The organism is uncultured Corynebacterium sp. (assembly GCF_945649885.1).
In the GTDB taxonomy this organism is placed as follows: domain Bacteria; phylum Actinomycetota; class Actinomycetes; order Mycobacteriales; family Mycobacteriaceae; genus Corynebacterium.
Genome location: NZ_CALZFS010000009.1, coordinates 1 through 41,038, shown reverse-complemented (window position 1 = coordinate 41,038; position 41,038 = coordinate 1). Strand labels below are relative to the sequence as shown.

Genomic DNA, 41,038 nt, shown 5'->3' with positions numbered 1-41,038 from the left:
GGATGGCGATGATTGCAGTATCACCTGGCAGGAGAGTATCTACCTCACGCACCTGGTCTCGCTTCCACGCAGTGTGCAGCACGGAACATTCCACATGTTCCCCGGCGATGGTGGCAGATAAGAGGGTGGCGTCACCGATGAAGGAAGCCACCGCAGCGCTGGCTGGGGTGTTGATCAACTCAGTAGGCGTGGCGATCTGCTGCACCCGCCCCTTGTCCAGCACCACGATGCGATCAGCAATCGCAATGGCCTCGGCACGGTCATGAGTGACATGCACCGTGGTCAGCCCCTCGCGCCGGGTCAGGGCCACCAGTTCCCGGCGCAGGGAATCACGCAGGGGTTCATCAAGTGCTGAGAGGGCTTCGTCGAGAAGCAGCACGGTTGGGTCTGCAATGATCGCGCGTGCCAATGCCACCCGCTGACGCTGGCCGCCGGACAGGCTTGCAGGTTTACGCCTGCCAAACCCCTCCAGTCCCACCAGTGAAAGCGCGTGCTCAACACGCGAGCTGATCGCTGCGTGACCTACCCCGGCTCTTTTCAGGGGGTAGGCGACATTCTTCTCCACCGACATATGGGGCCAGACGGCATGTTGTTGGAAGACCATGCCCATGCGGCGTTTTTCCGGTGGCACCTGGGTCATGTTCTCTCCGGCGATTTCCAGGGTGCCGGCAGAGGGGGTGATGAAACCTGCGATGGTGCGCAGCAGGGTGGTTTTGCCGGAGCCGGAGGGTCCGACAAGCACCACGAATTCCTCCGGATGCACACTGATGGACACCTCATCCAGACCTTTGGTGCCATCGGGGAAGGTTACTGAGAGATCAGTGATGGTGATGGAGGACAAGGCTTAAATCTCCTTTTGGCTACGCACCGTGACTGAGAGTGCCACGATGCCGAGGACGGCGAACATCAACGATAATGCCGATGCCTGGTTGTAGTTTCCCGCTTGCTGCAGGTTGAACACCTGCACGCCGAGGGTGGTTGTGCCTGGGGCGATGAGCAGGATGGAGACGGTGAGTTCGCGGACGGCGGTCACAGCCACCAGGGCGGCGCCCGCGATGGCGGCGGGGATGGCCATGGCTCCGGTGGTGTCCAACAGGGCACGTACCCGGCCGGCGCCACTGATGCGGGCAGCTTCCTCCATGGCCAGTGGGGACTGGGCCAGGGGTGCGCGCACGGATTGCAGGACTAGGGCGGTGAAGGCGCAGACATAGGCGCCGAGGATGATCCAGCGGGTGTTGTAGAGATCGGTGTAGCGGCCCAGGATCAGCCAGCCGACACCGATGATCATGCCGGGAAGGGCGGTGGGCAGGAGCACCACCAGGGTCATGGGTGTGTTGGCAAGGTGACGGGTGCGGGTGACCAACACCCCGATCAGCCAACCGAGTACACCACAGATCAGGGCGGCACCCAGCGCCAGGGTGACTGAGTTGGTGAAGCCCTCAATCACCCTGGGGTTGCCCAGTGCGGCCTGGAAGTTCTTCAGAGTGATGGTGTCCAGGGTGAAGGGCACACCAGGGGCCGGCAGTAATGCGCGGTAAGCAAGGCCCAGGATCGGCGCCAGGGTGAAGATGAGTGCGATGACCCAGGAGATGATGCTCACCGGAATGCGTGCCTTGCCCAGATCAAAGTTTAGGGCCGCACCGGTGTCCTGCAACTGGGTGGAGGCATAGAGCGAAACCAGATAGTCAGCCGTCACCGCCGCGATGCCTAAGAACAGCAGCACCACACCGATGGTGGAGACCGTCTGCAGGGGATTATCCACCGTGCCAGATTCCATGAAGCGGTAGATCATGGTGGCCAGGGTTTCAAAGCGTGCCGGGGAACCGATCAGTGCCGGGATACCGAAGTCAGCCAGGTTCGCCACGGCCGTCAATGTGAAAGCAGACAGCAGCGCCGGGCGAAGGAGAGGAAGCGTGATGGTACGCAGGACTGTGGTGGTGTTGGCTCCTGCCACGCGTGCTGCCTGTTCCATATCCGAGGGGAGTTGACGCAGTGCATTGGACATCACCACATACACAATGGGGTAGGAATGGATGATGAGCAGCACCGTCACGCCGTCGGCACCGTAGATATTCCACAGTTCCGTGCCGAAGAACTTGTTGAGTCCCTGATTGGGGCCAAAGAGCTGTAGCCAGGCGATCGCCCCGATAAACGGTGGGATCAACAGTGGTGACAGTAAAAAGAGCCGTAATGCTCCCCGCCCGTGGGCGTTGCTCCGATCCAGCAGCAGTGCAATCGAGGTGCCGATGATCACCGCACCCGCCGCTGAGAGCAACGTGGTGTAGGTGGAATTCCACACGGCGGTGCCCAGCCCCTGATCCAGAAGTTGGGGGATCTGGTTCCCGCCGAGTGCAAGGCTGACCACCAGTGCCAGTGGGGAGATGAACAGGCCGAGGACAATCAGCCACACCCCCACCCGCATGAAGGTCAGCGAGGTGAGTAGACGCATGAGGTGAAACTTAGTTCATGGCGTTCTGGAACAGCTCCACCGCGGCATCCTTATCGGCGGTGACAACATTCAGATCAGGGGTCATCAGGGCGATGTCAGACAGCTCCGGGGTGCCTTCTGGGGTTCCGACATCTTCCCGGACCGGCAGATAAGCCTGGTCAACCGCCAGCTCCTGGCCTTCCATGGAGATGAGGAAGTTGATGTAGCGCTGGGCTGCTTCCTTCTGCTCAGAATCAGCGAAGATACCGGCAGGTTCGGTGATGTACGGGGAACCTTCGGAGGCGTAGATGGTGGCTATCGGGGAGCCAGCCTCAGCCAGGTCACGGACCAGGTAGTCCACCACCACACCGACAGGGCGCCCACCGCCGGCGATCTCCTGGGAGGTCGGGCCATTGGACTGGGCGATCATCGGCTTGTTTTCACCCAGGGCGTTGATCCAGTCCTCACCGAGGGCCGGATCATTTTTCCATACAGAGGCATTGAAGGCCGCGGCACCGGAGACAGCCGGGTCAGGCATGACCAGCATCTCGGCGTATTTCGGATCGGTCAGATCGGCCCAGGACTGAGGCAGATCAGCCTCATCCACAAGGGTGGTGTTGTAGGCGATGACGGTGGGGATGATACGGGTGCCCACGTAGAAGTTCTCATCATCACGGGCCTCTTCGATGACCACAGAGGTGTCAACATTCTCCAGTTCCGCCAGGTCTCCTTCGGCAGCATAGGATTCGAAGGTGGGGGCATCCGCAGCCCAGAGAACATCTGCCTCAATGGGACCAGAGGCCTTTTCTGCCGCGATGCGGGCAGTCAGATCACCGGTGCCGGCGCGGTAGACCTCCACGTTGACATCCGGGTTGGCCTCCATGAAGGCCGCATTGATCTCATCGACCTTCTCCTCCGGCTCAGAGGTGTACACCGTGATGGTGACCTGCTCACCGGAGGAAGCCTGGCTGCTGGCATCAGAACCGGATGCACCGGTGGTGGCATCCTCTGCTTCTGGTTCGGAGCAACCCGCCAGGAGTGCAGCGGACGCTCCGATGGCCAGTACGGAGGAAACGGTGCGACGGTTGAACATACGCGGAGTCATGGACGTGCCTTTCGTGAAAGAACAGGGAGCACAGGATTTACGTGTGCTGACAAAATTTCATCTTTTCACGCTTATGGCGGTTGCGCTGGGTAACTGGTGGGTAATTGGCAGCCGTGCTTAACCACGCACCCGTGACGGGTTGGTGGTGGGGTTGGTGGCAGGGGCTGCAGCGTCGGTGGTGTCGACGGTGACCTCAGCAGTCTCCGCGCCAGTGTCCACAGGCTTGGCTGTCGGTGCTGTGGCTGGTTCTGCCTTCTTTGTTTTCGGATCCATGAAAAACGCGATCAGGCAACCGAATACGATGCCCCAGAAAGGTGCGGTGATGCCCAGCAGGGACATCTCTGACACCGTGACCAGGAAGCACACCAGTGCGCCGGTGGAGAAGGGGCCGGAGAACCCTGCCAGGAAGGCATTCTTCAGAGGTGTCAGCATCGCGATGCCCGCCAGGCCTGCGATGAAGGAAGCCGGCATGGCCAGCATGAAGCCGACAAAGGCTGGGGAGAACAGGCCCACGCAGATGGCACCGGTGGCGGTGACCATGGCTGCGACATAATGACGTTCCTTGTTGGGCCCAGCCACGATCAGTGCATTGGTGGGACCGGTCAGGCAGGTGGTGACATTGCCGATCAGCGCCATCGGGATGGAGACCAGACCACTGACTGCCGATGCCAGGTTCACTCCTGGCTTATGGCCTGCTGCCTGCAGCACGGCTATGCCCTGGCCATTTTGCACAATGACCACGGTGATGGCCAGCGGGATGACCAGCTCAGTCATGGCAGCCAGGGAAAATTCCGGGGCGATGAACACCGGTGTGGCAAGCGCACCGTTATCCAGGATGCCGGAACCCAGTTGACCGGTGATGATCGCGATAAGTGTGCCCACCACCGCGGCAACCGCCACCGGAGGGGCAATAGCTGCAAGTTTCGGGGTCGCACTCAAAGCCACGAAGATGAGGATCATCGGGATGGTGAGCAGGGGATCACCGGTGGCTGCGGTGATGAGGTCAAGACCGAAACGTAGGAAGATTCCGGCCACCATGGCCATCACGATCGTCGGTGGTAGTACCGCCATGATCTTGCCGATCAACCCGGTCCAACCCAGGAGGAACACCAGCACGGCTGTGGCCAGATAGGCTCCGACCACCTCATGGAAGTTCAGGTGCACCAGGGCGTCACCGGCCAGGACGGTTCCGGGGATGGTCCAGAAGTAGGCCTGGGGGCTGCGGTAGAGATAGGTCAGCAGCAAGGTGAGCACACCATTGCCCAGGAAGGCGCCGAAGATCCAGGAAGAGGTCTGGTCCGGGCTGAGGTTACCGGCTGCAGCGGCCGCTAGGATCACCGCGATCGGCCCGGATGCGGAGAAGATCAGGGCCACCAGTCCATTGCCTATTTCCTGCGGACCGAGGTCGCGGAAGATCTCACGGACCTTGGGGCGGGTCAGGTGCGGTTTCTCAATGGCCAGCAAAGGGGATGCGCCCATGGACAAGGCTCCTATCTACAAGGGGAGAACAGGCAGACAGCACGAGAGGACTTCAATGCGCAGTCCTGCTATCTGCAATGCAATACATGGGCGACAGTGTGGCACATGACACTTAGGGTCATGGGTGGGTTACCCCTCACCAATGCTGTGGTGTGGTGTGGGGGTGGCGGAAAAGTGCTGGATGGGGGACTGGTGTGCACGCAGCAGAAGTTCGCTTCCCGCACATCAGTACCCCCATCGAACGTTTTTCAAGGGGTGTGTCGCCCCCTGTGAGGTTGCCTCTGCCCGTCCCCTTTTCTGAGACCTTCATGGCCCTCGTGGGGGTGCGAGAGCCTTTTTAGGGGGAGTGCTCTCCATGAAGTTGTACCGTCTGTGGAACGCGATCACAGGCAGTGCAGCTCGCATCACCATCTGGGGTGTGGGGAAGGTGGGAGAAGGTGTTGAGCTGGATAAACCACCCCTTTTTTAAAATCTTCCCGTCAATCCGTCCCATGGGGTGGGGTTGTTCTGTGGGCTGGATGGCATGGTGGTGGGGAAAGGTGGAAAGCGACACGTTTTCGTAAAACGCCGACACTGAATTATCGTGTATATACCACACGGTGAACGCCCCTCAAGCGGGTGGTCGCTTTTGACCACATCAGTTGCGGATCCCCATGTGAAGGGACCGCCCACACAGCTTGAAGCGGGCGTGAATTTGTGCGCCGACCAGTTACGTCCTAATCCGAAAACGGTCAGTGTTCATCACCTACCGGCAGTGTCCTTTCCGCCTCACACGCGAAACTCTTAAGGATGATTGTTGCCGGTGGTTGGTGAGCGTTGGTTGTTGTCGAGACAAGAACTAGAAAAGATATTGATGACTATCGCCCAAAAGGCCGAAATGGCTGATACCACCGGGATCGAGACCAGCCAGGTTCTCGATACCACCGGGGTTGAAACGCACGCTCCCCGCCGGCTTGTGACAGTCGTGTCTAATGACGACGTCGCGGAAGAGTTAATTCCAGGCAGGGTCATCTTTGTTGGAGCAGGGCCGGGCAATCCGGATCTGTTGACTGTTCGCGCCCGCGAGGTGCTGGGTCATACTGTCCGCGCCGTTACCGACGCTCAGGTACTTGATGGTGTCCGTGATTTTGTCGCTGCTGAACTGCCCGTGCCGGAGGAGAAACTCCAGGCCGCCGCCGATGAATATGAGCGCATCTGTGCTGAAGCCAAGGAAAGCGGTGCCCGCCGCAGGCCGGCACGCCCAGCACCACCGACTGCCGCAGAGATCATCGAAGTTGAAGATACCGATCCCCAGCGCATCGCTGAGCTGCTGTCTGAGGAACTGGCCAAGGGCGGAGATGTCATCCGCCTGGTCACCGGCAACCCACTGAGCAGTGATGCCACGCTGGCGGAGATCACCGCTGTTTCTGAAGCCGGCATGGAATTCCAGGTTGTGCCCGGCATGTCCCTGCCTGCCACCGTCCCGGCCTTCGCCGGCATCGCCCTGGGCTCTACCTACACCGAGACTGATGTCAGCCGTAACGGTGTGGACTGGGATCAGCTGGCCAGCGCCCCGCAGCCACTGGTGCTCCAGGCCCGCGCCGAGGACCTGGTCAGTATCGCCACGGAACTCAAGGCCCGCGATATGCCACTGGACCTGCCGGTCTCTGTCACCGTCCACGGCACCACCCGTATGCAGCGCACCCATGACACCACCCTCGGTGCCCTGGCCAAGCTGGATGCAGAACTGCCCGGCCCACTTGTCGTCACCCTTGGCCGTGGTGTCGATGACCGCGCCAAGTACTCCTGGTGGGAAAACCGCGCGCTTTATGGGTGGCGTGTGCTGGTGCCCCGTGCCAAGCCACAGGCTGCCATCATGAGCACCCGCCTGGCCACCCACGGTGCGATCCCGCAGGAGGTGCCGACCATCTCCGTGGAGCCACCACGCAATCCGGCCCAGATGGAACGCGCCATCAAGGGCATCGTGGAGGGCCGCTACCAGTGGGTCGTGCTCACCAGCGTTAATGCTGTGCGCGCCGTCTGGGACATGATCACCGAATTCGGCCTGGATTCCCGATCCTTCGCCGGCGTCCGCATCGCCGCCGTCGGTGAGAAGACCGCCGCGGAGATCCGCGCGCTGGGTATCACCCCGGAACTGTTGCCACCGCGCACCCGCCAGAACGCCCAGGGCATCGTCGACGTCTTCCCGGAATACGTCGAAGAACTGGATCCAGTGGGCCGCGTCCTGCTGCCCCGTGCTGACATCGCCACCGATGTGCTTGTCGACGGCCTGGTTGAACTCGGCTGGGAAGTCGATGATGTTGTCGCCTACCGCACCGTCCGCGCCGCACCACCAAGCGCTGATATCCGCGACATGATCAAGTCCGGCGGATTCGACGCAGTGTGCTTCACCTCCTCATCCACCGTGCGCAACCTGGTCGGCATCGCCGGCAAGCCCCATGCACGCACCATCATCGCCTGCATCGGGCCGATGACCGCTGACACCGCCCGTGAACTGGGGCTGCGCGTGGATGTCATGCCGGAGATCGCCGAGGTTCCCGACCTTGTCGACGCCCTGGCGGAGCACGTCTCCGACCTGCGTGCCAAGGGCGAACTGCCACCGCCACGCAAGAAACGCAGGCGTCGTAAAGTCTCTTAAATAAAGTGGGCGGGCATGAATATCCAGCAGCCCGACCCCAGAGATACCTCCGGGTGGATCACCAGCCTCCTGCGCGCCGCGCGGGAGGCTGGTGTCGCTTCCGACGCACCCCAGCTCTACGCAGACTTTGCAGACACCGTCGACCAGTACAGCGCAGCACTGGGTGGGGAGGAAATCGACCCCACCCCCCTCCAGCAGATGTTCGGCGTGGTCGTGGGGGAGTACCTACGCTCACAACTGGGTATGGAGTGGGGGTGGTCATCACCGATGACTACGGCAGGGATCTGGCCATCTGGGCACGCGCTGCAGATAGCACCGATGTGTACTCCTGCCCCACACCGTGGTGGTGGGCAAGCGTTTCTCTGAAGCCTGTGAAAAGGGACAGCTGGAGAGTTTCTGCACCCAGTTCCTGCTGGTCTCCACAGCTCAGCTGCAACGCACCTAAGCCTATGATGTGAGGCCTATGATGTGAGACAAAGCTTGTTTACTGAGAAAGGCCGTTCCCCTTCCATGTCTTCTGATTACAGCCAGCACCTGATCCGCCGCCCACGCCGCCTGCGCTCCAACCCGGCCATGCGTGAACTGGTGGCAGAAACCTCACTGCGCCCAGCCGATCTCATCCTGCCGATGTTCGTCGCCGATGGCCTGGATGAGGCCCGCGAGATTTCCTCCATGCCCGGTGTCTACCAGCACACCCATGACTCCCTGCTGCGCACCATCCAGGAAGCACTGGATGCCGGTATCCGCTCCGTGGACCTTTTCGGTGTCCCACTGGACTCCGACAAGGACGGCGATGGCTCCCAGTCCTGGAACCCGGACGGCGTGCTCAACCGCGCCCTGGCAGCCGTGCGCAAGGAATTCGGCGATGACATCATGATCATGTCCGATACCTGTCTGGATGAATTCACCGACCACGGCCACTGCGGTGTGGTGCGCACCGACCGCCACGGCGAGATCGTGGTGGACAATGACGCCACCCTGCCCCTCTACCAGCAGATGGCCGTGGCCCAGGCCCGCGCCGGTGCCCACATCGTCAGCCCCTCGGGCATGATGGACGGCCAGATCGCCGCCATCCGCTCCGCCCTTGACGCCGAAGGCTTCCAGGACGTGGCCATCATGGCTTACTCCGCTAAATACGCCTCCGCTTTCTTCGGGCCTTTCCGCGAAGCCGTCGGCTCTTCCCTGGAAGGCGACCGCCACACCTACCAGCAGGATCCCGCCAACCTGCGGGAATCCCTCCTCGAGGTGGAACTGGACATCGCTGAGGGGGCAGACATGGTCATGGTCAAGCCGGCCCTGCCCTACCTGGACGTGCTGGCCCGCGTGGCTGAGATGTCCCCGGTCCCTGTTGCCGCGTACCAGGTCTCTGGTGAATACGCGATGATCAAGGCTGCCGGCAGCAATGGCTGGGTGGACACAGACGCCGTGATGATGGAATCACTGATCTCCATCAAACGTGCCGGAGCCAACCAGATCCTCACCTACTTCGCCCTGGATGCAGCACAGAAGCTGAACCAGCGTTAGAGCACGCTAAACTAGGAACCCTATGAGCACGCCGAGCAGACACCACACCCCAGTTCCACCATCATCATCAACCTCTGGACAGGAGGGCCCTGGAGCTTCTGGGGCTTCCGGAGAAAACAAGAAGCCGGAAACCCTCCGGCAGATCATCCAGCTGTGGTCAGTGATGGTGATCCTGGAACTGGTGCATCAGATTCTCAACGTGATCATGGGGCTGATCGACCCCGCCGCGATGCGCGCCGCCGCCCGGGAACAAAGCGCCACCGACACCATGTCGGATGCGATGATCAACTCCACCGTCACCGTTGCCACCCTGCTGATGGGACTGATCAACCTGGCCATCGTCGGTGTGCTCGCCTGGATGATCATCATGGTCAACAACAAGAGCAAGAAAATGCCCACCGCATTCCTGCTCCTGACGATCTTCACCTTCTTCTTCGTCTTCCGCGCCCTGCTGCTCTTCCTGGCCAACCCCTCCAATGACGTCCCCGTGGCGCTCTACGCCATCGACGGATCCATCCAGATCCTGCTGGCCGTCGCCGGAGTCATCGCCTACATGCTGGCACGCCAACCAGAAGTCATCGAATGGATCGGCCCACGCCTGCCACAAAACCGTGAGAAATAATTCACAGTTTTTATCCTCATTTCATAGCTACTCATAACCATCGGGAGTTCCCACAACCATGCCCAGCATGTTCCCCACACCAGCATCCGGTGGCGATGACATCAACCGCCGCCCCCACAACACCGGCGACAACCCGGGCATCCCCACCGCCCTGAAATGGTCCTTCGGCATCTACCTGGGCACCGCCGTCCTCATGATCCTGACTGCATTGGTCATGTTCACCGCCGGCTACACCGGACCGGAAGATGTGGATGCTGACTACATGGATGTGGTGGTGACCAACCAGAAGTTCATCGGCTCTCTCAACGGACTGGCAGGCGTGGCGATCGTGGCACTGGCCTCCCAAGTTGCCCGTAGTGGAAAAAACATCCGACGATTCCTGCTGGCACTCTCCCTGCTGGTGGTTCTGGTTGACCTGCTCTCCTTTGTCACCCGCGCCGGTGGCCCCTCCCTGGCAGTGATCGCCATTCTGGTGGCCTTTGCCACCCTCCTCCTCTTCCGACCTGCCGTGAGCGACCTGGTTGAGGAGAACCACCGCGCCAAGAAGATGAAAAAATAGGTTTGCTGGTTTCTTAAAAACCTGATCCTCTTTCCCCGCGGCGCTCACCAGGGAAGGGGGATTTGTGCTGTCTTACGTTGCGCGTAATGCTCTCGTGCACACGCAGCAGGTGGGGGGGGGGCGAGGTGTTATTTCTCGACACCGCCTTCTCACCCAGCCCTGGACGTGGTGAGATCCTGCACCCCTGACCGGAAAAATGACAACACTCCATCTTGCCGTTCAAGCACTCATCCAGGTGCCTCCCCTCAGGGAATTCTTTCCCCACCCCGCAACGCCTTGAGAGGCTGGAGGCGGCCTGTCGCACCACCACCCTGGCTAAAGGCCTTTCAAGAGTCGGGCACTGACAGGAAGAACCTCCCTCCGGACAGCAGTTCCTGAACTCAGGTGTGGGGATGGCTGCGTTGAGAGCTCTATACTTTGGGCACAGCTTCAAGACCTGAGCCTTCTTTCTTCACCAGGGAAGGACACTGCAGGAACTGCAGGAACTGCAGGAAAGGAAGGCCGACTGCCGTGAAAGACAAAGCCAAAAAAACACCGGTGCCGGACTCCGCCAGATCTGTGACTGAACTGGACGACACAGTCGTGGATGCCATCAGCGATGCCAAAACCGCAGCACTCAAGGCTGGAGTCGGTGTGGCATCCACACATCATGGGGATGAAGATGATGATCCCCTGGCCGGTGGCAGGGTGTCATTTTCCTTCGACCTGGAAGGTCTGGATGGAGCACCATCCCTGATCACCATCGAAAAAACCCTGGAGGAGATCCCCGGGGTCACGGTTACCATGGTCTATCCCAGCGCGATGGCCTGGATTTCCGCCCCGGAGACAGTGGGACCGGATCAGCTGGTGGAGGTATTCGCCCGTTTCGGAGTGGACGCACATCTCACCCCCTCATCGTTGTTACGTCGGGCGCAGCGCCTCAAGTCAGATTCCGGCGGTACAGCCGCCAACCTGGACATGACCATGACCCGCAACAGGCAGCGCCGGATGAGCTCCTCAGGGATCAGTCCCAGGGTTCGTAGACATGCCCGGGAAGAGATGCTCAGTGTGCTCCGGGCACGCGAAGCCGGATGGATCTCCACAGCGCATAAAAACCTCAACCGGGATGGCCAACCAGGCACCACCGGAGATGTGTTGTTCACCGCCCGGGCACTGATCACCACACGTCGCTTCTGGATCTGTCTGCCCCTGGCATTGCTGGTCCTGGTGGTCTCCTCCATCCCACCACTACAGTTTGACTATTGGCAGTGGGCCTCAGCCCTGATCGCATTACCAGTGGTCACCTGGGGTGCCTGGCCCTTCCACCGCGCTGCCGCAGGAGGGGTGCGCCGCGGACTTTCCGCCCTGGACGCCACCAGCTCCCTGGCCATCTTCACCGCCTACACGTGGTCACTGGCCATACTGATCTTCACCCCGTCAGGAGACCCAGGGTGGCAATCACACCCCACCTGGTTCGCCTTCAACCACGGCGTCCACTCAGAAAGCGAAGTCTTCTTCGACGTAGCCTGCGGCATCACCGTATTACTCATCGGCGGCCGCCTCCTGAGCCGGAGATCAGCACAGTCCAGCCTCCTGGCGGAGTTGGAACACCTCCAAGCCAAGCCACAGAGCATGGTCACCGTCGTACGGAAACACAAAATGACCCGCATCCCGGAGAAACTGCAGATCCCCATCCAGGAAGTCCGCGTCAACGATGATGTCATCGTGCCACCCGGAGCCATGATCCCCGTGGACGGCGTGGTCATCGGTGGCGGATCACGCATTGCCCCCAGCATCATCATGGGCCGAGATCATCACCCCGTGAAAGTCCAGAGCAAGGTTTTCGCCGGCAGCCTCAACGTGGACAGTGAGATCAAAGTCCGGGCCGTCCGCACCGGACACCGCACCCGCATCGCCGCCGTCTACCGCTGGGTACGCGAAGCCACCGTCAAAGAAAACCGCCACAACCAGGCCTCCCTGAAATCAGCCGCCACACTCGTACCCGTGGCCTTCACCCTGGCCATCGTGGACTTCATACTCTGGGCATTGATCTCCGGCAACATCAACGCAGCCTTCATCACAGCACTGTCCATCCTCGCCGGGGTGGGACCGGTATCCCTGGCCGTCTCCACAGCCCTGGCCACCAGAAACTCCATTGAAGCCGCCGCGCGCCGGGGTGTATTGGTCAGCTCCGGTGAGACTCTGAGAGTTCTCGACGATGTGGACACCGTCATCTTCAACCGTCTGGGAACACTCACTGATGGACAGATGACGGTGGAAACCATCACCGCGGATAAAGGCGAGGATCCGGAACTGGTGCTGCGTGTCGCGGGTGCTCTGGCCATGGAGTCAGAACATGCGGTGTCGCGGGCACTGGTCCGTGCGGCACGTGAAGCCCGTGATGCCGGATCCGACCATATTCCGCAGTGGATTGAGGTCGGTGCTGTGGAGATCACCCAGGAAGGTGCCTTCCGGGCCACAGTCGAGATCCCCTTCACCGGCCCCGACGGGGCCATACAGACCAGGGCGGTGGAGGCACTGCTGTGGCGTCCGCGTTCCATGACGGAGGTGCGTTCCCAACTCAGTCCCCGCCTGGCTGCGGCCTCAGTCTCCGGAGGTGCCCCGTTGATCGTCCGGTGGAAGGGCAAGGACAGGGGAGTGATCACCCTGCACGATGATGAACGCCCCGACACCACCGATGCGATCATTGAGCTTGAGGATCAGGGCATTGACACCATGATGCTCAGCAGGGACACCTACCCGGTGGCCCGACGTTTCGCCGACAGCCTGGGCATCACCCATGTGCTGGCGGGCATTGCCCCGGACAAGAAACCCCAGGCTGTCCGTGCAGTGCACACCCGTGGTTCCACCGTGGCGATGGTGGGGGATGGGTCAGTGTTGGATTCACTGCGCGTGGCTGATGTGGGTGTGCTCATGGAGGTGGATGATCCCGCGGAGATCCGGGATGATTCTGATGATCCGGCAGCAGATGTCATCATGTTGCGCAATGAGATCAGCACGGTGCCCAAACTCTTCCGATTGGCGCGCCGTTATGTGCGTCTGGCCAATGCCAATATTGCCCTGGCCTGGTTTTATAATATTACCGTGGTGATCCTGGCTGCAGCGGGTCTGATCCATCCGATGGCGGCCACGGTGTTGATGTTGGCCTCCTCACTGGTTATTGAGTGGCGTTCCAACCGGGCACGTCGTTTCTAAGCCCCCCGATATAACAAAGAAAACCCTGATATCCACCCTAAGATGGACATGGCCCACCGGCATAAGGTGTAGTTTCTTTTCCCAAATTTTGATTGATGGGGCAGTATTGAGGACATGTCTTCTGAGCTGATTTCTGCAAAGCGTCGTGTTCTGAACAACGCGCCCGTCATTGATGCCGCTAATGGCAAGACCCCAACCCGCACCCCGGTGTGGTTCATGCGCCAGGCGGGACGTTCCCTGCCTGAGTACCTGAAGCTCCGCGAGGGCACCACCATGCTGGACTCCTGCTTCCTGCCGGAGATGCTGGCGGAGATCACCCTGCAGCCGGTGCGTCGCCACGATGTCGATGCTGCGATCCTCTTCTCTGACATCGTTGTGCCACTGCGTGCCGCAGGTGTGGGCGTGGAGATCGTCGCAGGCCGCGGTCCAGTCATGGATAAGGCTATTCGTACCCGTGCAGATATTGATGCCCTCCCGATCCTGGACCACGAGGTCACCGAGGTCACCCAGGGCATCGACATCATCCTTGATGAGCTGAAGGACACTCAGGCACTGATCGGTTTCGCCGGTGCACCCTTCACCCTGGCCAGCTACCTGATCGAGGGCGGCCCGTCTAAGAACCATGAGCGCACCAAGGCCATGATCCACGCGGAGCCAGAAACCTGGCACGCACTGATGGAACGCCTGCTTCCTACCGTGATCAACTTCCTCAAGACTCAGATCGACGCCGGCGTGGACGCTGTCCAGCTCTTTGACTCCTGGGCTGGTTTCCTCACCGAACGTGATTACACCGAGCACGTGCTGCCCTACTCCACCCGCATCATGGAGGAGATCGAGCAGTACAAGCTGCCACGCATCCACTTCGGTGTGGGCACCGGTGAACTGCTGGGTGCGATGAGCCGTGCAGGCTCAGAGGTCATGGGTGTGGATTGGCGCGTACCTTTGGATAAGGCAGCTGAACGTATCGCTGCGGTATCCGGGCCGAAGGTGCTTCAGGGCAACCTGGATCCGGCACTGCTTTTTGCCGGCACCGAGCCGTTGACGCGCGAGATCAAGCGCATCAAGGACGAGGCCGCAGCAGCGATTGCTGCAGGTCATGCCACCGGTCATATCTTCAACCTGGGTCACGGCGTCATGCCGAACACTGTTGCTGAGGATATCACTGAGGCTGTTTCCATCATCCACGCTTCTTAAAAGGAAAGTTTCTACATGCGCATCGCCATCATCGGCGCGGGGCTCGCGGGCCTGACCGCCGCCTATGAAATCCACCAGGCCGACCCTTCCGCACACATTGATGTGTTGGAGGCAGGGGAGCGCATCGGTGGAAAGCTCTTCACCGTGCCCTTTGAATCCGGTCCCACCGACATGGGCGCCGAGGCCTATCTGGCCACCCGCACCGATGCCACCGAGTTCTTCCACGAGCTCGGCCTGGCCGATTCGCTCGTTGCACCATCTGGTGCACGTTCCCAGTTCTTCGCAGGCGGTCAGCTGCGTCCCATGCCCCGCGGCGGCGTCATGGGCATTCCTTCCAGTGCGGCAGGTTTGGAGGAGATCCTCTCTATCGAGACCAGGGAGCGTATCGACGCAGAACACGACGCCGATCCCATCACCTGGGAGGTCGGCTCAGACCAGACCGTAGGCGCACTGGTGCGCGCCCGCTACTCCGATGAAGTGGCAGATGTCCTGGTCTCCGCACTGCTGGGCGGGGTGTATTCCTCATCCGCTGATGATCTGGGTATCCGGGCCACCGTCCCGGCCCTGGCGCAGGCACTGGACCGTCTGGCTGAATCAGGCGAACCTGTCACCTTGAGTGCTGCGGTGAAACTGGTGGAAGCCGAACGCGCAGAAGCCAAGAAGAACACGGAAACCACACCGATCTTCCAGACCTTCAAGGGCGGCTATGCCGAACTCTATGAAGCACTGGCGGATAAGTGCGGTGCTGACATCCACCTGGATTCCTTCGTCTCAGCCATCACCCGTGATGGAGCCGGATTCCAGATCAAGGGTGGGGGAGAAGGCACCTATGACAAGGTGATCCTCGCCGTCCCCGCTCCCACGGCGGCAGTTCTGTTGCGCAATCTCGCACCGGAGGCAGTCCCACACCTCAAGGCCATCAAGCTGGCGTCCTCTGCCGTGGTGGGCATGCGTTTTGATTCTGATGCAGGTCTGCCGGATGTCTCCGGTGTCCTGATTGCTGTTGGTGAGCCGGATGTCACCGCTAAGGCGTTCACCTTCTCCTCCAAGAAGTGGCCACACCTGGGTGATCGCGGTGGCGCCCTGGTGCGCGCATCCTTCGGCCGGCTTGGCGATGAAAGCACCGCCCGCATGGACGAGGACGCACTCGTGGATGCCGCACTCGATGATCTGCAGAAGATCACGGGCTTTGATGGCCGTGAAGCAGGATTGTCAGAAATCTTCGTGCAGCGCTGGTTCGGTGGACTGCCGAGCTATGGCGTTGAACACATCATCACCGTCGCAGCAGCTCGCACAGCCATTTCTCAGGTGCAGGGCGTGGAAGCCATCGGAGCTTGGGCTTCAGGCGTGGGCGTGCCCGCTGTCATCGCCGATGCGAAGGCAGCAGTCGCACGCCTGTTAACCGCATAGGTTTCCCTTTAATAATTAACGAGATTGGTTTGAGAGGTTGAATCAATACAATGGTCGATATGTCTGCTTCCCTGTCGGGTACTTCCGCTAATGTCTCCCGTTCCGCCGAGTGGTTTGAAAAGGCCAGGCTCTCCACCCCAGGTGGTGTGAACTCCCCGGTCCGAGCCTTCGGTTCCGTCGGTGGCCAGGCCCGTTTCATTGCCAAGGCGTACGGTTCCACCCTGGTGGATGTGGATGGCAACGAATATGTGGACCTGGTCTGCTCCTGGGGCCCGATGCTCATGGGACATGCTCACCCGGCAGTTCTAGAAGCAGTGCAGAAGACCATGGTTGATGGCTTCTCCTTTGGCGCACCGACCATCGGTGAGGTTGAGCTGGCACAGGACATCATCAAGCGGACCTCGGTAGAAGAGGTCCGCCTGGTCAACTCCGGTACCGAGGCCACCATGTCTGCGGTCCGCCTGGCCCGTGGCTACACCCAGCGTTCCAAGATCCTGAAGTTTGACGGTTGCTACCACGGTCATGTGGACTCGCTCCTGGCTGCTGCCGGATCCGGTGTGGCCACCTTCGCACTGCCTGATTCTCCCGGCATCACCGGTGCGCAGACCCGCGACACCATTGTTGTCCCGTACAACGACATCGAAGCGGTCCGCAATGCCTTTGCCGAATTCCCCGGCCAGATCGCCTGTATCATCACTGAGGCCGCAGCCGGCAACATGGGCACCGTGGCACCGAAGGACAACTTCAATGACAAGCTGCTCGCCATCGCCCACGCTGATGGTGCACTGCTCATCCTCGATGAGGTCATGACCGGTTTCCGCACCTCCTACAGTGGTTGGTATGGCGTGGACAAGGTCGCTGCTGACCTGGTCACCTTCGGCAAGGTTGTCTCCGGTGGTCTGCCAGCGGCAGCCTTCGGCGGCAAGGCAGAGATCATGAACATGCTGGCCCCACAGGGGCCGGTCTACCAGGCCGGCACGCTCTCCGGTAACCCGGTGGCCGTGGCGGCCGGTCGGGCGTCGTTAAGCGCTGCCGATGAAAGCATCTATCACACCATCGACGCCAACGCTGATCGCCTGCACACCCTGATCTCCCAGGCCCTGGAGCGCGAAGGCGTGGCACACCACATCCAGCGCGCCTCCAACATGTTGTCCATCCGTTTCGCCGAAGGTGCGGGCTATAACTTCAGCGATATGAAGGAGGCCGACACCTTCCGTTTCGCGCCGTTCTTCCACTCCCTGCTGGACAACGGTGTCTATGCACCGCCGAGTGTGTTTGAAACCTGGTTTGTCTCCTCCGCTCTGACGGACGATGATTTCCAGAAGATCGAAAACGCACTGGTCCCAGCAGCACGGGCAGCAGCCGCTGCCACCGCATAACTTTCTCCCTCAACTCTGAAGGTGTCATGAGCTCCACGATTGTCCACCTCGTCCGACACGGCGAGGTACACAACCCCGAGAAGATTCTCTACGGTCACATCCCCGGCTACCACCTGTCCGAACGCGGACGTCAGCAGGCCGCGGTCACCGCGGCCTCCTTCGCCGACCACGATGTCACCTATCTCGCGGCGTCCCCACTGCAGCGCGTGCAGGAAACCTCCGAACCCTTCGCCGAGGTCACCGGCCTGAAGGTACAGACCGACCAGGACCTGCTGGAAGCCGGCAACCGCTTCGAGGGACTGCGCACCAAGGGCTGGCGTTCCCAGCTGTGGAACCCGGTGCGTTGGCAGCTCATGCTCAACCCACTCCAGCCGAGCTGGGGCGAACACTACGTGGACATTGAAGCCCGCGTGATGAAGGCCGTGGAACGCGCACGCGCAGCAGCAGAGGGCCATGAGGCGATCCTGGTCAGCCACCAGCTGCCGATCGTCTGCATCCAGCGCAGTGCCCGCGCTCAGCGCCTCTGGCACAACCCGGCTGTGCGCCAGTGCGATCTGGCTTCAGTTACCTCATTGGTGTTCCAGGATGACAAGATCGTGGACGTACACTACAACGAACCTGCACAGGAGATCTGATCAATCGTGCGCGCCACGAAATTTGCAGCAACCATCGGAACCGTCATTCTCGCAGCCGCCACACTGGTGGCCTGCGGAACAGACGACATCGCGGGCACTGATGCCGTGGCCGTGGGCGGAACCTTCCAGTTCCACTCACCCGGTGGGCAGATGGACATCCTCTACGAAGAGGATGAACGTCAACCCCTCAACCAGGTCAGTGGTGACTCCCTCATGGAGGAAGGTACCGAGATCAACCTCTCTGACTACGAAGGCCAGGTTGTTGTGCTCAACGCCTGGGGCCAGTGGTGCGCACCATGTCGTTCCGAATCCGATGATCTTCAGATCATCCACGAGGAACTGCAGACCGCCGGCAACGGCGATGCTCCGGGCGGAACCGTGCTGGGCATCAACGTCCGTGACTACTCCCGGGAAATCGCCCAGGACTTCACCGAGGACAACGGCCTGACCTTCCCGAGCATCTATGACCCACCCTTCATGAGTGCCGCTCAGCTTGGTGGTGTGCCGGCATCGGTCATCCCCACCACGATTGTCCTGGACAAGCAGCACCGTCCCGCTGCGGTCTTCCTCCGTGAGATCACCTCGGATGAGATCCTCGATGTCGCCCTGCCCCTGGTTGAAGAGGCCTAGATGAATGAGATGATTCTGGCTCAGAGCATCGGTGAGCAATTTGCTGATGTTGTGGGAACCGGACCACTGTTCCTCGGTATCCTCGCAGCCCTCGCGGCAGGGCTGGTGTCTTTTGCCAGTCCCTGCGTGGTTCCCCTTGTCCCCGGTTATATCTCCTATCTGGCAGGTGTGGTCGGTGGGGAAGTGGAATACGGCTCCGGTGGCACCAAGGTGAAAACCAAACGCCTCCAGGTGGGTACTGCCGCACTGTTGTTCATCCTCGGATTCACCGTGGTGTTTGTGCTGGCCACCGTCACCGTTTTCGGGGCGATCAGCATGCTCACCCTGAATGCAGAAACCCTCATGCGTGCCGGTGGTGTGGTCACCATCATCATGGGTGTGGTGTTCATGGGCTTCATCCCCGGCATGCAACGCGATACCCGCATGGCACCAAAACGCTGGACCACCTGGCTGGGGGCACCACTGCTGGGTGGTGTCTTCGCGCTCGGTTGGACACCCTGTCTGGGGCCCACCCTGGCGGCGATCATCTCCGTATCCGCCGGTACTGAAGGCATGACAGCGCTGCGTGGGGTCATCCTCATCATCGGCTACTGCCTGGGCCTGGGCCTGCCTTTCCTGCTCATCGCCTTAGGTTCCACCAAGGCCTTGACTGGTGTGGAATGGCTGCGCACCCACTCCCGCAAGATCCAGATCTTCGGCGGTGTCATGCTCATCCTCGTGGGCGTGGCCCTGATGTCCGGCTCCTGGGCGATCTTCATCAACTGGGTCCGTCAGTGGACCGTGGAATACGGCGCCACCCTGATCTAAGAGGCTGCCCCCGAGGTCCTTCTCAGGGATCACATCTGTTGAGCCATGAGCCACCAGCACTACCGCATCTACACACGTGAAAAACATAGGAAGAGAACCGGCAACGACAATGCTTAAAACCGTGAAGGTCTACGCAAAGAAGTCATGGCACTGGCTGACGAGTATGCGTACGGCGCTGGCACTGTTGTTCCTCCTTGCCATCGCCGCGATCCCGGGTGCACTACTACCGCAGCGTTCACTCAATGAATCCAATGTCATTGAGTACATCCAGAACAACGGCAAACTAGCCGAGTTCTATGACAAACTGCAGCTTTTCGATGTCTTCTCCTCCAGCTGGTTCACCGCCATCTACATGCTGCTGCTGATCTCGCTGGCGGGTTGTATCCTGCCGCGCTCCTGGGAGCACTACAAGGCGATGCGGGCACCGGTGGTCCGCGCACCACGTAACCTGGCTCGCCTGCAGCACCACGGCGAAGGTGTGGTGAACAAGCCCGTTGAAGAACTACAGAAGGACACATACCGCCTGCTCAAGGGTTGGAAGTCCAGTTCCTTCACCCCGGAGGAAGACCGTGCCGGTGCGTACTCCATCTCCGCGGAGAAGGGCTACCTGCGTGAATTCTTCAACCTGGTGTTCCACCTCGGCATCGTCGGCATGATCCTGACTGCCGGTCTGGGCAGGATCTTCTACTACGAGGGCCATGTCATCGTGGTCACCGACGGTGAGCAGCATTCACAGAACTCCACGTTCTGTAATACCGCCACCGCCAACTTCGACTCCTTCCGGGCTGGTGCGAACTTCGATGGCACCGGGTTGACCACCTTCTGCTTTGAAGCACATGACTTCAGCGCCGACTACCTGCCCAACGGACAGGCGGAGATGTTCCGTTCCAATATCTCCTATGCCATCGGTGATGAGATCTTCAACGATCCGGAAACCTGGACCGACTATGAGCTGCGTGTGAACCACCCGCTGCGCATCGAAGGGGACCGCGTCTACCTGCAGGGCCACGGCTTTGCACCGACTTTCACTGTCACCTGGCCCAATGGTGAAACCCGCACGCAGACCGTGCAGTGGCGCCCGGATGATCCGACCTTCTTCCTGTCTTCTGGCGTGATGCGTTTTGATCCACCGGCAGGTGTCTTCCCGGATCTCTACGAACGCCGTCAGAACCAGCTGGCCATCCAGGGCCTGTTCGCACCGACTGCCGCTTGGGAAGGGGAGAACAATGAACTGCTCACCTCCTCCTATCCGGCCATGCGTGACCCGGCGGTAGCCATTGACATCTACCGCGGTGACAACGGCCTGGACACCGGGGTGGGACAGAACCTGTTCAGCCTGGACCCCTCCCTGATGCACAGTGGCCAGCTGCAGAAGATTGAACGCGTCAACCTCCAGGTAGGCGACACCGTGACGCTTGACGACGGCACCGAGGTCTCCTTCGACGGTGCCTCCGAGTTTGCGAACTACCAGATCAGTAAGGACCCCCTCCAGGTGTGGGTCCTGGTGACCACCGCGATTTCGCTGGCCTCACTGGTGGGCTCCCTGGCCATCCGCCGTCGTCGTGTGTGGGTGCGTTTCTACCCGCAGGATGACGGCAGCACCCGCGTGGAAACCGGTGGCCTGGCACGTACCGACCGTGCAGGTTGGGGCTCCGAATACGAGGAGATCCACCGCAAACTGCTCGGCCTGGAAGAAGTCGACGATGAAGACGAGGTCTACTTCGACGATGAGGACCGTGACTAGCCTCACCGCATTTTCACCTACCTGAACAGGTAGTTCACAGTTTCTCACCACTCCCGCCTGAACATTAGTTTCCCTTGGTTCAAGCGGGTAGGGTGTCAATAAAATCACAAGTATTTCAATGAATAGGGTGGATTAATCCCATGCCGGTTAACCAGACGTATGCGACATTCTCGGATACTGCATTCGGAACCGCCTTCATCATCTACGCCTTGGCACTGATTCTGTCCCTGGTGTACTACGTGCGCATCCAGGGTGTCATCGATGCCCGCCGTGAGGCCACACGCGTCAAGCAGCTGGTCAACGCCGGTGGCGTCGGCTCAGCTGATGACCTTGATGATGAACACCACGATCTGCCGGGTGCAGATGACATCAACGACGGCTTGATCAAGGACGAGGAACTGGCCGCACGTGAAGCCAGCTCCCACAAACTGGCCAACATGACGCAGTCCCTGGTGTGGCTCGGTGTCATCGTGCACCTGGTCTCCATCGTGCTGCGTTCCCTCTCGGCCAGCCGTTTCCCCTTCGGCAACCTCTACGAGTACATCCTCGTGGTCACCTTCTGTGTCATGCTGGCAGCCGCCTTCGTGCTGCAGCGCCCACAGTTCCGCGTGATGTGGCCCTGGGTGATCACCCCGATGATCGCGCTGCTCTTCTATGGCGGCACCGCACTCTACTCCGACTCAGCACCGGTTGTTCCGGCACTGCAGTCCTTCTGGTTCCCGATCCACGTCTCCACCGTCTCCATCGGTGCGTCGATCGGCATGGTTTCCGGTATCGCCTCCATCCTCTACCTGCTGCGCATGTGGCAGCCCAAGGGCCGTGAGAAGGGCTTCTTCGGTTCGGTGGTCAAACCACTGCCATCGGCTAAGACCCTGGATAACCTGGCCTACAAGACCGCCATCTGGACCCTGCCACTGTTTGGCCTGGGTGTGGTGCTCGGTGCCATCTGGGCAGAAGCAGCTTGGGGTCGTTTCTGGGGTTGGGACCCGAAGGAAACCGTCTCCTTCATCACCTGGATCTTGTATGCCGGTTACCTGCATGCCCGCGCGACTGTGGGTTGGCGTGACTCCAAGGCCGCATGGATCAACATCCTGGCCCTGGCCACCATGATCTTCAACCTCTTCTTCATCAACATGGTCGTCTCCGGTCTGCACTCCTACGCGGGCCTGAACTAGACAAACAAAAATGATCCCCCTGGACGACTTCTCCAAGTCCAGGGGGATCATTTTCGTCCTTAGGCCCTTGTCGAGGCCGTGTCCTCGCTGGGCAGGGTGTGCGCGAAGATCTGGTTCACGGTATCCATGCTGTCCTCATGGATGGAGTAGAAGGCCCATTTGCCCTGCTGCTCCCGAGTAACCAGATCCGCTGCCAACAACTTCTTCATGTGGTGTGTCACCGTGGGCGCGGAGATATCCAGTGACTGTGACAGGACATTGGAGGTGATGGGACGAGTTCCCTGGGCTGCGATCATATAGAGAATCGTGAGCCGGGTGGGATCTGCCAGAGCCTTGAAGAAACAACTGACCTGCTCAGTGTGCTGGAGGAGCTCCTGTGAAAGACACTCCACCGGGTGAGCCTCCTCGGACTGTGGGATCTGAGCGGGTTGAGACAGTGTGCGAACAGACATCATAGCAACACTATAGAGGTATGCCTCACCTAAGTTAACCTCGGGGTGGGTTTTTCAGGGAAGCCTAAACTGCGTAGCTTTCTTAGGGTTGTTCAGGAGTGTCCCCAGCTGTGCCGCTGTCTGGAGTGCCTGAATCGCCGTTTTCCGGGGTCTCATACCGCTCCCGGGCACGTTTCATCCGCTCTTCCTCCTCTTCGCGGGCAGCCTCCTGGGCACGGCGTTCCTTGAAGCGGTTCTTCTCAATGGTCCAGAGAAAATCCTCATCATCATCAGGCCCCTTGACCTGCTTCGGTGCTGCCTCAGCCCTTATCTGCTGTTGATTGCGCTTCCAGGTTGATGGTTTGAACGCCATCCACAGCAGGACCACTGCCGCAATGATGAGCAGAAAAATAAGAAGCCTTCCCACTGTTGTCCTCCTTTAAAATGTCTTTCTCCCAACAATACGTAAAACTGCTGTTAAAACCGTATTCGATGATTCGCTATTTGTTTGAGTAGGGTTGATATTTGTGAGTGAGTCCATCAGTAACCAGCCCCCAGTGCTCGACCAGGCGGTCCAGCGCTCCGCCCGTAAGAACGTCATCATCTACGCAGCGGCACGCATCCTGCTCTTCATCGTCCTCACCGCCATCATCCATGGCATCGCCCTGCTGATCAGCTCCCCAGTGCCCCTGTTGATCTCTGCGATGCTGGCATTGATTGTGGCGTTCCCCTTGTCGATGCTGGTGTTTGATAATCTCCGGCTCAATGCCACCTCTGCGGTAGCGCAGTGGGATGCCCAGCGCAAGGCCCATAAGCAATGGGTCCAGAACGAACTGGCAGACCGCTGAACCAAGGCAGGAAAAAGGGCTGTGGAGGGGAGAGCATCTCCCACCCGCAGCCCTTTAGCTTTGTGACTGATCTCAGCCCAGGAAAGCCAGTGCGAAGGCGCTCAGCAGCGCCCAGATCGCCATGGCACGACCGGTGGCACCGATGACCGGAATCAGCTCCCTGCCCACCGCGCCCTTCAGAATGGGGCGCGCACCCAGAACCACCAGGGGCAGGGCGATGAGCCCCAGGAGAGCAGGGAGAGTGGTGAAGGAGATGACCACCGACATGACAAAGGGCATGGACACCAACAGTAGATAAACCCGGCGAGCCCCAGGGTCACCCAGGCGGACCGCCAGGGTGATCTTGCCGGTCTCAGTATCAGTGGGGATGTCACGGATGTTATTGGCCAGGTTCACACCGGCTGAGATGGAACCCACACCCACGGCCACAGCCAGTCCCATCCAGCTGATGGCACCACGCTGGGTGAATTCAGTACCCAGCACCGCCACCAGGCCGAAGAAGACGAAGACCGCCACCTCGCCCAGTCCCATGTAACCATAGGGTTTGGAGCCACCGGTGTAGAACCAGGCGCCCAGGATGCAGATGACACCGATGGCGACCAGCCACCAGGCGCTGGTGATGCTCAGTGCCAGTCCTGCGATACCGGCGATGCCGAAACTGATGAAGGCGGCTTTTTTCACTTCACCGGGTTGGGCCAGTCCGGAACCCGTCAGACGCAGGGGGCCGGTGCGGTCCTCATCAGTGCCGCGGATGCCATCGGAGTAGTCATTGGCGTAGTTCACACCGATGATCAGGGCCCAGGCCACCACCAGGGCGAGCAGGGCCTTCCACCACAGGAAACCGCCGTGGAAAGCTGCGACACCAGAAGCCACGATCACGGGGGCGAAGGCGTTGGCCCAGGTGCGGGGGCGGGCACCTTCCAGCCAGTGGGCTGCGGTGGCGGAGGACTCATGGGGAACGGTCGAAGACATGTAGTCATCTTCCCCCATGGCCCATGAATGGTCGAAATATGTCGTGGTTTTCACCCCGTGAGCGTGGGAAACCCGTGGAAAAACTCAGGGCGTGATGGGTGTCGCAGCCTTCGTTCCAGTCTGAAAACCTGCTTAAAGGCTATTGTGTTCTGGGTAAGGAAGTAGACGTTGCTATGGAGTCAGGCGGAGGTGGAGGGAAACGCATGTGGATCGGTTATGTGGTCAGGCAGGTGGCGAATATCTTCCTGACCCTGTTGCGTATGCTTCCCCTCGCGGTGCTGAACAGGGTCTCCAAGAGCAGGATCCCGGCGGAGGGTGAGGTTGTTGTCTCCCTCACCACCCATGGAAAACGCATCAACCAGGTGCATTTCACCATCGAATCGGTGGCGCGCGGCCATGAGAAGGCCCCCATCGTGTTGTGGCTGGATGAGGATGATTTCCATGCGCAGTGGCCGGATACGGTTCACCGCCTGGTCAGACGTGGTCTCCAGGTCAGGTGCAGCGATGGTTCCTACGGGCCCCACACCAAGTACTGGAGCCAGTTCCGTGAGCTGCAGGGCACCGGCGTGCGGGTGGCCACTGTCGATGATGACATGATCTATCCAGAGTGGTTCCTCCAGCGACTCCACTTCATCGGAGATCTACGTAATGACGCCGTGGTGGCCTACCGTGCCCACCGCATTGAGCTTCGCGACGGCAAGATGCTCCCCTATATCAAGTGGACTGCGACCGATACCTCCGAGGCATCCTTCCTGCACTTTGCCACCGGGGTCTCCGGTGTTTTATATCCCACGACCTTCATCGACTACGTGGTGGAGCAAGGTGATGTCTTCCTGGAAAGCTGTAAGCGTGCCGACGATGTGTGGTTGCATGTCTGTGCCCTGCGTTCCGGCCACCCGATCCGCCAGGTATATGCCCAGCCCCGACACTTCGCGGTTGTCCCCACCACCCAGGTCGGCGCACTCGTGGTGGGCAACACGCTCATGGGTGGCAATGATGAACAGATCTCCAAGGTCTACAGGGATGAGGATATCGCCCGGCTGGTGGAGATCAGTCAGTCAGAGGATTAGAACAAGGCCGTGACAGCCCGGCGGTCAACCTTGCCGGGGCCGATCATGGGCAGTGCCTCCACGTGCTTGAGCTGCTTGGGCAGTTGCCAGCGTGGTAGATCCGACAGTCCACGGATGACCTCAGAAGGGGAGAGGGTGCCGGAATACGCTGCGACGATGGCCTGTCCCAGACGCTGATCCGGCACACCGAGCACGCAGGCACCTTCAATGCCCTCGAGGTCTGTGATGGCTTTTTCCAGCACCTCGGGGTGCAGCTTCAGCCCACCGGAGTCGATGATGGAATCCATGCGCCCCATGATGGTGAGGTGGTCGTCGACAAACTCTCCGATGTCGGAGGTGCGGAACCAGCCTGGCTCGGAAAAATCCTCGTGCCGGGGTGAGTTGCGGTAACCGCGCGCGATCATGGGACCACCCAGTTCCACGCGTGAATCCCGGATGCGGACCTTGGCACCCGGGATGGCGACACCGTCATAGATGCAGCCACCGGAGGTCTCAGAGGATCCGTAGGTGGTGATCACGGTGATGCCGAGTTCCCGGGCGGCATCCAGGGTGGGGCGTGAGGTCGGGGCTCCACCGACGAGAATGGCATCAAATAGGCGCAGGGCATCGATGCCTTCCAGGGAATCCATGGCTTTGATTAACTGCAAGGGTGTCAGCGAGGTGTACACCCGGTCGCCGGTGGTTTTTAGCTCTTCTGCCGCGGTGGCGAAATCTGGGACCTGGAAGCCTTCGCTGAGGTCGAGGGCAAGTGGCTCCACGCCGGCGATGAGCGCCCGGATCAGGACCTGCATGCCAGCGATGTGGTGCGCGGGCATGGCAAGCAACCACTGGCCCTCCCCACCCAGGTATTGATGTGTGGCATCGGCGGAGCTGACTAGATTACCCGGTGTCAGCTGTGCACCCTTGGGGGTTCCTGTGGACCCGGAAGTGGCCATGACCAGTGCGATCTCTGTATCAATCGGCTGGCCGGCCTTCTGGGAGTCCCGCAGCTGCTGCGCACGGGGGCGGTCCTTGGCGGGGATGGGGAGGAAGGAGCGCCTGCCTGCGATGGCATCCTCGAGGTCGCCCAGAATCGCCACGGGGTTGGCGGGGTCAACGGGCAACGGTTCGAGAATGCGATAGCTCATGGAAAGAGAGTCTAGTGGGAAAAGGCGATGACACCGATATCAACTGATACCGGTGTCGTCGTGGGGTGGTGGAGCCTTATGCGGTGATGAGCTGCTTCTCATCTGCAGCGGTGGTGGACTTGTTGCGTGCGATCAGTGCATCGATGCTCCAGGCTCCGGCGCCGATGGCGAACAGTGCCAGCATGCCTGCGCCGATGGCGCCGACCAGTTCCCAGCCACCATTGGCGGCGTAGATGCCGAAGCTGGCGTGCGCGAAGACAGCGGCACCGAGCATGACCACAGCGATGATGACGGCGACCACGCGGGTGAAGGCACCGAGCAGGATCATGATGCCGCCGATGAGCTCAATGACGCCCACAGCAGGTGCTGCGAGGCTGGCTGCCGGGATTCCGAGGGAATCGAAGTAACCGGTGATACCTTCCAGGCCGGTGATCTGGAATTTGTCCCAGCCGTGGGCGATGAGGATGACGCCGAAGAGGACACGGGAGAGAAGCAGGGCAATTTCTTTGATTGTTGACATGGGCAACAAAGCTACGCGGGATTAGTTTCCATGTCAACTACTGGGCGTGTGCTGTGGTTATGGGGTGCGCGTGGGGAAACCCTCCGTGTTCAAGCGCTCCTGGATGCGTGTGATGTCTTCCTCCTCCGGCGGTTGACTGTGCACACGGGTGATCAGCTCACCGATCTGCTCACGCGTAATCGGTTTGGCCCGCAATGTGGTGGCTTCCCCCTCCTCGATGATCAGCTCTACCAGCTCATTGAGATCCTGCTCAGTAAGCTCCCGTTCCAGAACGTAGAACAGGGCGAAAGTGTCATGGTTGGGGATTCCAGAGGGGTAACCCTGGCGCAACCAGTTCAGGGCACGGGACGCAATATTTGGTCGATCATTCATAAGGTTCATTTTAGATGCCAAAAAGCCCTGGTTCGGGCGACTGTGCAGAAGTCGACCCGTTACCAGGGCTGAAAGGGGTGAGTTGATAGGTGGAGGGCTTAGACCTCGGTGCCGAAGATGTCCCAGCCGGAGTACTGGAAGATCGTGGATTTGGTGACCCACAGGATGCCCGCCATGACGGCGATGAAGATGATGCCGAAGCAGATCGCAGCCGCAGCCTTGCCCAATGGGCCGGCATGGTGTGACACCGTGCCATCGGCAGTGACAGCGGAAGGGCCATGGGCCATGCGGATTCCTACGGCAAACAATGCTGGCAGACCGGCGCCGAGAAGGATGCCCACCAGCGTGACATCAACCAGACTTCCGAAAAGGTTGGAGAAGTTCATTTACTTAGTCTCCTCGGTGTTGGTGGCAGGCAGGGTTGTTTCAGTGGTGTTTGCAGGTGCGTCAGCGCTTGGCTCCTGTTTCTGGGTAGGAACAACACCATTGGACTCCTCATCCCAGTCCTCGTTGACGTTGGAGGGGTCAACCGGATCCTTGCGGGAGTACCGCCACATGTAGAAGGACAGTCCGATCAGGATGGCGAAGGCTACGAGCACGCCGAGCAGGTCAGAGGTGAACATGCCGATACCGTGTGCGATCCACCAGCAGATGATGCCGACCAGTGCGGACATCGGGAGGGTGATCAGCCAGGCAAGACCCATGCGGCCGGCAACAGACCAGCGCACGGAGGCCCCCTTGCGGCCGATGCCGGTTCCCATGATGGAGCCCGTTGCCACGTGGGTGGTGGACAGCGCCATGCCGAAGTGGGAGGAAGTCAGGATGATCGCTGCGGAAGAGGTCTCTGCCGCCATGCCCTGAGGGGAATCGATCTCCACGAGTCCCTTGCCCAGGGTGCGGATGACACGCCATCCACCGAGGTAGGTGCCCACCGCGATGGCGATGGCACAGGTCGCCTTGACCCAGAAGGGGATATTGGCGTCGGTGCCGACATGGCCGGTGGCCACCAGGGCCAGGAAGATGACACCCATGGTCTTCTGGGCATCATTGGTTCCGTGGGCCAGTGACACCAGGGAAGCGGAGCCGATCTGACCCCAGCGGAAGTAACGGTTCTTGTCTTTCTCCGCAACGGTCTTGGTGATTGTGTACACGGCGAAGGTGCCGATGGCAGCAACCAGGCCGGCCACGACCGGGGCGGCCAGTGCAGGCAGGATCATCTTCGCCAGCACACCATCCCAGACCACGCCACCAAATCCCAGGGATGCGATGGCAGCACCGATGAGACCACCGAAAAGCGCATGGGAAGAACTGGAGGGGATGCCCAGCAGCCAGGTCAGCAGGTTCCAGAGGATTGCGCCGATCAGACCGGCGAAGACCACCAGGAGAAGTTGGTGGGAATCCCAGGGGTTGGAGAGGTCAAACTGGTCGAGGTCCACAATTCCCTTGGCCACGGTTGCAGCAACCTCAACAGAGAGGAATGCGCCAACGAGGTTGAGGACTGCGGAGAGGGTTACAGCCACCTTCGGCTTGAGGGCTCCGGTTGCGATGGACGTTGCCATGGCATTGCCGGTGTCGTGGAATCCATTTGTGAAATCGAAGGCCAGGGCCGTCACGATCACGATCAGCAAAATTATCAACTCGGTCACGACACAGAAGTATGCACCATCCCGGGCGTGTTCTAAGCATCAGAAAATGTCCCTGAGCTGGGAAAGCTTTGTTCAGGGGGTGGCTGCTAACCCCGTTTTCGGGGGAGTGGATGTACTGGGTATTTCATGATCGTTGGTCATGACCAAACTCTCACGTGCACTTTTGTCGGAATTCTGTGCGTGGAGTTCGCATTTTGACGTGGGAAGTATATGGGTTGAATAAAAGAACCAAACAGATGAATTCTTGGTTAACTCTTGTGTAATGGTGGGGAAAGTACCTATTCGAACGCTATTAGAGAGTTTTTCTTCGAGGATGCTCTCCACGGAAAATTCTGGTGTCAAAGGGTTTTAAGGTGTTGCGGATCAGAAATGAACTTCTCTACAGCCACCGGCGTGAATAAGTGTTCAAGCAGCACACCGGCATTACCCAATTCAGGAGGTGCGTCGAGAAATAACAACGCAGGCAGAGGGCAAGCGGCACAAAGGCAGCAAAAATCCCCCTCAGGCACCAACCCCCGGGGTGAATCACCACCACGGGAGAACGCCTGAAGGGGAAGGCTCCCACAACCCTTAGTAGTAGTAAGGGAACTCTGACCAGTCTGGATCACGCTTTTCCAAGAAGGAATCCTTGCCCTCCACGGCCTCATCAGTCATATAGGCCAGGCGGGTGGCCTCGCCGGCGAATACCTGCTGGCCCATGAGGCCGTCGTCGGTGAGGTTGAAGGCAAATTTGAGCATGCGCTGGGCGGTGGGGGACTTGCCGTTGATCTCCCGTGCCATCTGGATGGCTTCTTCTTCCAACTCTGCGTGATCAGCGACGATGTTGACGGCACCCATCTGCTGCATACGGTCGGCATCGTAGGTGCGGCCCAGGTGGAAGATTTCGCGGGCGAATTTCTGGCCGACCATCTTGGCCAGGTAGGCGGAACCATAACCGGCATCAAAAGATCCCACATCGGCGTCGGTCTGCTTGAAACGAGCTTCCTGGCGGGAGGCGATCGTCAGGTCGCACACCACATGCAGGGAATGTCCGCCACCGGCGGCCCAACCATTGACCACGGCGATGACAATCTTGGGCATGGTGCGGATGAGCCGCTGGACCTCCAGGATGTGCAGGCGACCACCCTCCACCTTGGCGCGCGCTGCGTCCACGGTGGAGGAATCAGCGGAAGCATCATCATCGATGTGTTCGGTGGCGTACTGATATCCGGAGCGGCCGCGGATGCGCTGATCGCCACCGGAACAGAATGCCCAACCGCCGTCTTTTGCGCTGGGGCCGTTGCCGGTGAGCAAGATGGTGCCCACATCTGGGGTGCGGCGGGCGTGATCGAGTGCCTGGTAGAGCTCATCCACGGTGTGGGGGCGGAAGGCATTGCGGACCTCGGGGCGGTCAAAGGCGATGCGGACGGTGCCATCGACGCGTGAGGTGCCCACGTGGCGGTGGTAGGTGATGTCGGTGAGGTTTTCAAAACCTGTGACGGTCTCCCACTGGGTCTCATCAAAGGGATTATCGGTGCTATAAGTGGTCATGGATACAGCTTAGGTGGGTGGTAGACGCACTGGCCTGCCCACCCACCCATGGTTGTGAGGTTGGAGTTGAGTTCGAGTTTAGGGGGACCTCTTGAAGCCGAGGCTTTCTGCGTGGCTGTTGATGATCTCCGCCAGGGCCAGGTCACGTTCGGTGATTTCACCGACATCGTGGCTGGTCAGGGAAACCTTGACGGTGTCGTAGCTCAGTTCGATGTCGGGGTGGTGGTTATTGGCTTCAGCAGAGGCACCGATCAGGTTGACGAACTTCAGGCCGGTGGCGAAGTCGCCGGTGGTGTAGAGGGCGTTGATGCTCTTGCCAACAGTGCTCCAACCAAGCTTGGCCTTGTGAATCTGCTGCATATTCACTTTGTCCTTAGGGGTGTTCATGCTTCCCCATCGTGCCTTCCACCTTCCTGGAAAGCACCTCAGAAGGATTAATATGGCCAAATTGTTATGAATCTCCCCGGGAGCAGCCATAGGTGGCATAGTGCCCACCGCCCCCTAGGCTGTACTTCCATGATGAGTCTTCCCACTGTTGATGAAATCCTCGAACGCGCCCATGTGGTGTCGCTGCCCATGAATGTGAAGTTCCGTGGGGTCACCACCCGTGAGGCTCTGCTGATCGACGGCCCGGCCGGTTGGGGCGAGTTCGCACCCTTCCTGGAATATGACGCCGTGGAATCAAGCTCCTGGTTGGTGGCCGGCCTGGAGGCGGCATGGCAGGGTTTTCCGGAGCCCCTGCGCACCCACGTGGAGGTCAACGCCACCATCCCGGCGGTGCCGGCACATGAGGTGGCGCAGGTCTTGGAGAAATTCCCCGGTTGTCGGACCATCAAGGTCAAGGTGGCAGAAAAGGGACAGACCCTGGCTGATGACATCGCACGTGTGAATGCTGTCCGCGAGGCCCGTCCGGGTGCGGTGATCCGCGTGGATGCCAATACCGGCTGGTCAGTGCAGGAAGCCCTGGAAGCAGCCCAACAGCTGGGAGCCCTGGACTATCTGGAGCAGCCCTGCGCCACGGTGGAGGAACTCGCAGAAGTCCGGGCCAACCTGCAGCGCCGGGGTATTTTCGCCCGGGTGGCTGCTGATGAGTCGATCCGTCGTTCCGATGACCCTTATCGGGTGGCAGAGCTACGCGCAGCAGATGTCGCGGTGGTCAAGGTCGCACCGCTGGGTGGAGTGCAGCGCGTGCTCGAGGTGGCACAGCACCTGCGGGCACGCACCATGGACATCACGGTGGCCAGTGCGCTGGACACGGTGGTGGGAATGAACGCCGGGCTGGCCGCGGTGGCAGCACTGCCCAAACTTGATGACGACGACCTCCTCGACGTCCCACCTGCTGCCGCTGGTCTTGCTACCTCCCAGTTCTTCATCGAAGACGTGGCCACCCCCCACACAATCGTTGACGGCTTCATGGAGACCACGGTGATCACCCCGGAGAGCGACCGCCTGGACACCCTCGCCGCCTCAGCCGACAGGCGGGACTGGTGGTTTGACAGGCTGCGTGAATCCTATTCTGTCCTGAACGCAAACTAGACTGTCGGGCATGTCCGTTACGCCTGCCCAAGAACTTGCCCGCGAAGTCATCAACTCCCTCAAACCACATATCACTGATGTGGTGTTGTGCCCCGGTTCCCGGAACTCACCATTATCCCTTGAGGTGCTCTCCCGTGATGATCTGCGCGTGCATGTGCGTATCGACGAACGCAGCGCCGCCTTCTTAGCCCTGGGCCTTGCCCGCACCCAGCGCCGCCCGGTACCGGTGATTATGACCTCCGGTACCGCCGTGTCCAACTGCCTTCCAGCAGTCACCGAAGCAGCCCATGGGCACATCCCGCTCATCGTGCTGTCCGCTGACCGCCCGGCACACCTGATCGGCACCGGTGCCAGCCAGACCATTGATCAGCACAACATCTTTGGCACACTCGCCCGGAGCGTCTCCATCACCACCACCGATGATGTGGCCCGCATCACGGAAGCACTGACCACAGGGGCCTCGCAGAGCCCCCACCACATCAACGTGGCACTGGATATGCCACTGCTGGGCCCCGAACTACCCGAACGCCACGGACATCACGCCCCGGTGCAGTGGGAACACCGCTGGATCGACCACGGTGAAGTCACCGTGGACCTGTCCCAGAACACCCTGGTCATCGCCGGTGATGAAGCCTGGGACATTGAAGCCCTGGCGGATGTCCCCACCATCGCCGAACCCACCGCCCCCGTGGCTTACCACCCGGTGCACCCCCTGGCCGCAGAAGTCCTGATCAAGGAGCAGGTCTCCGCAGAAGGCTATGTGGTCAACACTCGACCCGAGCAGGTGATCGTGATCGGCCACCCCACCCTGCACCGCGGTGTGCTCAAACTGATGACCGATCCCGACATCACGCTCACCGTCCTGTCACGCACTGAGGTGATCACCGATCCCGGCCGCCACGCCGACCACGTGGGCACCCGCGTGAAAGTCACCGGCACCCAGCAGAAGCAATGGCTGAAGATCTGCGACGCCGCCTCCACCCTGGCAGCCGACGGCGTCCGCGAGGTCCTGGAAAAACCCGACCACGGCTTCACCGGCCTCCATGTCGCAGCAGCAGTCGCCGACACCCTGGGCACCGGCGACACCGTCTTCGCCGCAGCATCCAACCCGATCCGCGACCTGAGCATCACCGGCCTGCCCTTCGACGGTGTCGACGTCTTCTCACCACGCGGCACCGCCGGCATCGACGGCTCCGTAGCACAAGCCATCGGCACCGCCCTGGCCATCCAGTCCCGCCACCCCGATGAAATCCGCGCACCCCGCACCGTGGCACTCCTCGGCGACCTCGCCTTCCTCCACGACGCCAACGGCCTGCTCATCGGACCCGATGAACCACGCCCCGAAAACCTCACCATCGTGGTAGCCAACGATAATGGTGGCGGCATCTTCGAACTGCTGGAAACCGGCGCGCCGGGAGTACGCCCCGCCTTTGAACGCGCCTTCGGCACCCCACACGATGTGGAAATCTCGGACCTGTGTGCCGCCTACGGGGTGGAACACCGCGAGGTGGATAACCTGCAGGATCTCATCGTGGCACTGGTGGACACCACTGAGGTCTCCGGCTTCACCGTCATCGAAGCCCGCACCGTGCGTGACACCCGCCGTGAACTTCAGCGTGAGCTGACCTCCAAGGTCCGTTAAGTGGAGTGGGGAAGAATCAGACGCAGGGCCCGCCAGCTGGTGATCGTCCTGTACGTGGCCGCCATCCTGGGCTGTGCTGCCACTGTGATGGGCGCCTTTTTCAATGACCGCACCATCGAAGCCGACCGTGGCCGCGCACTGGCCCAGGTGACCAATGTGGGCAGCTACCGCACCACCGTGGACTTCCAGGATGAGGACGGTATCTTCCACTCACCGGCCACCGGTCTGCTTTATCCCACCGGCCTGGGTGAAGGCCAACGCGTCTGGGTCAACTACGCCAAATCAGAACCGGAACTGGTGAAGGTGGAGGGCCGCGAATGGACACTGTCGATCATCCCGGCGCTCAGTGTCGGGGCTGTCGCCACTGTCATCGCGGGACTATTATGGTTTGCAGTTGGACTGATTGGTAGGCGCTCCTTCACCAGGCGCGCATGATTTTTCCGATAGTGGTGTTTTCCCCGCGCACGGTTAGAGTGGCCGGTGCTGGTTAAGGGGGAATTCATCCCCTTTGGTAGAAGAATTAAACAAAGTTCTTGATAAAGCCATCCAGGGTTCACCGCCCGGATGGAACGATGTGGAGATAATAAAACGCATGCGTGTAGCAATCGTTGCAGAGTCTTTCCTTCCCAACGTCAACGGAGTCACCAACTCGGTACTCCGAGTTTTGGAATACCTGGCGGAGCACGGCCATGAGGCACTGGTCATCGCCCCCGGCGCGAGGGAATTTGAGGAGGAGATCGGCGAATACCTGGGTTTTGAAATCATCCGGGTACCCACCGTCCGTGTCCCTTTGATTGATTCCCTCCCCATCGGGGTGCCTCTCCCCTCAGTGACCAGTGTTCTACGTGAGTACAACCCCGATATCATCCACCTGGCCTCCCCGTTTGTTCTCGGCGGTGCTGCAGCATTTGCGGCCCGTCAGTTGCGTATCCCCGCGATTGCGATCTATCAGACTGATGTGGCGGGTTTCTCCCAGCGTTATCACCTGGCTCCTCTGGCTGCGGCCAGCTGGGAGTGGATCCGCACGGTGCACAACACCTGTCAGCGCACCCTGGCGCCGTCGTCGATGAGCATTGATGAGTTGCGTGATCATGGCATCAATGACATCTTCCACTGGGCCCGTGGTGTGGATTCGGTTCGTTTCCACCCCTCTAAGCGTTGTGAGGTACTGCGTCGTTCCTGGGATGTCACCGGTGAGAAGAAGATGGTGGGTTTTGTGGGGCGTCTCGCCTCCGAGAAGGGTGTGGAGCGTCTGATCAGCCTGTCCGGGCTGGAGGATATCCAGTTGGTCATTGTCGGTGATGGTCCCGAAGCCAAGTATCTGCAGCAGATGATGCCGGATGCCGTGTTCACCGGGGCACTCGGTGGTGAGGAACTGGCACGCACCTATGCCTCTCTGGATCTGTTTGTACATCCCGGTGAGTTTGAAACTTTCTGCCAGGCCATCCAGGAGGCGCAGGCCTCCGGTGTGCCCACCATCGGCCCCCGTGCTGGTGGTCCGATTGACCTTATCGACGAAGGCGTCAACGGCCTTTTGCTGGATGTCGTGGGATTCCGTGAGAACCTGCCTGCAGCGGCTCGCTGGATCCTCGATGACACCCGCCATGACACCATGCGCCTGGCGGCACGCGAGGGTGTGAAGGACAAGACCTGGGAGGCACTGTGCGAACAGCTCTTTCAGCACTACACCGATGTGGTGGCACTTTCGCGTCGCATCCCACTGACCTTCTTCGGCCCCAACGCTGAAGTTGCTCGCCTACCGCAGTGGATGGCACGCATGCTGGGTGTGCGTAGCGATTCTCTCATCCGTGTTGAGGCATAACACCGGGGTTTGAGGATGGTGGCCTAGACTATTCACCGTGGCTAAGGCATCTCTGGACAAGGACCCCTTCGACGTAGCATCAATGTTTGATGACGTCGGAGACAAATACGACCTCACCAACACGGTGCTGTCCTTCGGGCAGGATCGCGTCTGGCGCCGACGCACCCGTGAAAGGCTCAACCTGCAGCCAGGCGAGAAGGTCCTGGACCTGGCCGCGGGAACGGCTGTATCCACCGAAGAACTGGCAAAATCCGGTGCCTGGTGCGTGGCCTGTGACTTCTCCCAGGGCATGCTGGCGGCAGGTAAGAACAGAGACGTTCCCAAGGTGGTCGGCGATGGCATGCAACTGCCCTTTGCTGACAACACCTTCGACGCGGTGACCATCTCCTATGGCCTGCGCAACATCCATGACTTCCGCGCAGGACTCCGGGAAATGGCACGCGTGACCAAACCCGGCGGACGTCTGACCGTGGCGGAGTTCTCCACCCCGGTGATCCCGGTGTTTGGCACCCTGTACAAGGAATACCTCATGCGTTTGCTGCCGAATGTGGCACGCGTGGTCTCCTCCAACCCGGATGCCTACATCTATCTGGCGGAATCCATCCGTGCCTGGCCTGATCAGGAACAGTTGGCCCAGGAGATCAACGCCAATGGATGGTCTGATTGTGGTTGGCAGAACCTCACTTTCGGCATCGTGGCCATGCATTCAGCCATCAAACCGCTGTAGAAGCGCATAAGAAGACCCCGGCAGTTTTGAACTGCCGGGGTCTTCTGTCTGATTAGACGGTGGAGCTCCACAGGGGGGAGCCCCGGCGGGCTGCGGCAACGGTGCTGCCGGCCAGACGCCAACCACGGGCCAGGATGTCCTTGTCCTCCGCGGTGATGAGATTGCCCATCAGGCGTGCTGCAGCCGGCATGGCGGCCTTCTGCAACGGTCCACGGAAGGCCAGTGGTCCCATCATCGGCAGGAAGGTGGGGTAGGTGAGCAGGCGTGCTGCGGTGCGTGCCAGCATGAACGCCTCCCCATAATGAGTTTTGAGGATGTGTGGCCACAGCAGGGTGAGATCCCGCTGTGGGTGGGCAGCGATCAGATCGACGGCAAGCTCTGCGGTTTCCAGGCCATAGTCGATGCCCTCACCATTGAGGGGGTTCACACACGCTGCGGAATCACCGATGAGCATCCAGTTGGGGCCGGCCACATTGGACACGGCACCACCCATGGGTAGCAGCGCAGAGGCCACCTGCTCCTCTGTGCCCAACTGCCATTCCTCACGGCGCTGGGAGGCATAGAAACTCAACAGCTTCTTGGTGTTGACCTTAGCCGGGCGCTGATCAGTAGATAGTGCACCACAGCCTAAGTTCACGGTCCCATCACCCAAGGGAAAGATCCAGCCATAACCTGGCTGCACAGTCCCATCAGCGTCACGCAGTTCCAGATGAGAATGGATCCACGGTTCATCAGAGATGGGGGAGGAGCAGTAGGAGCGTGCCGCAATGCCATAGACCTCACCGCGGTGCCAGATCCGGCCCAGCTTCTTACCGAAGGTGGAGCGCACACCATCAGCCACAATCACATGCTTGGCCTGCACAGTGCGCAGCTGTCCCTGGTGGTTGACCTCCACAGCACTCAGGCGGGAACCGATGAACACCGGAGCTTCAGCAGTGGCATTCTCCCAGGTGGTGACTTCTGCATGAGACTGCGCGAACTCAAAGAGCAGGTTGTCAAAACCCGCACGTGTCATGGCAGAGCCCTGTGTGCCAAAGACAGAATCCGGCCACGGAGCCTCTACTGATCCACCGAAGCCATGCAGCTTCAAACCCTTGTTGGCATAGGAGGACGTGATCTGTTCACCCAGGCCCAACTTATTGAGCTGGTGGATGGCCCGCGGGGTCAGTCCATCACCGCAGGTTTTATCGCGGGGGAAGGAGGAGGCGTCGATAAGCAGCGTTGACAACCCCTGCCTGGCTGCATACGCAGCCGCAGCTGAACCAGAGGGACCACCGCCGATAACCAGGACATCGCAGGCGTGAGAGGATGAGTGAGAAACACCGGAAGTAACAGACACGCGTTCCATTGTCGCAGGGGACAGCAGCCGAAAGCCACCCCAGGATGCTTCAAGTGCCCGCTGTGGACTACGGTTAAACGGAAAGCTTTAACGTCCAGTTTATGGTTTCCCCGTGGCCCAAACCCGAGGAATCCACTCCCGATCACCAAAGGTAGCGATGAATGAGTAGCGGCCGAACCGTTCCAACCCGTTCCCACGGGCTCGGAAAAGAAGGTGCGTCAAACAATGGCGCAACTCAGGTCGAGTTTGGTGATCCAGCGCTAACCGCACGGATCAATGACGCGATGCAGCAGGTGGAGGATCTCCTCACTGCCGAACTGTCCACCGGAGCAGACTTCCTGGTGGATAAAGTCATGCACCTCACCCGTGCCGGCGGAAAACGTTTTCGCCCCATGTTTGCGCTGTTGGCCTCCGAGTTCGGCCGCCACGCACTATCCGACAAAGTGGTGCAGGCGGCCGTGGTTGTCGAGATCACCCACCTGGCCACCCTCTATCACGATGACGTGATGGATGAAGCCACCATGCGCCGGGGAGTCCCCAGTGCCAATGCCCGCTGGGACAACTCCGTGGCGATCCTCGCCGGTGACATCCTGCTGGCACATGCCTCCAGGCTCATGAGCCAGCTGGGCGTGGACACTGTCGCGCACTTCGCCGAGACCTTCGGCGAGCTGGTCACCGGCCAGATGCGGGAAACTGTCGGCCCCCGCGACGGGGACCCCATCGAGCACTACATGGAGGTCATCCGCGAAAAGACCGGTGTTCTCATCGCCTCTGCGGGCTACCTCGGTTCCCTGCATGCTGATGCCGATCCGGAACACGTGGATGCACTGAAGAAATTCGGTGCCGCCGTGGGCATGATCTTCCAGATCGTCGATGACATCATCGACATCTTCTCCGACACCGATGAATCTGGTAAAACCCCGGGCACAGATCTCCGTGAAGGTGTCTTCACCCTCCCGGTCCTCTACGCCATGCGTGAAGAAACCGAGGTCGGCGCAGAACTACGTGAGATCCTCACCGGCCCCATCACCGACGATGACACCGTCAACCATGTGCTTGGTTTGCTGGCCAAATCCCAGGGCCGCCAGAAGGCGCTTGCCGACGTCCATCGCTACATGGACCTGGCCAACGCCGAACTGGATCGCCTCCCGGACAGCTCCGTCAAGGACGCCCTGCGTAACCTCGCGGTCTTCACCGTCCAGCGCGTAGGTTAAAACACCCCACATGACCAGGCGATTTGCATAATGGTCGCCCATTCATAGTAAAGTGTGAACCGCACCAAACAGTGCATGCCAGATTGTCCGAGCGGCCAATGGAAGCGGACTGTAAATCCGCCGGCTTATGCCTTCGTAGGTTCAAATCCTACATCTGGCACAATTGACACCCACCGAAATTATGTTTCGGTGGGTGTTTTGTGTTTCCCGGGATTCGGGGATGTGGGGTCTGATCCACTGTTGTGGGGGGTGCCTTCCCTGGGCCTTGAACCATCCCACTCCCACTTCCCCACGGAACGGCCGTGGAGGCGCTGCAAGGACGTGTAGGGGATAAAAGTGCTGCCTGAGGGGGGAACGTGCGTTGTAGGGGGTTCTGCGCGGGGATTTCAGATATGGGAGCAGGGCAGTGCTGAGGGTCCTTCTGGTGGGTGCCCGGACTGCTGATGGTTCAGAGGTGTGGGGGAGGGAGGAACTTCCCCGGGAATGGCAGTGGAGGCTCAGTTCTGGCGAGAATCCCGGTCTGGCGAGAATCCCGGGTTTCGGGCCGGTTTCCATGGCGTTGAGCGCCAATGAGCATCCAAGGGCGCTCAATGTGCTTTGGGGAGTGTGTAAAAACCTTCTTTAAGCTGCGGATTTGTGTTGTGTGAGCACTTCGGGTTAATCTTCTTAAGGCTTCAACGGAACGGGGCAAACAACATAGCCTCCAGTTCCCAGAGAAGTCGATGCCCCCTTAGCTCAGTCGGTAGAGCGTTTCCATGGTAAGGAAAAGGTCAACAGTTCGATTCTGTTAGGGGGCTCAATTGTTTTTCTCCTGCGGCACCCAACCGGTTCATCGTGGGGATGAGCAATAATGGCGGTGTAGCTCAGTGGTAGAGCAAGCGACTCATAATCGCTGTGTCGCGAGTTCAATTCTCGCCATCGCTACCGCGGAAGATCCTTAGGGGTATAACACCGCACACTGGTGTCAGTTCACTGACCCCGGTGCGGTGTTTTTTCGCACAAACCCGGATGTCATTAAAGAGTTCTTGGTCACGTTTCCAACGAGGCTTAAGTATTCTGGTATGGTTATCCCTGCTGCAGAGCACTGCAGTGTATAGGGGCGTAGCTCAATTGGCAGAGCAACGGTCTCCAAAACCGTAGGTTGCAGGTTCAAGTCCTGTCGCCCCTGCAAAGTTTTTCAACCTGAGGAGTGCCTTGAGCGACGATCAGAATAATGGCGTGAGTGGAACCTCACGTCCGACTGGTAAGCGTCAGCTATCAGGTGTTTCCACAGCTTCCTATGAGGCTAAGAAAGTAGCTGTTGCAACTCCTGCTGCTTCCGGTGAAGCCAAGTTTGGCGGCGGAGTTATATCTTTCCTTCCTGAGGTCGTCAGTGAAGTACGCAAGGTCATCTGGCCGACTGTACGTCAGATGGTTATTTACACCATCGTCGTGCTGGTTTTCCTGGTCATCCTCACAGCCCTGGTTTCCGGCGTGGACTTCGTCGCCGGACTCGGAGTTGAGAAGATTCTTACTCCATAGGTAAGATGAAACCATTAAGTTTTTAACATCCCGCTGGATCCGAGAGGAACCGGCGGGATGATTCTTTGTCCCCACCCCTTCTGCCACCTGACGGGTCGATGGATGTAAACGGATGATTCGGGCAGTAGCATGGATCAAAGAGGCACTAGCCAACGCACACATCCCCTCGGCGCCAATATCAGGCAGTGCGGGGCGAG

At 60.0% G+C, this 41,038-nt stretch carries 38 protein-coding genes and 4 tRNA genes; 27 read left to right on the top strand and 15 right to left on the bottom strand.

Going from position 1 to position 41,038, the window contains the following annotated elements; genetic code table 11:
• From Q0M74_RS02080 to Q0M74_RS02065, 4 genes are all read right to left on the bottom strand, one after another.
• Positions 1-841, bottom strand: an 841-nt coding sequence (locus tag Q0M74_RS02080) for an ABC transporter ATP-binding protein (protein WP_293951312.1), incomplete at its 3' end; no start/stop codon positions are given.
• A 3-nt stretch (positions 842-844) separates the two neighbouring features.
• A complete protein-coding gene (locus Q0M74_RS02075; RefSeq protein ID WP_293951310.1) occupies positions 845-2,449 on the bottom strand; it encodes an iron ABC transporter permease in 1,605 nt (534 codons plus the stop codon).
• A 10-nt stretch (positions 2,450-2,459) separates the two neighbouring features.
• Positions 2,460-3,533 carry an ABC transporter substrate-binding protein gene (locus tag Q0M74_RS02070; protein WP_293951308.1) on the bottom strand — a complete coding sequence of 358 codons (1,074 nt, stop codon included), beginning with the start codon at positions 3,531-3,533 and terminating at the stop codon, positions 2,460-2,462.
• Between the two features lie 117 nt (positions 3,534-3,650).
• Positions 3,651-5,012: a benzoate/H(+) symporter BenE family transporter gene (locus Q0M74_RS02065; protein ID WP_293951306.1), complete on the bottom strand. Its 1,362-nt coding sequence runs from the start codon at positions 5,010-5,012 to the stop codon at positions 3,651-3,653.
• A gap of 853 nt (positions 5,013-5,865) precedes the next feature.
• Here Q0M74_RS02065 and Q0M74_RS02060 point away from each other — a divergent pair.
• The 14 genes from Q0M74_RS02060 (at position 5,866) to ccsB (ending at position 22,524) form a co-directional block, all read left to right on the top strand.
• Positions 5,866-7,650: a bifunctional uroporphyrinogen-III C-methyltransferase/uroporphyrinogen-III synthase gene (locus Q0M74_RS02060; protein ID WP_293951304.1), complete on the top strand. Its 1,785-nt coding sequence runs from the start codon at positions 5,866-5,868 to the stop codon at positions 7,648-7,650.
• A gap of 15 nt (positions 7,651-7,665) precedes the next feature.
• Positions 7,666-8,016 carry a DUF3806 domain-containing protein gene (locus tag Q0M74_RS02055; protein WP_293951302.1) on the top strand — a complete coding sequence of 117 codons (351 nt, stop codon included), beginning with the start codon at positions 7,666-7,668 and terminating at the stop codon, positions 8,014-8,016.
• 144 nt (positions 8,017-8,160) lie between these two features.
• Entirely contained in the window at positions 8,161-9,174 is a 1,014-nt protein-coding gene (hemB, locus tag Q0M74_RS02050) for a porphobilinogen synthase (RefSeq protein ID WP_293951300.1), read from the top strand.
• A 22-nt stretch (positions 9,175-9,196) separates the two neighbouring features.
• Positions 9,197-9,796 (top strand): hypothetical protein, encoded by a 600-nt coding sequence (locus tag Q0M74_RS02045; protein WP_293951298.1) that lies wholly within the window; start codon positions 9,197-9,199, stop codon positions 9,794-9,796.
• A gap of 67 nt (positions 9,797-9,863) precedes the next feature.
• A complete protein-coding gene (locus Q0M74_RS02040; protein WP_293951296.1) occupies positions 9,864-10,355 on the top strand; it encodes a hypothetical protein in 492 nt (163 codons plus the stop codon).
• Positions 10,356-10,913: 558 nt separating this feature from the next.
• Positions 10,914-13,550, top strand: coding sequence for a cation-translocating P-type ATPase (locus Q0M74_RS02035; protein WP_293951318.1), 2,637 nt, complete (start codon positions 10,914-10,916; stop codon positions 13,548-13,550).
• 114 nt (positions 13,551-13,664) lie between these two features.
• Positions 13,665-14,744, top strand: a complete 1,080-nt coding sequence (gene hemE / locus Q0M74_RS02030) for a uroporphyrinogen decarboxylase (RefSeq protein WP_293951294.1) — start codon at positions 13,665-13,667, stop codon at positions 14,742-14,744.
• 15 nt (positions 14,745-14,759) lie between these two features.
• Entirely contained in the window at positions 14,760-16,154 is a 1,395-nt protein-coding gene (locus Q0M74_RS02025; RefSeq protein ID WP_293951292.1) for a protoporphyrinogen oxidase, read from the top strand.
• A gap of 50 nt (positions 16,155-16,204) precedes the next feature.
• Positions 16,205-17,533 (top strand): glutamate-1-semialdehyde 2,1-aminomutase, encoded by a 1,329-nt coding sequence (gene hemL, locus Q0M74_RS02020; protein ID WP_293951290.1) that lies wholly within the window; start codon positions 16,205-16,207, stop codon positions 17,531-17,533.
• A gap of 26 nt (positions 17,534-17,559) precedes the next feature.
• Positions 17,560-18,168: a histidine phosphatase family protein gene (locus tag Q0M74_RS02015; RefSeq protein ID WP_293951288.1), complete on the top strand. Its 609-nt coding sequence runs from the start codon at positions 17,560-17,562 to the stop codon at positions 18,166-18,168.
• A gap of 6 nt (positions 18,169-18,174) precedes the next feature.
• Entirely contained in the window at positions 18,175-18,798 is a 624-nt protein-coding gene (locus Q0M74_RS02010) for a TlpA disulfide reductase family protein (RefSeq protein WP_293951286.1), read from the top strand.
• A complete protein-coding gene (locus Q0M74_RS02005; protein WP_293951285.1) occupies positions 18,799-19,605 on the top strand; it encodes a cytochrome c biogenesis CcdA family protein in 807 nt (268 codons plus the stop codon). It abuts the gene before it with no gap.
• A gap of 109 nt (positions 19,606-19,714) precedes the next feature.
• Positions 19,715-21,349 (top strand): cytochrome c biogenesis protein ResB, encoded by a 1,635-nt coding sequence (locus Q0M74_RS02000; RefSeq protein ID WP_293951283.1) that lies wholly within the window; start codon positions 19,715-19,717, stop codon positions 21,347-21,349.
• Between the two features lie 140 nt (positions 21,350-21,489).
• Positions 21,490-22,524, top strand: coding sequence for a c-type cytochrome biogenesis protein CcsB (gene ccsB, locus Q0M74_RS01995; protein WP_293951281.1), 1,035 nt, complete (start codon positions 21,490-21,492; stop codon positions 22,522-22,524).
• A gap of 59 nt (positions 22,525-22,583) precedes the next feature.
• Here ccsB and Q0M74_RS01990 read toward each other — a convergent pair whose 3' ends face one another.
• Both Q0M74_RS01990 and Q0M74_RS01985 read right to left on the bottom strand, forming a co-directional pair.
• On the bottom strand, positions 22,584-22,979 hold the full coding sequence (locus Q0M74_RS01990; RefSeq protein ID WP_293951279.1) for a helix-turn-helix transcriptional regulator: 396 nt from the start codon (positions 22,977-22,979) through the stop codon (positions 22,584-22,586).
• A 79-nt stretch (positions 22,980-23,058) separates the two neighbouring features.
• Positions 23,059-23,382 carry a hypothetical protein gene (locus tag Q0M74_RS01985; protein WP_293951277.1) on the bottom strand — a complete coding sequence of 108 codons (324 nt, stop codon included), beginning with the start codon at positions 23,380-23,382 and terminating at the stop codon, positions 23,059-23,061.
• Positions 23,383-23,473: 91 nt separating this feature from the next.
• On the opposite strand from Q0M74_RS01985, the gene Q0M74_RS01980 reads away from it, so the two are divergent.
• Complete coding sequence (locus Q0M74_RS01980) at positions 23,474-23,803, top strand: DUF4229 domain-containing protein (protein WP_293951276.1); 330 nt, start codon at positions 23,474-23,476, stop codon at positions 23,801-23,803.
• A gap of 72 nt (positions 23,804-23,875) precedes the next feature.
• Here Q0M74_RS01980 and Q0M74_RS01975 read toward each other — a convergent pair whose 3' ends face one another.
• The gene (locus tag Q0M74_RS01975; RefSeq protein ID WP_293951274.1) at positions 23,876-24,775 is read right to left on the bottom strand and encodes a 1,4-dihydroxy-2-naphthoate polyprenyltransferase; all 900 of its coding nucleotides are present in this window, start codon (positions 24,773-24,775) and stop codon (positions 23,876-23,878) included.
• 203 nt (positions 24,776-24,978) lie between these two features.
• Between Q0M74_RS01975 and Q0M74_RS01970 the strand changes: the two genes are divergently transcribed.
• Complete coding sequence (locus Q0M74_RS01970; RefSeq protein ID WP_293951316.1) at positions 24,979-25,845, top strand: glycosyltransferase; 867 nt, start codon at positions 24,979-24,981, stop codon at positions 25,843-25,845.
• On the opposite strand, the gene menE is transcribed toward Q0M74_RS01970, so the two are convergent.
• The 7 genes from menE to Q0M74_RS01935 form a co-directional block, all read right to left on the bottom strand.
• Positions 25,842-26,972 (bottom strand): o-succinylbenzoate--CoA ligase, encoded by a 1,131-nt coding sequence (gene menE / locus Q0M74_RS01965; protein WP_293951271.1) that lies wholly within the window; start codon positions 26,970-26,972, stop codon positions 25,842-25,844. The two genes, Q0M74_RS01970 and menE, sit on opposite strands and share 4 nt — an antisense overlap.
• Before the next feature lie 76 nt (positions 26,973-27,048).
• A complete protein-coding gene (locus Q0M74_RS01960) occupies positions 27,049-27,492 on the bottom strand; it encodes a DoxX family protein (RefSeq protein WP_293951269.1) in 444 nt (147 codons plus the stop codon).
• Positions 27,493-27,549: 57 nt separating this feature from the next.
• Entirely contained in the window at positions 27,550-27,864 is a 315-nt protein-coding gene (locus Q0M74_RS01955) for a DUF3349 domain-containing protein (protein ID WP_293951267.1), read from the bottom strand.
• Positions 27,865-27,962: 98 nt separating this feature from the next.
• Positions 27,963-28,250, bottom strand: a complete 288-nt coding sequence (locus Q0M74_RS01950; RefSeq protein WP_293951265.1) for a hypothetical protein — start codon at positions 28,248-28,250, stop codon at positions 27,963-27,965.
• Positions 28,251-29,510: an inorganic phosphate transporter gene (locus Q0M74_RS01945; protein WP_293951263.1), complete on the bottom strand. Its 1,260-nt coding sequence runs from the start codon at positions 29,508-29,510 to the stop codon at positions 28,251-28,253. It abuts the gene before it with no gap.
• 570 nt (positions 29,511-30,080) lie between these two features.
• The gene (locus tag Q0M74_RS01940) at positions 30,081-31,040 is read right to left on the bottom strand and encodes a 1,4-dihydroxy-2-naphthoyl-CoA synthase (RefSeq protein WP_293951261.1); all 960 of its coding nucleotides are present in this window, start codon (positions 31,038-31,040) and stop codon (positions 30,081-30,083) included.
• A gap of 78 nt (positions 31,041-31,118) precedes the next feature.
• Entirely contained in the window at positions 31,119-31,400 is a 282-nt protein-coding gene (locus Q0M74_RS01935) for a 4a-hydroxytetrahydrobiopterin dehydratase (RefSeq protein WP_293951258.1), read from the bottom strand.
• Between the two features lie 159 nt (positions 31,401-31,559).
• Here Q0M74_RS01935 and Q0M74_RS01930 point away from each other — a divergent pair, with 159 nt between their 5' ends.
• The 5 genes from Q0M74_RS01930 (at position 31,560) to Q0M74_RS01910 (ending at position 36,767) form a co-directional block, all read left to right on the top strand.
• Positions 31,560-32,576 carry an o-succinylbenzoate synthase gene (locus Q0M74_RS01930; protein WP_293951314.1) on the top strand — a complete coding sequence of 339 codons (1,017 nt, stop codon included), beginning with the start codon at positions 31,560-31,562 and terminating at the stop codon, positions 32,574-32,576.
• A 10-nt stretch (positions 32,577-32,586) separates the two neighbouring features.
• A complete protein-coding gene (menD, locus tag Q0M74_RS01925) occupies positions 32,587-34,218 on the top strand; it encodes a 2-succinyl-5-enolpyruvyl-6-hydroxy-3-cyclohexene-1-carboxylic-acid synthase (protein WP_293951256.1) in 1,632 nt (543 codons plus the stop codon).
• The gene (locus Q0M74_RS01920; RefSeq protein ID WP_293951254.1) at positions 34,219-34,653 is read left to right on the top strand and encodes a DUF3592 domain-containing protein; all 435 of its coding nucleotides are present in this window, start codon (positions 34,219-34,221) and stop codon (positions 34,651-34,653) included.
• Between the two features lie 157 nt (positions 34,654-34,810).
• Positions 34,811-36,040, top strand: a complete 1,230-nt coding sequence (locus Q0M74_RS01915) for a glycosyltransferase family 1 protein (protein WP_293951252.1) — start codon at positions 34,811-34,813, stop codon at positions 36,038-36,040.
• Between the two features lie 37 nt (positions 36,041-36,077).
• Positions 36,078-36,767, top strand: a complete 690-nt coding sequence (locus Q0M74_RS01910; RefSeq protein ID WP_293951250.1) for a demethylmenaquinone methyltransferase — start codon at positions 36,078-36,080, stop codon at positions 36,765-36,767.
• Between the two features lie 52 nt (positions 36,768-36,819).
• Here the strand turns inward: Q0M74_RS01910 and Q0M74_RS01905 are convergent, their stop codons facing one another.
• Positions 36,820-38,115, bottom strand: coding sequence for a geranylgeranyl reductase family protein (locus tag Q0M74_RS01905; RefSeq protein WP_293951248.1), 1,296 nt, complete (start codon positions 38,113-38,115; stop codon positions 36,820-36,822).
• Positions 38,116-38,267: 152 nt separating this feature from the next.
• Here Q0M74_RS01905 and Q0M74_RS01900 point away from each other — a divergent pair, with 152 nt between their 5' ends.
• The 6 genes from Q0M74_RS01900 (at position 38,268) to secE (ending at position 40,841) form a co-directional block, all read left to right on the top strand.
• Positions 38,268-39,320, top strand: a complete 1,053-nt coding sequence (locus tag Q0M74_RS01900) for a polyprenyl synthetase family protein (RefSeq protein WP_293951246.1) — start codon at positions 38,268-38,270, stop codon at positions 39,318-39,320.
• 77 nt (positions 39,321-39,397) lie between these two features.
• Positions 39,398-39,480: transfer RNA gene (locus tag Q0M74_RS01895), tRNA-Tyr, on the top strand.
• A 564-nt stretch (positions 39,481-40,044) separates the two neighbouring features.
• Positions 40,045-40,117: transfer RNA gene (locus Q0M74_RS01890), tRNA-Thr, on the top strand.
• Between the two features lie 55 nt (positions 40,118-40,172).
• Positions 40,173-40,244, top strand: a tRNA-Met gene (locus Q0M74_RS01885).
• A gap of 171 nt (positions 40,245-40,415) precedes the next feature.
• Positions 40,416-40,488 (top strand) — tRNA-Trp (locus Q0M74_RS01880).
• Positions 40,489-40,514: 26 nt separating this feature from the next.
• Positions 40,515-40,841: a preprotein translocase subunit SecE gene (gene secE / locus Q0M74_RS01875; RefSeq protein ID WP_293951244.1), complete on the top strand. Its 327-nt coding sequence runs from the start codon at positions 40,515-40,517 to the stop codon at positions 40,839-40,841.
• Positions 40,842-41,038 lie beyond the last annotated feature (197 nt).

What these genes read in the sequence shown, in the direction of transcription:
- Q0M74_RS02075 (WP_293951310.1), bottom strand. Translation starts at nt 2,449, where the DNA reads ATGCGTCTACTCACCTCGCTGACCTTCATGCGGGTGGGGGTGTGGCTG.
- Q0M74_RS02070 (WP_293951308.1), bottom strand. Translation starts at nt 3,533, where the DNA reads ATGACTCCGCGTATGTTCAACCGTCGCACCGTTTCCTCCGTACTGGCC.
- Q0M74_RS02065 (WP_293951306.1), bottom strand. Translation starts at nt 5,012, where the DNA reads ATGGGCGCATCCCCTTTGCTGGCCATTGAGAAACCGCACCTGACCCGC.
- Q0M74_RS02060 (WP_293951304.1), top strand. Translation starts at nt 5,866, where the DNA reads ATGACTATCGCCCAAAAGGCCGAAATGGCTGATACCACCGGGATCGAG.
- Q0M74_RS02055 (WP_293951302.1), top strand. Translation starts at nt 7,666, where the DNA reads ATGAATATCCAGCAGCCCGACCCCAGAGATACCTCCGGGTGGATCACC.
- hemB (WP_293951300.1), top strand. Translation starts at nt 8,161, where the DNA reads ATGTCTTCTGATTACAGCCAGCACCTGATCCGCCGCCCACGCCGCCTG.
- Q0M74_RS02045 (WP_293951298.1), top strand. Translation starts at nt 9,197, where the DNA reads ATGAGCACGCCGAGCAGACACCACACCCCAGTTCCACCATCATCATCA.
- Q0M74_RS02040 (WP_293951296.1), top strand. Translation starts at nt 9,864, where the DNA reads ATGTTCCCCACACCAGCATCCGGTGGCGATGACATCAACCGCCGCCCC.
- hemE (WP_293951294.1), top strand. Translation starts at nt 13,665, where the DNA reads ATGTCTTCTGAGCTGATTTCTGCAAAGCGTCGTGTTCTGAACAACGCG.
- Q0M74_RS02025 (WP_293951292.1), top strand. Translation starts at nt 14,760, where the DNA reads ATGCGCATCGCCATCATCGGCGCGGGGCTCGCGGGCCTGACCGCCGCC.
- hemL (WP_293951290.1), top strand. Translation starts at nt 16,205, where the DNA reads ATGGTCGATATGTCTGCTTCCCTGTCGGGTACTTCCGCTAATGTCTCC.
- Q0M74_RS02015 (WP_293951288.1), top strand. Translation starts at nt 17,560, where the DNA reads ATGAGCTCCACGATTGTCCACCTCGTCCGACACGGCGAGGTACACAAC.
- Q0M74_RS02005 (WP_293951285.1), top strand. Translation starts at nt 18,799, where the DNA reads ATGAATGAGATGATTCTGGCTCAGAGCATCGGTGAGCAATTTGCTGAT.
- Q0M74_RS02000 (WP_293951283.1), top strand. Translation starts at nt 19,715, where the DNA reads ATGCTTAAAACCGTGAAGGTCTACGCAAAGAAGTCATGGCACTGGCTG.
- ccsB (WP_293951281.1), top strand. Translation starts at nt 21,490, where the DNA reads ATGCCGGTTAACCAGACGTATGCGACATTCTCGGATACTGCATTCGGA.
- Q0M74_RS01990 (WP_293951279.1), bottom strand. Translation starts at nt 22,979, where the DNA reads ATGATGTCTGTTCGCACACTGTCTCAACCCGCTCAGATCCCACAGTCC.
- Q0M74_RS01975 (WP_293951274.1), bottom strand. Translation starts at nt 24,775, where the DNA reads ATGTCTTCGACCGTTCCCCATGAGTCCTCCGCCACCGCAGCCCACTGG.
- Q0M74_RS01970 (WP_293951316.1), top strand. Translation starts at nt 24,979, where the DNA reads ATGTGGATCGGTTATGTGGTCAGGCAGGTGGCGAATATCTTCCTGACC.
- menE (WP_293951271.1), bottom strand. Translation starts at nt 26,972, where the DNA reads ATGAGCTATCGCATTCTCGAACCGTTGCCCGTTGACCCCGCCAACCCC.
- Q0M74_RS01960 (WP_293951269.1), bottom strand. Translation starts at nt 27,492, where the DNA reads ATGTCAACAATCAAAGAAATTGCCCTGCTTCTCTCCCGTGTCCTCTTC.
- Q0M74_RS01955 (WP_293951267.1), bottom strand. Translation starts at nt 27,864, where the DNA reads ATGAATGATCGACCAAATATTGCGTCCCGTGCCCTGAACTGGTTGCGC.
- Q0M74_RS01950 (WP_293951265.1), bottom strand. Translation starts at nt 28,250, where the DNA reads ATGAACTTCTCCAACCTTTTCGGAAGTCTGGTTGATGTCACGCTGGTG.
- Q0M74_RS01940 (WP_293951261.1), bottom strand. Translation starts at nt 31,040, where the DNA reads ATGACCACTTATAGCACCGATAATCCCTTTGATGAGACCCAGTGGGAG.
- Q0M74_RS01935 (WP_293951258.1), bottom strand. Translation starts at nt 31,400, where the DNA reads ATGCAGCAGATTCACAAGGCCAAGCTTGGTTGGAGCACTGTTGGCAAG.
- Q0M74_RS01930 (WP_293951314.1), top strand. Translation starts at nt 31,560, where the DNA reads ATGAGTCTTCCCACTGTTGATGAAATCCTCGAACGCGCCCATGTGGTG.
- menD (WP_293951256.1), top strand. Translation starts at nt 32,587, where the DNA reads ATGTCCGTTACGCCTGCCCAAGAACTTGCCCGCGAAGTCATCAACTCC.
- Q0M74_RS01915 (WP_293951252.1), top strand. Translation starts at nt 34,811, where the DNA reads ATGCGTGTAGCAATCGTTGCAGAGTCTTTCCTTCCCAACGTCAACGGA.
- Q0M74_RS01905 (WP_293951248.1), bottom strand. Translation starts at nt 38,115, where the DNA reads ATGGAACGCGTGTCTGTTACTTCCGGTGTTTCTCACTCATCCTCTCAC.
- Q0M74_RS01900 (WP_293951246.1), top strand. Translation starts at nt 38,268, where the DNA reads ATGAGTAGCGGCCGAACCGTTCCAACCCGTTCCCACGGGCTCGGAAAA.